The sequence below is a fragment of the Geodermatophilus sp. Leaf369 genome (assembly GCF_001424455.1).
GTDB lineage: Bacteria > Actinomycetota > Actinomycetes > Mycobacteriales > Geodermatophilaceae > Klenkia.
Window position 1 is genome coordinate 111,550 of sequence record NZ_LMQA01000004.1, and the last position, 57,036, is coordinate 168,585.

The following is a 57,036-nucleotide window of genomic DNA, read 5'->3' on the forward strand; positions in this document are numbered from 1 at the left end:
CGTAGATGCCCACCAGCGGCAGCCGGATCGACAGCAGCGCCAGGAACACCGCGCCGGCGGCGAACCAGGCGATCCCGGCCTTGCGGGCCCCGACCCGGTCGGCGACCTGTCCGGCGACGAGCAGGCCGACCACGGCGCCCACGTTGAGGGCCAGCAGGAACGCCAGGGCCGCGCCCAGGTCGTAGCCGGCCTCGCGCATGATCGTCGGCAGCCAGCTGTTGAGCCCGTAGACCAGCAGCAGGCCCATGAACGAGGTGACGCCGATGGCGATCGTCGTCCGCAGGTACGTCGGGCTGAAGAGCACCCGGATCGTGGTGGCCGCGGTCGTCGGCTCCGGCGCGGCGTCGGCGGGCTCCAGGGTGAGGCCGTAGGCGGTGGCGATCTGCTCGGCCTCGGCCCGGCGGCCGTGTGCGACCAGGTAGCCCGGGGACTCCGGCAGGTGCTTGAGCATGAGCGGGACGAGCACCAGCGCGGGCAGGGAACCGATGACGAACATCCACCGCCAGCCCAGCGGCTCGATCACCACGATGGCCAGCGCGGCGGTGGCCACGGCGCCGACGTGGTAGCCGGTCATCACCGTGGTGGTGGCCCGGCCGGCCCGCTTGCTGAACTCGTTGACCAGCGCGATCGCCGTGGGCAGGCACCCGCCCAGCCCGATGCCGGCCAGGAACCGCAGGCCGCCGAACACCCACGCGTTCGGGGCCGCGGCGCAGGCCAGGGTCAGCAGAGAGAAGGCGACGACGGCGCCGATCAGCGCCTTGCGCCGGCCGATCACGTCGGTCAGCGCGCCGATGGTGAGCGCGCCGATCGTCATGCCGACCAGGCCGATCGTGACCACCGCGGTGGCGCCGGACCCGGACAGGGAGAACCCGTCGGGGGTGAGCAGCGTGGGGATCACGGTGCCCACGACGACCAGGTCGAACCCGTCGAGCAGGACGGCGACCCAGCACAGCGGGGCGACCCAGCCCGCGGCCCGGGCCGTGGCGGGAGGTGCGGTGGGGGCGGTGCGGGACACGGGGCCTCCAGGGGTGTCGGCGCTGACGGGGGGACCCTAGGCGAAGACGATGGTCTTGGCGCCGTCCACGATGACCCGGTCCTCGACGTGCCAGGTCACCGCCTGGGCGAGCACCTGACGCTCCACGTAACGACCGACCCGGCGCATGTCCTCGACGGTGGCGCGGTGGTCGATCCGGGCGACCTCCTGCTCGATGATCGGCCCGGCGTCGAGCTCGGCGGTGACGTAGTGCGCGGTGGCCCCGATGAGCTTCACCCCCCGGTCGGCGGCGGCCTGGTAGGGGTTGGCGCCCACGAAGGCCGGCAGGAAGCTGTGGTGGATGTTGATCAACCGCTCGGGGAACCGGCTGCAGAAGTCGGCCGAGACGATCTGCATGTAGCGGGCCAGCACGACCAGGTCGCAGTCCCCGACCAGCTCGAGCGCGCGGGCCTCGGCGTCGGCCTTGGTGTCCGGGGTGACCGGCACGTGGTGGAAGGGCACGCCGTGCGCGCGGGCCACCGGCTCGAGGTCGGGGTGGTTGGAGACGACGACGGCGATCTCGGCGGCCAGGTCACCGGCGCTCACCCGGTAGAGCAGCTCCTGCAGCACGTGGTCGGTCTTGGACACGAAGACCGCCAGCCGCGGCCGCTCGGTGGCCAGCACCAGCCGCCAGGTCAGCTGCCACTCCCCCGCCAGCGCGGCCAGCTGGGCCTCGAGCTCGGCCCGGCGGGCCGGCAGGTCGTCCAGCACGAACTCCAGCCGGAGGGTGAAGGTGCCGCCCGAGGGGTCGGAGCTGTGCTGCTGGCTGTCGGTGATGTTGGCGCCGGCGTCGGCCATCAGCCGGGACAGCACGGCGACGATCCCGGGGCGGTCGGGGCAGCGGACGACGAGCCGCCCGGTGTCGGTCAGGCGGTCGGCGGGGCGGGCAGCAGCGGGCACGGTCGGTGATCTTCCCAGAGCGTCAGGGCAGCTCGGCGGGCTCCCCGAGGTCGAACAGGTCCCCGAGCTCTGCCACCCGGTCCAGCACGGCGGCGGTGTCGAACACCAGCGGCCCGTCCAGCTCGTCCCAAGCGACCGGGGTGGACACCGTCGCCCCGGCCCGGGCACGCAGCGAGTAGGGCGCCACGGTGGTCTTGGCGGTGTTGTTCTGGCTCCAGTCGACCAGCACCTTGCCCGGCCGCAGCACCTTCTCCATCCGCCAGACCACCTCGTCCGGGGTCTCCCGGGAGAGGTCCTGGGCGAGGTCCTTCGCGTAGCGGGAGGGGTGCTCGGCGTCGGCGCAGCTGATCGGGGCGTAGACCTGCAGGCCCTTGCTGCCCGAGGTCTTCACCACCGGGTCCAGCCCGTCGGCCAGCAGACGCTCGCGCAGCCGGCGGGCCACCGCGGCGCACTCCACCACACCGGTGCCGGGGCCCGGGTCCAGGTCGAGCACCAGCAGGTCGGGCAGCTGCGGGACGCCGTCGTCGTCCACCCGCCACTGGGGCACGTGCAGCTCGAGTGCGGCCAGGTTCGCCGACCAGGCCAGGTCGGGGACGGCGGAGAGCAGCACCATGTCCAGCTCCTCGCGGTCCTTCTTCGTCGACCCCGGGGCGGGCACCGTCACGTGCTGCACCCAGGCGGGGGCGTTGCGGGCGTTGTTCTTCGCGAAGAACGACGCCCCGTCGACCCCGTTCGGCCAGCGCGTGAAGGTGCACGGCCGGCGGGCGACGTGCGGCAGCAGCACCGGGGCGATCCGCACGTAGTAGTCGATCACCTGGGCCTTGCTGAACCCCACCTCGGGGAAGAGCACCTTGTCCAGGTTGGAGACCTCCAGCTGGCGGCCCTCGATCTCCACCCGCACCCGGCTCACGGCTCGCGCTCCACGGCACCGGGGTCGACGTCCTCGCGCAGCCCGCGCCAGGCCGGGTGCCGCAGCCGGCCCTCGCGGGTCCACTCGGTGAAGGCGACCTCCCCGACGAGCAGCGGCTCCACCCACTGCGCGTCCCGGGTGGCCGTGGCCGGCAGCACGCCGGTGAACGGCGACGTCGTCCGCGCGGTGACGGCCCTGCCGAGCGCGTCCAGCGCGCGGTCGGTGAACCCGGTGCCCACGTGCCCGGCGAACACCAGGTCGCCGGCGTCGTCGTGCACGCCGACCAGCAGCGAGCCGATCCCGCCCTGCCGTCGTCCGGCACCGGGGCGCCAGCCGCCGACGACGACGGTCTGGTGTCGCACGTTCTTGACCTTGACCCACTCCGGCCCGCGGCCCCCGGGCCGGTAGGTCGACGCCGTCTTCTTGGCCACTACGCCCTCCAGCCCGTTGGCCAGGCTGGCCTGCTGGATGCTGGCGCCGTCGCCGGGGAACCAGGGGGTGGTCACCCAGCGCGCGTTGCCCAGGCCCAGTGCGTCCAGCCGCTCGCGGCGCTCCACGTAGGGCAGCCCGAGCAGCGACTCGCCGTCCCACGCCAGCAGGTCGAAGACGAAGAAGCTCACCGGCGCCGCGGCGGCCAGGCGGGCGACCTCGGGTCCGACCAGGTGCATCCGGCCCTGCAGGGCGCCGAAGTCGGGCCGGCCGTCGCGCAGTGCGACCACCTCGCCGTCCAGCACCGCCTCGTGTCCGACCAGGGCCTCGGGCAGCCGGGCCAGCTCCGGGTACCGCGGGGTGACGTCGGCGCCGCTGCGCGCCCGCAGCCGCAGCCCGTCGTCCCGCACGTGGGCCAGCACGCGGACGCCGTCCCACTTGAACTCGAACGCCCAGCCGTCGGCGGTCGGCAGCTCGCCGGCGGTGGCGAGCATGGGCAGCGTCGTCTCCGGGACGACGTCGGGCGCCGTCACCGCACGCTCAGGCGCTCTTGGCCGCGGCCTTCGCGGCCGGTGCCTTCTTCGCGGCGGCCTTCTTGGCCGGAGCGGCCTTCTTCGCGGGAGCGGCCTTCTTCGCGGGAGCGGCCTTCTTCGCGGGAGCGGCCTTCTTCGCCGGAGCCGGCGCCTCCTCGGGCTCCTCAGCAGCCTCGGAGGACTCCGCCGGCTTCTTCCCCGCCCGCTCCACGCTGCGCCGCAGCGCGCTCATCAGGTCGACCACCGCGCCGCCGTCGTCGTCGGACTCGGTCTCCTCCGGGGCGACCACGTGACCGCCGGCCTGCTTGGCCTCCAGCAGCGCGGTCATCGCCTCCTTGTAGTCGTCGGTGAAGGCCGAGACGTCGAAGGTGCCGCTCATGGTGGAGATCAGGGACTCGGCCATGGCCAGCTCGGCGGGCTTGGCCTCGACGTCCTCGTCGAGGAACCCGAACTCCGGGGTCCGGATCTCGTCGGGCCAGCGCATGGTGTGCAGCACCAGCACCCCGTCGCGCACCCGCATGGCGGCCAGCGACTCGCGCTGCCGGATGGCGATCTTGGTGATCGCGACCTGGCCGGCCTTCTCCAGCGCGCTGCGCAGCAGCACGTAGGGGCGGGTCGCGGTGCCCTCGGGCTCCAGGTAGTAGGTCTTCTCGAAGTGCACCGGGTCGATCTCGGCCTGGTCGACGAACTGCAGCACCTCGATCTCGTGCTTGCTGCCTAGCGGCAGCTCCTCGAGGTCCTCGTCGGTGAGCACCACGAGCTGACCGTCGGGCAGCTCGTAGCCCTTGGCGATGTCGCGGTACTCGATCTCCTCGCCGTCAACCGAGCAGACCCGGCGGTACTTCACCCGGCCGCCGTCGGTCTTGTGCACCTGGTGGAACTTGACGTCGTGGTCCTCGGTCGCGGAGTACAGCTTGACCCCGATCGAGACCAGCCCGAAGGACACCGCGCCACGCCAGATCGACCGCATGGCCACTCCCGTCGAAGGTCCACCACGGCCCACCCTGGGCCAAGATCACAGGGTAGGGCCGCAGCAGGGGGCCCGGCAGCCCGGAACGCCCCGCCGGGTGTAGCGCACGCCCCGTCGGGGGTAGGTCGGACCGGACGCACCACAGACCCAGACGGAGGACACACCCCATGACGCAGCCCGAGGGCCAGACCGCCCGCGACGTGTTCCCCGAGGACGACGGCATCCCCGAGATCGCCGACGACAGCCCCGAGGCCGCCGCGGCCGAGGACCCCCAGTTCGCCCCCAGCGTGGCCGGTGAGGAGGCCAACGCCAGCGTCGACTTCGGCACCACCGCGGCCGAGCAGGCCGAGGGCGAGGACCTCGACGGCCGGTTGGCCCGCGAGGTGCCCGACGTGGACGTCGACCCCGGCACCCGCCCGGCCGAGGACCCCGACGCGCCGCTGGCCCAGCTCGACCAGGACGCCGACGCCGACCCGCTGGACAGCTCGGGCAGCGACGCAGTCGGGGACGACGTCCTCGCCAGCGGCACGGAGGCCATCGGCGGCCAGGGCCCCGAGGAAGGCGCGATGCACGTCGTCGAGGACTGACCCCTCCCGGGGCCGCCCCGGTGAGTTGTGCACGACCGCGCGGGGTCACTACTCTCCCGAGAGCGGTTGAGCAGCCAGCCGCCGCGTGGTGGTCCCGGCCTCGGCCGCGCCACGAACCGAACGAGTGACCTGCGTGCCGGGGCACCGGAGCCGGACCTGCCGTACGCGGTAAGTTGTCCGCGCTGACGTGTGCCCGTCGGGCATCGCTGCTGAGAGGAGCTGCAGTCCGTGACCTCATCTGACCTGCCCGCCGGGGGGCAGCGCGACGCGTCGGCTCCTGCCGACACCGCCGACGCTCCCTTCGACGACGTGATCACCCTGTCGACGTCCACGGACGCCGACGGTTCGGTCACGGTGACGGTCGTCGGCGAGGTGGACACCTTCACCGCTCCGGTGCTGCGCGCCTCGCTGGACACCCAGCTGGAGCAGCAGCCGAGCGAGCTCGTCATCGACCTGTGCGGCGTCCAGTTCCTGGGCTCCGCCGGGCTCGCCGTGCTGGTGGAGACCCAGAAGTCCGCGCGTTCCCGCGACGTGGGCCTCAAGCTGGTCGCCTCGACCCGGGCGGTCACCCGCCCGCTGGAGGTCACCGGCCTGATCGACCTGTTCACCATCGTGGACGGCAACGGCTCGAACTGAGACCCACCCCTCCTGCGGGAGGGCAGCACGTCCGGGCGCTCCACCCCAGGGTGGGGCGCCCGTCGTCGTCCCGGGCCCGCTCAGGCCAGGGACGCGACCGCGCCGACGCCGGCCAGGTCCAGCACGTGCCGGGCCACCGAGCCCGCCGGGGCCGCCACCGCGAGCTCCCAGCCCTCGGTGCGGGCCATCCGCGCGACCTGCAGCACGACCGTGACCGCGGCCGAGGAGAGCTCGGTGACCGCCCGCAGGTCCAGCCGGGCCGGCACGGCACCGCCCCGGCAGGCCTCCAGCAGCCGGATCCGCAGCTGGGGCGCCGCGGTGGGGTCCAGCACGCCCGTGCCGGTGACGACGGGCAGGTCGCCGGTGCGGTCCACCTCACCGACGGCGCCGTCGGTCTCGTCGTCGTCGAACGCGGGCTCGGGGACGTCGGGCACGCCGCAGAGCCGGGCCCGCAGCCGCACCGTCGTGCCGCCCTCGGCGCGGGTCTCCACCGCCACCTCGTCGGTCAGCTGCCGCATGATGAGCAGCCCGCGGCCGCGGTCACCGGGGTCGCGGTCGGGGGTCCGCCACCGGCCGGCGTCGGTCACCGTGACCGTCAGCCCGCCGTCGTCGTCGGCGTGGGCGGTGACCCAGAGCCGCCCGTCCACGCCGTCGGGGTAGGCGTGCTCGACGGCGTTCGCGCAGGCCTCGCCGACGGCCACCTGCACGGCGGCCCGCTCGGTCTCCCCCATGCCGGAGGCGGTCAGCCATCGCTCCAGCGAGCGACGGACGGCGGGCAGCGACGCCGGCCGGGCGTCGAGGGCCAGCGCGAGGTCCTCGACCGGGTGCACCCGGAGCACCACCAGGGCGGCCACGTCGTCGCTCCCCCCGGCAGGGAGCAGCGACCCGGTGACCGTCTCGGCGAGCCGACCATCGGCCACGGCGTCCCGGTCGGCGTTCGCGACCCGCCCTGCCACGTCGAGGAGCGCTGCCCAGGCCTGGTCGGGCGTCCGGTCGTCCACGGTGAGTGCCCCGTCGGACACCAGGACCAGCACCGCGCCCTCGGCCAGGGTCGCGGTGTACACCGGGACGACCGCCTCGGGGACGCTGCCCAGCGGGGGGCGGGCGCTGCCGGGCGCCCGGTGCGCCGACTCCTCCGCCGCCGCCAGCACGGGGGCCGGGGCGCCGGCGGCCGACCACCGGACCTCACCGGTGGTGGTGTCCAGCAGGACGGTGCACAACGCCGAGCCGCGGACGTCGTCCATCCCCGCGGCCAACCGGTCCAGGGCCGCCAGCACGACGTCGGGCCGGGGGTCCCGGTGCACCTCGGCCAGCCAGGCCCCCCGCAGCCTGCTCATCGCCGCGGCCGCGCCGAGGCCGGCCCCGGTGCCGTCGCCCACGGCGAGGGCCAGCCGGCCCTCGCCCACCGCCACCGCGTCGTACCAGTCGCCCCCGGCGGCCCCCGCGCGCGACGCCGGCCGGTAGGCGCCGCTGACCCGGGCGCGGGCCAGCAGCGGGAGGGTGGCGGGCAACAGCACCTGCTGGGCCGCGGACTCCGCCGGCCCCGTCGTCGGGGCCGGTGCCGAGCCCTCGTCGACCACGACCAGCACGCCGGCCACCCGGCCGTCGTGCACGGTGTGCAGCGTCACCCGGCCCGGCGGGACGACCGGCGTCCCCCCGGCGAGTGCGGTGGCGACCAGCTCGGCCACCGGCCGGCCGTCGACCGTGGGCGGTGCGCCCAGCGCGGTGGCGGCGTGGTTGCTCCACGCGGGGGCCGGCCCGTCGGCGGTGAACCACCAGAGCGCCAGGCTCGCCGTGTCCAGCGCGGTCAGGAGCGGGGGCAACGGGGAGGTGTGGGCGCGGCCCGGGTCGCTGCTCACCGGCGCCATCCCACCCCAGCGACACCCACCCGGCAACCGCAGCGCGCAGCACCACCCTCCCGGGGTGGGCCGACCCGGCAGGACCGACCGGGCGGGGCGGCCGGGCACGGAGGGGCCGGGTGCGGGAGGATGTGGGACGGCCGCCCAGCAGGACGCGGCCGGCAACTCGACGCGAGGAGAACAGAGCGCATGGTCGACAGCACGGGCACCGCCCCCGCGGGTGAGCGGCGCACCGAACGCCTGGAGCTCCGGGTGCCGACCTCCCGGACCCAGCTCCCCGCCGTCCGCGCCATGACCGGCGACCTGGCCATGCGGATGGACTTCGACCTCGACGCCGTCGAGGACCTGCGGCTCGCCGTGGACGAGGCCAGCGCCACCCTCGCTGCGATCGCCAGCCCCGGCGCACCCCTGGTGGTCGTGTTCGAGGTCGGCGCGGCCGGTCTGGGCATCCACGCCTGGGTGCCCACCGCCTCCGGCACCGACGTCCCCCGCGACGGGTTCGGCTGGGCCGTGCTGCACACCCTGGTCGACTCCGTCGACGCCGGTCCCAGCACGCAGGCCGACGTGCCCGGTGGCGACGGCGGCGAGGGTGCCGTGGCGCTGATCGCCCTGGAGAAGAACCTGCCCGCCCCGCTCCGCCGCCCCGTCGGGGGCGCCGACGCCGACCTCTCGGTCGCTCGGTGACCGGGACGACGACGACCGACACCTCGACCGAGACCGCCGTGGCCAGCCCCGAGGACGCCGTGACCGGACCGGACAGCGACATCCCCCGCCAGGCCGACTCCCCCGAGGCGGCCACCACCCCGGACGCCGTCGAGGAACCCCCGGCGCCCGCCGAGGCCGCCCCTGCGGCGCCGGCGCCGCCGATGTCGGACAACCGGCGTCGGGCCGAGCGCACCGCGCCGCTCTTCGTCGAGCTCGCCGGCCTCGAGGCCGGCGACCCGCGGCGGGACCGCCTGCGGACCATCCTGGTCGAGGAGCACCTGCCCCTGGTCCGGCACTTCGCCCGTCGGTTCTCCAACCGGGGTGAGCCCTTCGACGACCTGCTGCAGGTCGGCACCCTGGGGCTGATCGCCGCGATCGACCGGTTCGACCCCACCCGCGGCGTGGAGTTCCTGTCCTTCGCCGTCCCCACCATCACCGGGGAGATCAAGCGGCACTTCCGCGACCAGGGCTGGTCGGTGCGGGTGCCGCGCCGGCTGCAGGAGCTGCACCTCGCGCTCAACGCCGCGGTCGGTGAGCTGGCCCAGAAGAACGGCCGGGCGCCGAACCCCTCCGAGCTCGCCGAGCACCTGGGCATCCCGCGCGCCGAGGTGCTCGAGGGCCTGGCGGTGGCCAACGCCTACCGCAGCAGCTCCCTGGACGAGCGGCTGTCCGGGGAGGAGGACTCCCCCACCCTGGCCGCCACCCTGGGCCAGGAGGACGCCGCGCTGGAGGGCGTGGAGTACCGGGAGTCGCTGCAGCCGCTGCTGGCCACCATCCCGGCCCGTGAGCGCCGCATCCTCATCCTGCGGTTCTTCGGCAACATGACGCAGTCGCAGATCGCCGCCGACATCGGCATCTCCCAGATGCACGTGTCCCGGCTGCTGTCCCAGACGCTGGCCAAGCTCCGCGAGGGCATGCTCAAGGACTGACGGACGAGAGCCCCGGTTCCCCTCGTGGGGAGCCGGGGCTCTGTCGTCGCTGCTACTGCTGGCCGTAGCCCTGCGGGGGGCCCTGCTGCCAGTTCGGCGGGGGGCCCTGCTGCTGCCGGCTGCGGTTGTCCTGCTCGAGGTAGGGCTGGCCGTACTCCGCGGCCGGGCCGCCCTGGCCGTAGGGCGGCGGCGGCGCGGGCCGGTCGTCGTCCTCGGGCCGGTTGCGGGGGTCCGCGGCGGCGCCGGACTCCTGGACGTCGGCCTTCAGCTCCGACAGCGAGGGCGCCTGCGGCACCTCGGGGTGCGGCACGGAGGGCTCGGAGTCCGCCAGCGTGCTCATCTCGACCTTCGCCTCGGGCTGGTCGGCCGCCCGCGGCACGCGCGACTCGAACCAGTCGGTGGTGTCGAGCTGGGCGCGTGGTTGCGCCGGCGCGGCATCCTCAGCCGGGGCGTCGACGTCGAGCCAGGAGCGCTTGTTCTGCCCCTCGGGGGTGTTCCCGCGGCCGGCACCGCCGAGGTTGGCCAGCCCCTCCAGCGCCTGGGAGAACTCGCTGGGGACGATCCACATCTTGTTGGCGTCGCCCTTGGCGATCTGCGGGAGCGTCTGCAGGTACTGGTAGGCCAGCAGGCCCTGGTCGGGCTTCCCGTCGTGGATGGCCTGGAAGACCGTCTCGATCGACTTGGCCTGACCCTGCGCCTGCAGGAACAGCGCAGCACGCTCACCCTCGGCGCGCAGGATCCGGGACTGCCGCTCGGCCTCGGCCTCGAGGATCGCTGCCGTCTTGTGCCCCTCGGCCGCCAGGATCTGGCTGGCCTTCTGGCCCTCGGCGGTCATGACCGCCGACTGCCGCTGACCCTCGGCGGTGAGGATCGTGGCGCGCTTGTCGCGGTCGGCGCGCATCTGCTTCTCCATCGAGTCCTGGATGGACAGCGGCGGGTCGATCGCCTTGATCTCCACCCGGGCCACGCGCAGGCCCCACGGGCCGGTGGTGCCGTCGAGCACCGAGCGCAGCTGGGAGTTGATGCCGTCGCGGCCGGTGAGCGCGCCCTCGAGGTTCAGCCCACCGACGACGTTGCGCAGCGTCGTCGTGGTCAGCTGCTCCATGCCGGTGATGTAGTTGGCGATGCCGTACACGGCCAGCCGCGGGTCGGTGACCTGGAAGTACACGACGGTGTCGATGCCCACCTGCAGGTTGTCTGCGGTGATCACCGGCTGCGGCGGGAAGCTGATGACCTGCTCGCGCAGGTCGATGGTCGCCCGGATGCGGTCCACGAAGGGGACCAGCAGGGCGAGGCCGGGTGAGAGGGTGCGGCTGTAGCGGCCGAGGCGTTCGACCACCTTGGCCTGGGCCTGCGGGACGATCGTGACGCTCTTGGCGAGCACGACCACCACCAGCACGGCGATCACGAGCAGGACGATCAATGCAGCTGACACGGGCTGGGTGCTCCTGACGTCGAGGGACGAGCACCCCCGATCCTGCCCGCTCGCGTTCCGCCGGGCCACACTGCCCAGGTCAGCGGCCCCTCAGGCGCGGGAGACGTACGCGATCGGGCCCTCGATCTGCACGATCCGCACGACCGCGCCGACCTCGTAGCTCTCGCCGTCGAGCTGGGTGCGGGCCGACCACTCGTCGTGTCCCATCTTCACCTGCCCGGACTCGCCGTCCACCCGCTCACTGACCTCCGCCGTGCGGCCCACGTAGACCTCGACGCCGTCGATCTGCTCGGTGGTGCGGGAGGTGAGGTGGCGCTTGGCCACCGGCCGGACGACGACCAGCAGCGCCAGGGACACCACGACGAACCCCGCGACCTGCAGCGCCACGTTGTCCGTGGCCAGCGCGACGCCCATGCCACCGAGCGCGCCACCGGCCAGCATGATCAGCACGAGGTCGAGGCTGGCCATCTCACCGGCGGTGAGCAGCCCGGCCGCGATGAGCCAGAGCAACCAGGACATGGCCCGAGTCTGGCACGGACCGGCCGGTGGACGGTGGCGCGATCGGACCCGCCGCGTCGTAACCTGGTTCCCCGTGCACGACTTCCCCGCCGGCCGGCTCGCCGTCTGGTCCACCGCCTGGCTGACCGGACGTACCTCCTACGACGAGGCCCTCGAGGCCGTCACCGGGGAGCAGTCCCACCGCGTCGTCGGGCTGCCCGACACCACCGGTGCCGTACCGCTCGGCTGGGCCCTGACCGCGCTGCGCGGGCTCGGCGAGACCCGGCTGCGGCTCGTCCTCCCGGTGCCCGGTGACCTGCGCGGGATGCCGGCGGTGCCCGCGCTGACCGCGGCGGCGCTGGAGTCCGGGCAGGCCGCTGTCGGCACCCGGGTGGCGTTCGTGCCCGAGCCGGTCGCCACCGACGTGCTGAGCTGGACGGCGGTGGACCTCTCCGCCGCTCCCCCACCCGCCCCGCCGGTGGAGGGCACGCTGCGCGCGGTGTCCGGCGCCCTGGACCTGGCGGTCGGGGACTCCGCGCGCACGCTGGCCGGGCTCGACCTGGCCCGGTGGAACCCTGAGGTGCCCGCACTGCTGGCCGGGCTGGCCCGGACCACGCACGCCCCCGGCCTGCCCGACGACCACGACCAGCTGGCCGCCTCGGTGCTCGGCCGCGCGCAGCGGCTGGCCCGGGTGCTCGACCTGGCGCTGGCCGACGCCCCGGGCGCCGCGGTGAACCACGCGCAGGCCGCCCGCCGCGACGCCGCCCTCCGCCCCCTGGGACAGGCAGTGCGGGAGGCGACGGCCGCGGCCTACAACTGGGTGCCGCGCTAGGACCTCAGCTGGCCGGGCGCCTCGCCGGGCGCGCGACGTAGCAGCAGGACGCCGGGCAGTTGGTGCCCAGCCGGGGCTGCCCCCCGGCCTGCCGCTCGGTGACCAGCTCGCGCACCATCCCGACGTAGCCGGGGTGGGTGCCCGCGGTCCCGGCCCGGGCGAAGCCCAGCCCCAGCCGCTCGGCGGTCTCCTTCGCCTCGTTGTCCAGGTCCCAGATCACCTCGATGTGGTCGGAGACGAAGCCGACCGGGAACAGCACGACCGCCGTCGTCCCGTCGGCGGCGACGGCCTCGAGGTGGTCGTTGACGTCGGGCTCCAGCCACGGCACCGACGGCGGGCCGCTGCGGGACTGCCAGACCAGGTCGAACTCCCGGCCCGGGACGACGGCGTCGACGACCAGGCGGGCCGAGGCCAGCAGCTCGCGCTGGTACTGCCCACCATCGGGACCGGCGACCGCGGCCATCACGTCGGGGATGGAGTGCGCGGTCGCGACCAGTCGGGCGGTGTCGCGGACGTCGGCGGGCAGGGACTCCAGCGCCGCCCGCAGCGCGTCGGCGTTGGCCTGCACGAAGCCGGGGTGGTCGCCGTAGTGCGGCATCTTCTCCGCCGTGGGGGCGGCGTTGCGGTGCAGCGCGCGGGCCCGGGCGACGTCCTCGTGGTACTGCCGGCAACCCGAGGCGCTGGCGAACGCCGAGGTCGGGAACACGTAGACGTGCTCGATGCCGTCGGAGGCCATCTGCGCCCAGGCGTCCTCGACGTAGGGGCCCCAGTTGCGGTTGCCCCAGTAGACCGGCAGCTCGATCCCGTTCGCGGCGAAGTCGGCCTCGATGGCCGCGATCAGCGCGCGGTTCTGCTCGTTGATCGGGCTGACCCCACCGAAGTGCAGGTAGTGCTCCTGGACGTCGAGCAGGCGCTCGGGCGGGATGCCGCGGCCGCGGGTGACGTTCTCCAGGAACGGCATCACGTCGTCAGGACCCTCGGGACCACCGAAGGACAGCAGGAGCACCGCCTCCTTGCGGCCGGCCGGGGCGGGCGCGGACGACGGCTCGGCGCCGCCGTTGTTGCGGACGGCGAGCGAGGGGTCCTCGTCCGGGGACTGCCCGGGCGGGGTGATCGCGACGTCGAGGGCCTGGGGCATCAGACCCCGACCGCGTGGAAGCCACCGTCGACGTGCACGATCTCGCCGGTGGTCGCGGGGAACCAGTCGCTGAGCAGCGCCACGACGGACTTGCCGGCGGGCTCGGTGTCGGTGACCGACCAGCCCAGCGGCGCGCGCCCCTCCCAGGCCTCCTCGAACTGCTTGCTGCCCGGGATCGACTTCATCGCCATGGTGCGCAGCGGGCCGGCGGCGACCAGGTTGACCCGAACGCCCTCGGGGCCCAGCTCACGGGCCAGGTAGCGGGCGGTGGACTCCAGAGCGGCCTTGGCCGCCCCCATCCAGCCGTAGACCGGCCACGCGACGGTGGCGTCGAAGGTCAGCCCGACCACCGAGGCGGTGTCGCCGAAGAGCGGGCGGCAGGCCTGGGTGAGCGAGGCCAGCGACCAGGTGGAGACCTGGAAGGCGGTGGCGGCGTGCTCCCACGCGACCTCGGTGAACCCGTCGCCCATGGCCTCCTGCGGCGCGAAGCCGATGGAGTGCACGACGCCGTCGAGCTGCGCGCCCTCGGGCAGCACGGCCTTCAGCCGGTCGGCCAGCGTGGCCAGGTGCTCGGTGTCGGTGACGTCCAGCTCGACCACGGCCGCCTCCTGCGGCAGCCGCTTGGCGATCCGCTGGCAGAGCGACAGCGCCCGGCCGAAGTTCGACAGGACGACGGTGGCGCCCTGCTCCTGGGCGATCCGCGCGACCGAGAAGGCGATCGACGCCTCGGTCAGCACGCCCGCCACGAGGATCGTCTTGCCCTCGAGAATGCCCATCAGTGCCCCATCCCCAGTCCTCCGTCCACCGGGACGACCGCCCCGGTGATGTAACCCGCCTGCTCGCTGGCCAGGAACCGCACCACGTGGGCGATCTCCTCGGCTTCGGCGTAGCGCCCCAGCGGGACCTGCCCCAGGATCTCCTGCTGCCGCTTCTCCGGCAGCTCCGCGGTCATGTCGGTGCGCACGAAGCCGGGCGCCACGACGTTCGCGGTGATGTTGCGGCCGCCCAGCTCGCGGCTGATCGACCGGGCCAGCCCGACCAGACCGGACTTGCTGGCCGCGTAGTTGACCTGACCCGCCGAGCCGGTGAGCCCGACGACCGAGGACACGAACACCATCCGCCCCGTGCGGGCGCGGACCATCTTCGCCGCGGCCCGCTTGGCGACCCGGTAGGCCGCGGTCAGGTTGGCGTCGATGACGTCGGTGAAGGCGTCCTCCCCCATCCGCATGAGCAGCCCGTCGCGGGTGATCCCGGCATTGCTGACCAGCACCTCGACCGGGCCCTGGTGCTCCTCGACGGCGGTGAACGCGGCGTCGACGTCCGCGCTGGAGGTGACGTCGCACTGCACGCCGAACAGCCCCTCCGGAGCACCGCTGCCGCGGTGCGTGACCGCCACCGAGTCGCCCTGTTCGGCGAACGAGCGGGCGATCGCCAACCCGATCCCCCGGTTGCCACCGGTCACCAGCACCGACCTGCCCACGCCACCACTCCCACTGCTCAGCCCGTGTCCTACCGGGGTGAACCTAGTCGGGGGTGGCCGCCGGAGCCCCTCCGGGACCGGACAGCCGGGCGAGGTCACGCACCGCGTACCGCCGGTGCTCGACGTGCTCGGCCGCCAGCACCCGGAAGCAGGCCTGGACGGTGTGCGACTCCGTTCCCCACTCCGGGATCGGGGCGACGGTGCGGACGTCGTCCAGCCGGTCGTCGGTGAGCTCGGCCAGGGCGGCCCGGACGTCGGCGAGCCGACCGGCGTGCACCGCGACGACCTCCGCCCAGGACGGGGTGGCCGCGGGGTCCAGCCCGAGGTCCCGGACCGTCCGCGGTGAGGTGTCCCCCGTCGGCAGGCCCAGCGGGTGGACCGGTCGCGGCTCGTCGGCGAGCACGCGCCCCAGCCACACGTCGACGGCGAAGACCAGGTGCCGGACGGTGTCGGTCAGCGACCACTCACCGTCCACCCGCGCGGTGCAGACAGCGTCCGGGAGCGCCTCGGCCGACGCCAGCGTCCCGGTCCAGAGCCGCTCGACGGTCGTCCACATCGCCCGGTGGTCGTCCGCGGTCCGCACCGCCCGCAGCTGGCGCCGCTCGGGGTGCCGCGCGTCGAGGGTGTCGCGGACGAAGCCGCCGACCTCCACGTCGTCCACCACCACCGAGCCGAGGTCGCCGGCGAAGGAGTCCACCCGCAGCCCGTCGACCACGCAGCCGACGAGCCGCGCGCCGCGCAGGTCGGCCTCGACCACCACCGCGCCGCGCAGGTCCGTGCCCCGGGGGATGTCCACCGCCACACCCTGGCCGACGGGCGAGGTGCGCACCAGACTGGGCCGATGAACGACGTCCGCGGCGTGGTCCGGCTCCTCAACACCTCAGACGGGGGCGTGCTGTGCCTGGCCGGTGTGGTGTCGGCCGAGGTCGTGGCGGACTTCCACGGCCGGCACGGCCGCGAACCGGTCCCGGTGGCGGCGATCGACGCCGGCTCGGTCACCGCCCTCTCGGCGGAGGGCCTGGACCTGTTGCTCGACCACCTGGACGCGGCGTCCCTGCGCGGCCGTGACCTCCCCGTCCGCCGCTCCCAGGTCGTCGCCCGCAGCCTCCGCCAGGACTGACGCCCACCCCGACGACAAACGCCCTTGTCGTCAGGACCGGTGACGACGAGGGCGCTCGTCATCAGGTCGTGCGGCGGCCGGGCAGGGGCGTTGACCGGGACGCGGTGGTCTGCTCGGGTCGGCCCATGACACCGAACGCCGTCGCCGTGCTGATCTCCCACCGCACCCGACCCGGGGAGCGGGATGCCGTGCGGGCGATCTGGGAGGAGCGGATGGCCCCCGCTGTCGCGGACAACCCCGGTCACCTCGCCTACGTCTACTGCCTGGACGACGGCGACCACGACCGCATCACCGCGTTCCAGGTCTACGCCGACGCCGAGGCCGCCGCCGGGTTCCTGCGCACCGAGGTGTACCTCGCCTACGAGCGCGAGGTCGCCCCGCTGCTGCTGGGCCCTCCCGAAGTGCGCCGGCTCACCCCCACCTGGTCCACGTTCCCCGGCTGAGCGCTCAGCCGGCGCGGCGGGTGCGGGCGGCAGCGGCGAGGTCGGCGAGGAGGGCCTCGGTGGTGGGCAGGTCGACGCAGGCGTCGGTGACCGACTGGCCGTAGACCAGCCCACCGGGCTGCGTGCGATCGAGGTCCTGGCGGCCGGCGACCAGGTTGCTCTCGATCATCACGCCGCGGATCGCGGTCTCCCCGCCGGCGACCTGCCCGGCCAGGTCCCGGACGACGTCGGCCTGGCGGCGGTGGTCCTTCTGGCTGTTGCCGTGCGAGGCGTCCACCACCAGCACCTCGGGCAGGCCGCGGGCAGCGAGCCGGCGGCGGGTGTCGGCGACGTGGGCGGCGGAGTAGTTCGGGCCGGCGGCGTCCCCGCGCAGGATCACGTGCCCGGTGTCGTTGCCGGTGGTGGACAGCTGGGCGCTGACCCCGTGCCGGTCGACGCCGAGGAACTCGTGCGCGGCGCGGGCGGATATCACCGCGGAGACGGCGACGTCGATGCTGCCCTCGGGCGAGTTCTTGAACCCGACCACGGAGGAGAACCCGGAGACCCGCTCACGGGCGGTCTGGTCGGTGACGTTGCGGGCGCCCACGCCGGCGTAGGTGACCAGTCCGTCGACGTACTGCGGGGTCAGGGCGTTGAGCGGCTCGGCGGCGACCGGGACGCCCAGCGCGGTGATCTCGGCCATGAGCATCCGGGTGGCGACCAGGCCGACGCTGATCCGGCTGGAGCCGTCCAGGAACGGGTCGTAGGCGAAGCCCTTCCAGTCGACCTCGGTGCGCGGCTTCTCGGTGTAGGTGCGCATCAGGATCTCGAGGTCGCCACCGTGCCGCTCGCGCATCGCGACCAGGAACGCGGCGTACTCCAGCGCGGCGACCGGGTCGTGGATCGAGCAGGGCCCGGCGATGACGGCGAGCCGGTGGTCCTCGCCGCGGAGGACGGCGGCGGTGGCCCGTCGGCCGGCCCGGGTGGTGGCCGCCGAGGCCGCGGTCAGCGGGACGACGGCCGCGACCGCCGCCGGGGTCACGACGACGCTGGCGCCGGTGATCCGGGCGTCGACCAGGTCGCCGGGCTCGACCGCGGTGCCGTCGTCGACGCCCATGGCGGCCTGGACGGCGGGGAGCAGCTCGGCGTGGGCGGCGTCGATCTGGGCGTTCACCCGCGTCTGGACCTCCAGCAGGGCGTCGGCGATGCGGGTCGCCGTCGGCAGGAGCTGGTCAGCGTGGATGGGGTGCCTCCTGGAACGGGGTGTCGGTCAGCGCACAGCATCCCGTGCCCCGGTCGCGGGCAGCCGGGCGGCCAGCAGCTCGGCCAGGTGCTCGCCGCGGACGCCGCCGACCTGGTCGAGCTGGGTGCGGCAGCTGAAGCCGTCGGCCAGGAAGGTCGCCCCCGGGGCGGCGGCGCGGACGGCGGGCAGCAGCGCGGTCTCGGCGACGGCGACGGACACCGCGTGGTGCCCGGCCTCGGCGCCGAAGTTGCCGGCCAGCCCGCAGCAGCCCCCCACCGCCGTGACGTCGGCCCCGGCGGCGGCGAGCAGTGCCCGGTCGGCCTCCCAGCCCAGGACGGCGTGCTGGTGGCAGTGCGGCTGGGCCACCCCGTGCACCCCGGTCAGGTCCGGCGGCGACCACCCGGTCCGGGTGGCCAGCAGCTCGGCCAGGGTGTGCGTGGCGGCGGCGACCCGGGCCGCGGCCTCGCCGGGCACCAGCTCCTCGGCGTCCCCGCGCAGGACCGCGGTGCACGAGGGCTCCAGCCCGACCACCGGCAGCCCGACGTCGAGGGCGGCCACGGTGCGGGCGATCTGGCTGCGGGCGGTGTCGAGCTGGCCGGTGGAGATCCAGGTCAGCCCGCAGCAGACCGGCTCGGTGACCCGGACGGCGAACCCGGCGTCCTCCAGCACGGCCACGGCGGCCTGCCCGACCGCGGGGGTGAAGTGGTCGGTGAAGGTGTCCACGAACAGCACGACCGGGTCGCCGCCCGTGCGCACCGGGCGGTCGGCGAACCAGGCGCGGAAGGTCTGCTCGGCGAACCGGGGCAGCGGGCGGGCGGGGTCGATGCCGCCGGCGGCCCGGGCCAGCGCGGCGACGGCCGTCGTCCCCAGCAGGGCGTTGACCGGCCGGGGCGCGCGGGCGACGAGCCGCGCGGTGACCGGCAGCCAGCCCAGCGACCAGTGCGACCGCGGCCGCCACCAGCGGCGGTACCGGGCGTGCAGCGCCTCGGACTTGTAGGTCGCCATGTCGACACCGGCCGGGCAGTCCGAGGCGCAGCCCTTGCAGGACAGGCAGAGGTCCAGGGACTCGAGCACCTCGGGGGCGGCGAGCCCGCCGACCAGGGTGCCGTTGGCGGCCTCCTGCAGCACCCGCGCGCGGCCGCGGGTGGAGTCCTTCTCGTCCCGGGTGGCCAGGAACGACGGGCACATCACGCCGCCGGTGGCGGTCGCGTCGGCCCGGCACTTGCCGACGCCCACGCACCGGTGCGCGGCCACCGACAGGTCGCCGCCGTCGTGCGGCAGCGTGAACACCCGCGACGGCAGCGCCCGGGCCGCGGGCACCCGCAGCGTCGCGTCCAGCGGCTCGGGGTCGGTGATCACCCCCGGGTTGAGCAGCCCCGTCGGGTCGAAGGCGTGCTTGACCGCGGCGAAGGCGGCGATCAGCTCGGGTGCGTACATCCGGGGCAGCAGCTCGCTGCGGGCCCGGCCGTCCCCGTGCTCGCCGGACACCGAGCCGCCGTACCCGGCGACCACGTCAGCCGCCGCGGTGACGAACTCCCGGTACACCCGGGGCCGGTCGGCGAACGGGAAGTCGATCCGGGCGTGCACGCAGCCGTCCCCGAAGTGCCCGTAGACCAGTGCGTCGAGTCCGTGGGCGTGCAGCAGGCCGCGGAAGTCCCGCAGGTAGGCGCCCAGGTGCTCGGGCGGGACGGCGGCGTCCTCCCAGCCGGGCCAGGCCGGGGCGCCGGCGGGGGTGCGCCCGCCCAGGCCTGCGCCGTCCTCCCGGATCCGCCACAGCCGGAGCGCGTCCGCGCCGGTCACGACGAGGGAGTCCAGCGCCCCGGCGTCGGCGGCGAGCCGGCGCGCGGCGTCCGCGGCGTCGGCAGGCGAGGTGCCCCCGACCTCGACGAACAGCCAGCCCTCCCCCCGCGGCAGGTCCGGGACGGCGTCCTGGCCCTTGCGGCCGCGGACGACCTCGACCAGCCGGGCGTCCAGGCCCTCGACCGCGCGCGGGGCGTGCGGCAGCAGGCCGGGGACGGCGTCCGCGGCCGCCGGCATGTCGGGGTAGCCCAGCACGACCAGGGCGGTGGCCGCCGGCACCCGCGCGAGGGAGACGGTCGCCCCCAGCAGGACGGCCAGGGTGCCCTCGCTGCCGGCCAGGAACCGGCCCACGTGCCGGCCCCGCTCGGGCAGCAGGTGCTCCAGCGAGTAGCCCGACACCTGCCGGTGGAAGCGCCCGGACCCGGTGCGGATCGCGGCCAGCGCCCCGTCGACCACCGGCCAGAGGTCGACCGGGCCGGCCGAGCCCGGTCCGGCGGTGAACCGGTCACCCGCGGCGGTGACGACGTCCAGGGCGACCACGGTGTCCGCGGCCCGCCCGGCGCTCATCGCGTGCGCCCCGCAGGCGTTGTTGCCGATCGTGCCGCCGAAGGTGGCCCGGGAGTGGGTCGAGGGGTCCGGCCCGTAGGCCAGCCCGTGCGGGGCACCGGCGCGGGTCACGTCGTCGAGCACCACGCCGGGCTGCACGGTTGCCGTGGCGGCCTCGGGGTCCAGGGCGAGGATGCGGGTCAGGTGCCGGGAGGTGTCCAGCACCAGGCCGGGGCCGATGGCGTTGCCGGCGATCGAGGTGCCCCCGCCGCGCATCGTCAGCGGCGCGCCCAGCTCGCGGCAGACCGCCAGCGCGGCGAGCACCTCGTCGGTGTGCCGGGGGTACGCGACCGCGGTGGGGACGACGCGGTGGTTGGAGGCGTCCGAGCTGTACTCGGCCCGCCGGCGCGTCCCGTCCTCCACCTCGGTCAGCCCCGCGGCCCGCAGGGCCTCGACGAGGCTCATGCCGGCAGCGCCGGGACCTCGACCCGACGACCGGTGGCTAGCGCCTGGAGTCCGGCCGCGCAGACCACCGCGGCGGCCAGTCCGTCCCGCGCACCGGGTCCGGCCACCCCGCGTCCGGCGGCGACGGCGTCCAGCCAGGCCCGCAGCTGCAGGTCGTACGCCGCAGCGAACCGGGTCCGGTAGTCCGCCGGCACCGCGGTCCCCCGGTGCCCGGGGGTCTGCCGGACCGGGCCGGTGGGCAGCCCGACCAGCACGCTGCCGTCCTCGGCGACCAGCTCGGTGCGCACCTCGTAGCCGACCCCGGTGCGCACGAAGCACTCGACGTCGACCAGCCGGCCGCCGCTGGTCTCTAGCAGCACCAGGAGCGGGTCGGACTCCCCCGCCGGGGCGTGCCGGGTGGCCCGCGGCCGGTGCACGGTGACCGCGGTGACCTCCTCGCCCAGCAGCCAGCGGACGGTGTCCACCTCGTGCACGACCGAGCCGGTGATCATCAGGTCGGTCGTGGCCCGCGGCGGGCTGCTCGCGTTGCGGTGCACGCAGTGCATCAGCAGCGGCTCCCCCAGCTCCCGGTCGGCGATCGTCGTCCGCAGCGCGCGGAAGTCGGGGTCGAAGCGGCGCATGAACCCGACCTGCACCAGCGACCGGCCGGTGCGGGCGGCCACCGCGGCGTCGACGGCGGCCACCTCCGCGGCGGCCTCGACCGTGTCGGCCAGCGGCTTCTCGCAGAGCACCGGCCGGTCGGCGGCCAGGCAGGCCAGCGCGTACCCGGCGTGGGTGTCGTCGGGGCCGGCCACGACGACGGCGTCGACGTCCTCGGCGGTGATCGCGGCGTACGGGTCGGCCTCGACCCGGCAGCCCGGGAGGGTGGCGGCCAGCGCCGCCGCACCCGACCCGCCGGCGACGACGGTGACCCGGGCCCCGGCGACGTGCCCGGCGAGCCGGGCCGCGTGGTGGGCCCCCATCACGCCGGCGCCGACGACGGCCACCCGCACCGGGCCCGGGAGCGGACGGGGGTCGGTCGTGGTCGGCACAGCAGCACGCTACGACCCCGCGCCCGGTGACGTGCCAGGCTCACACCTCGTGACCAGCGCCCCCCAGGAGCCCGCCCGCCCGCACACGGTCGGGGTCGCCGTCGTCGGCGCCGGCTGGATGGGCCACCTGCACGCCCGGGCCCACCTCCGGCTGGCCCACCACTGGCCCGAGCTGCCGGTGCGCCCGCGGCTGGTCGTCGTGGCCGACCCGGTGGCCACCGCCCGGGAGGACGCCGTGGCCCGGTACGGGTTCGCCCGCTCCACCGTCGACTGGCGCGACGTGCTCACCGACCCCGAGGTCGACGTGGTGAGCGTGACCGCGCCCAACGCACTGCACCGGGAGATCGGCGTGGCGGTCGCCGAGGCGGGCAAGCACCTGTGGATCGAGAAGCCGGTCGGGCTGACCGTGGCCGACGCCCGGGCGGTGGCCGACGCCGTCGCCGCGGCCGGGGTCTGCGCCACGGTGGGGTTCAACTACCGGCAGGTGCCGGCGGTCGCGCGGGCCCGGCAGCTGATCGCCGACGGCGCGCTCGGCGCCGTCCGGCACACCCGGGTGCGGCTGCTCACCGACTACGCCGCCTCCCCCGCCGGCTCGCTGACCTGGCGCTTCCAGACCGCGCAGGGCGGCACCGGGGTGCTCGGCGACCTCGCGGTGCACGGGGTCGACCTGGTCCGCTTCCTGCTCGGGGAGGTCGCCGAGGTGGTCGCGGACACCGAGCGGTTCATCCGGCAGCGTCCCCTGGCCGCCGAGGGCGCCAGCCAGTACGACACCGTCGTGGGCGGCCCGACCGGCGAGGTGGAGAACGACGACCACGTCGCCTTCCTGGCCCGCACCGTCGCCGGGTCGATGGTGTTCCTGGAGGCCAGCCGGGTCGCGGTCGGCAAGCAGAACGACTACGGGTTCGAGGTGCACGGCGACCGCGGGTTCCTGGCCTGGGACTTCCGCCGTCCCGCCGAGCTGGTGGTCTGCGCCGGCGAGGGGCACACCGACCGGTTCGCCACCACGACCACCTCGGTGCCCGGGGACGGCGTCTTCGCCCGCTTCCAGCCCGGCGCCGGGAACGGGCTGGGCTTCGACGACACCAAGGTCGCCGAGTGCGCGGCGTTCCTCACCGGTGTGCTGGCCGGACGCAGCGGGGGCGCCACCCCGGCCGATGCGGTCGCCGCCGCCGAGGTCCTCGCCGCCGTCGGCACCTCGGTGGCCACCCGTGCGTGGAGCCCCGTCCGGGGGTGAGCAAGCCCACCGACCAGATCGGTCGGTGAGCCGACCAGATCGGTCGGCGGCGGTTACCGTCGTCCCCGTGACACGACCGTTCCGCCAGCAGATCGACGCGGGCATCCTCGACCGCGCCGCGGCGATCTTCGCCCGCCGGGGGTTCGCCAAGACCTCCGTCCAGGACGTCGCGGACGCCGTGGGGCTGTCCAAGGCCGGCCTGCTGCACCACTTCCCCAGCAAGGAGCAGCTGCACGACGCCGTCCTCGCGCAGTCCGACGCACTCGGCGGGCGGCTGCTGGACGCCGTCGAGGGCCTGCCGCCCGGGCCCGACCGGGACCGGCGCGCCGTCGAGGTCGTGGTGGACATCGCGCTGGCCCACCCTGGCGTCGTCTCCCTGCTGCTCACCCCGATCACCGCCGACCCCGGCCAGCACGACCCCACCGACGCCGCCGCGGCCGCGATGCGCGCCTTCGGGGTCGACCCCGAGGCCGTCGCCGACACCGACCCGGAGCGGGTCGTGCGGGTGATCGGCGCGCTCGCCGGCCTGGCCGTCCTCGCCCTGGCGGCGGTCCAGGAGGACCTCACCACCGCGTGGCGCCCGCTCATGGTCGCCACGGCGCTCGACACCCTCGGACACCGCTCCACCCGCACCCCCGCCCACCCCTCGATGGAGGCCTGACCCCATGGCTGCCCTGCTGTCCCGTCTCGGCGCGTTCTCCTACCGCCGCCGACTCCCCGTGGTCCTGACCTGGGTGCTGGTGCTGCTGCTCAGCGGCGTCGGCGCGGTCACCCTGGCCGGCACCACGACCAACTCCTTCTCCATCCCCGGTCAGGAGTCCACCCGGGCACTGGAGCGGATCGGCGAGGAGTTCGGCGGCACCGGTGACGGGGCCACCGCCCGCGTCGTCCTGCAGGCCCCGGACGGGCAGACGCTGACCACCCCGGAGAACGCCGCCGTGGTCACCGCGCTCGTCGCCGACCTGGCCGAGCAGCCCGGCGTGGTGTCGGCCAGCAACCCGCTGGACCCGGCCCAGCCCACGGTCAACGCCGAGCAGACCACCGCGTACAGCACGGTCACCTACGACGTCGGCCCCGGTGAGGTCACCGTCGAGGACCAGGACGCCCTCGCCGCCGCCCTGGACACCGCCCGCGACGCCGGCCTGACCGCCGAGGTCGGCGGGGACGCCGCACAGCCCCCGTTCCACATCGGGGGCATCGCCGAGGTGCTCGGCGTCGTCGTCGCCCTCGTCGTCCTCGCCGTCACCTACGGCTCGCTGGTCACCGCGGGGATGAACCTGCTGACCGCCATCGTCGGGGTCGGCGTCGGCGTGCTGGGCATCACCATCGTCACCGGCTTCGTCGAGCTGTCCTCGACCACCACGATCCTGGCGGCGATGCTGGGCCTGGCGGTCGGGATCGACTACGCGCTGTTCATCGTCAGCCGGTACCGGCAGGAACTCGCCCGGGGCTCGAGCGTGGGGGCCGCGATCGCCACCGCGGTCGGCACGGCCGGGTCCGCCGTGGTCACCGCCGGGCTCACCGTCGTCATCGCGCTGACCGGGCTGTCGATCGTCGGCATCCCGTTCCTCACCCAGATGGGCCTGGCTGCCGCGGCCACCATCCTGGTCGCCGTGCTGGTCGCGCTGACCCTGGTGCCCGCCGTCCTGGGTCTGCTCGGCCGCCGGGTGCTGCCGCGCAGGCACCGGGGCGCCGCCGACGGTGCCGAGCTGGTGCCCGCCCGGGAGGGTCGCGCGCTGGCCGGCTGGATCGGCACCGTCACGAAGCACCGGGTGCTCTCGCTGCTGACCGCGGTCCTCGCCCTGGGCGTCGTCTCGATCCCGTTCTTCTCGATGCAGACCACGCTGGTGCAGACCCCGGCCGAGGGCACCTCCCAGGCCCGCGCCGACGCCCTGCTCTCCGACGGCTTCGGCGAGGGCCTGCTCGGCCCGATCACGGTGTTCTTCGACGGCGCCGGTGCCGCCGAGCAGGCCACCGCGCTGGCCCCGGCCATCACCGGGCTCACCGACGTCGCCACCGTCACCCCGGCGATCCCGAACGCCGACGACAGCGCGGCGCTGCTCACCGTCATCCCGCAGTCCGGGCCCACCTCGGAGGCAACCGAGACCCTGGTGGCCGACCTGCGCGGGCTGCTCGCCGACACCGACGGGGTGGACGCCGCCGTCACCGGTGCCACCGCGGTGAGCGTGGACGTCGCCCAGAGCCTGGACGCCGCCCTGCCGGTCTACCTGGTGCTCGTCGTCGGGCTGGCCCTGGTGCTGCTGATCCTGGTGTTCCGCTCGATCCTGGTCCCGCTGATCGGCGTGCTGGGCTTCCTGCTCACCATCGGCGCCTCGCTCGGGGCCACCGTCGCGGTCTTCCAGTGGGGCTGGCTGTCCGGCCTGGTCAACCTGGACTCCACCGGTCCGCTGATCAGCCTGACCCCGATCCTGGTGATCGGGATCCTCTTCGGGCTGGCGATGGACTACCAGATCTTCCTGGTGTCGCGGATGCACGAGGCGCACACCCAGGGCGCCAAGGCCATCGACGCGGTGCGGCTGGGCTTCACCCGCGCCGCCCCGGTGGTGGTCGCCGCCGCGCTGATCATGTTCTCGGTGTTCGCCGGGTTCGTGCCGGCCGGTGACGCGACGATCAAGTCGATCGCCTTCGCGCTGGCCGCCGGCATCCTCTTCGACGCCTTCGTCGTCCGGATGGTGCTGGTGCCCGCTGCGCTCGCCCTGCTGGGCGAGCGGGCCTGGTGGCTGCCCCGCTGGCTGGGCTGGCTGCCGCACCTGGACGTCGAGGGCAGCGCGCTGGAGACCTCGCGGCCGGCGGCCGCCGAGCACGGTCGGCACGAGGCGCCGGAGCCCGCCGGCCGGGCCTGACCGACAGCACGGACAGCAGGGCCCGGTGGTCGACCCGACCGCCGGGCCCTCCTGCTGCCAGGATCGGTGCGTGCCTGCACCGGTGGTCCTGGAAGTCGCGGTCAACGGCTCGACGCCGCCGTCGGTCAACCCGCACGTGCCCCGCACACCGCTCGAGGTGAGCCGGGACCTGCTGGCCTGCATGGACCTCGGCGCGACCATCGGGCACCACCACACCGACGACACCATGTTCACCGAGACCGGGGTGCACGCCGTCGAGCCCTACGTCCTGGCCTGGACGCCGGTCCTGGCCGCGCACCCCGACGTGCTGCTCTACCCCACGATGGCCGCCGGGGCCCGGGGCATCGCGGTCGAGGACCGGTGGGGACACGTCGAGGAACTCGCCCGTCGGCGGCTGGGCGGCATGACGCTGGTCGACCCGGGCTCGGTGGACCTCGGTCTGATGTCGGACGGGACGTGCCCGCCCGCCGCGGCGGCCGGGCCCTACCAGAACAGCACCGCCGACACCGAGCACATGTGCGCCCGGACGACGGCACTCGGGGCCGCCCCCAGCATCTCGGTCTTCGAGCCCGGCTTCCTGCGCACCGCGCTCACCCTGCAGCGGCACGGCCGGCTGCCCGCCGGGGCGATCGTCAAGCTGTACTTCGGCGGCCAGCTGGAGTTCGGGCTGCCGCCCACGCCCACCGCGCTGGAGGCCTACCTCGAGCTGCTGGAGCCCAGCGGGCTGCCGTGGTCGGTGGCCGTGCTCGGTGGGGACGTCGTCGCCTGCGGGCTGGCCGAGCACGCGGTGCGCCGGGGCGGCCACCTGCGGGTCGGGCTGGAGGACTTCGCCGGCCCCGGGACGCCGACGAACGCCGAGCTGGTGCGCGGCGCGGTCGAGCTGCTCGCCGACCTCGGCACCCGGCCCACCACCATCGCCGAGACGCGGGCGGTGCTGGGCCTGGCCCTGCACGCCCGGCCGCCGCGGGACTAGCGGGTCAGCAGCTCGCTGAGTGCCGCCGGCGCGTCGGCCGGACCCTGCATCGGCGCCCAGCGGGCGCCCACCCGGGCAGCCAGCTCGGCGGCCTGGTCGCAGTCGTCGGCCGGGGCCAGCACCACCAGCTCGTCCAGCCGGGCCGCCGCGGGCACCGGGTCGACGTCGTCGCTGGCCCGGCAGTCCGAGAGCAGCACGGTCACCCGCCGGGCCGCCCGCGACCGGCCCAGCTGCTCCCCCGCCGCGCTCAGCGCCGCCGACAGGGCCGTGACGCCGTCCCCGCGCAGCCGGAGCACCCGGTCGACCACGTCGGTGGGCGGGCTCGCCGAGCCGATGGTGCGCAGCTCGGTGACCCCGCGGGCGAAGGACAGCACCGCCCAGTCCCCCGGCGCGCGCCAGGCGCAGGCCGCCGCGGTGAGCGCGGCCGCGGCCAGCCGGGCGCCGCCCATCGAGCCCGAGGCGTCCACCAGCAGGCACACGGCGAGCTCCGGACGGGCCCAGGCGCGGGCGGTCAGCTCGTCCAGCGCCGGCGCCCGGCCCAGTGCCCGGGCGTCGGCGATCGCCGGCATCGAGGCGTCCAGGTCCAGGTCGCCCCCACGGTCGGCGGGCACCGCGCGCAGCCTGCCGATCCCCCGGTCGCGGGGCGGGCCCTGGCGGGCCCGGTCGAGCACGATCCGGCCGGCCAGCCGCCGGGCGGCCGCGCGCAGCGACTCGTCGGTGGCCCCGGCCATCTCGGCCAGCAGCGCCAGGGCGTCGTCGGGGTCGGCGGCCAGCGCGTCGTCGAAGGCGTCGGCGTCGAGCACCCCGACCTCCGGGGAGATCTCCGCGAACGAGGACCGCCGCGCCAGCTCGCTGCGCGGCGTCGTCCGGTCACCGGGCCGCGAGCGTGGCCGGGCCGGGCGGTCGGCGCCGGGTGCGGGGCCCGCCGGTGGCGGGCTCACGCTCCCCCCGGCGCACCACCGCCCTCGTCGTCGCTCGCGTCGTCGTCGGTGTCGGGAGTGGGCTCGGCGCCGAACTGGGCCTCGTACAGCTCCCGGACGACGGCCTCCGGCGAGCGGGTGCACGACTCGGTCAGCCGGATGCGGCCCGAGAGGGCGACCAGGGCGGCGTCCAGCCCGACGTGCCAGTCCGTCGTCGGCACACCGCGGCGGCCCGCCAGGGACACCGCCAACCGGGTGAGGTCGATGGCCCCACGCACCGAGGAGCCGACCCGGACGTCGGCGTGCTCGCGGGTGCCGCGCACCAGCGCGACCACCCGCGTGCGCCACTCCTCGTCCAGCGCCGGCGCCTTGAGGTCGACGATCGCGGCCTCGTCGTCGGCACCCTGGTAGCCCATGGTGATCCGGCAGACCCGGTCGTAGACCGCCGAGGAGATCCGCGCGGTGCCCACCGCGTCGAAGGGGTTCATGGCGGCGACCAGCCGGAACTCCCGGGCGGCGGCGACCCGACCCAGGCGCGGCACGTGCAGCTCGCCCTCGCTCATCACCGTGATGAGCACGTTGAGGGTCTCCTCGGGGATCCGGTTGACCTCCTCGACGTAGAGCAGCGCGCCCAGCCGCAGCGCCTCGACCAGCGGGCCGTCGACGAAGGTCTCCGGGCCGTAGCCGTGCTCCAGCACCTGGGCGGGGTCGAAGTGCCCGATCAGCCGGGCCGGGGTGAGCTCGGCGTTGCCCTCGACGAAGACGAACGCGCTGTGCGCCTCCTCGGCGACCGCCCGCAGCAGGGTCGTCTTGCCGGTGCCGGGCGGGCCCTCGAGCACCACGTGCGCCCCGGAGTCCAGGGCGGCCACGAGCAGCTCGACCTCACGGGCCCGGCCGACGACCGGGGTGACCGGGTCACCCGGCCCGGACGCGGTGGCGTCCGGGCCGGGGAGCGTGGAGAGCTGGCTCACGAGTGGTCGTGCACCAGCACACCGCGGACGTTCTTGCCGTTGAGCAGGTCCTCGTAGCCCTCGTTGACCTGCTCCAGCGTGTACGTGCGGGTGATGATTTCGTCGAGCTTGATGTCCCCGCTCTGGTAGAGCCCCAGGATCTTCGGGATGTCCACCGTCGGGTTGCAGTCGCCGAACAGCGAGCCCTTCACCGTCTTCTTGAACAGCGTCATGATCGACCCGGGCAGGTTGACGTTCTGGGTCGACAGCTTGTTCAGCCCGGTGAGGACGACGGTGCCGCCCTTGCCGGTGGCGTCGAACGCGCCGGTGACGATCTCCTCGGTGACCAGGCCGGCGGTGACGATGGTCTTGTCCGCGCCGTTGCCGTTGGTCATCTGGCGGGCGAGCTCACCGGCCTCCTCCGACGTCGCGACGGCGTGGGTGGCGCCGAGCTCCATGGCCTTCTCCCGCTTGTTCTCCAGCGGGTCGATGGCGATGAGGTTCTTGGCCCCGGCGTAGCGGGCGCCCTGCACGGCGTTGATCCCGATGCCGCCGATGCCCGAGACGATGACGGTCTCCCCGGGCTGCACGTCGGCGGCGTTGACCGCCGAGCCCCAGCCGGTGGGCACACCGCAACCGACCAGGACGGCCTTGTCCAGCGGCAGGTCGTTCTCCACCTTGACCACGCTGTTCTGGTGGATGGTGGCGTACTGGCTGAACGTGCCGAGCATGCACATCGCGCCGTAGTCCTTGATCGGACCGGGGCCGGTGAACGGGAAGCGCTCGCCGGGCAGGTAGCCCTCCAGGATCGTCGCGCCCATGTCGCAGATGGCCTGCTGGCCGGTGGCACACCAGCGACAGACCCCGCAGTTGGGGATGAAGGAGCAGACCACGTGGTCGCCGACGGCCACCCGGGTCACGCCGGGGCCGACCTCCTCGATGATCCCGGCGCCCTCGTGGCCCAGGACCATCGGCAGCCGGGCCTCGAGGTCGCCGTGGGAGATGTGCACGTCGGAGTGGCAGAGCCCCGCGTGGGTGTAGCGGATGAGCACCTCACCGGCCTGCGGGCCGTCCAGGTCCAGCTCGACGATCTCGATGGGCTTGCCGGTCTCGTAGACCACCGCGGCCTTGGTCTTCACAGGGGAGCTCCTTCGCGCGTCGTTGCACAGGGTCCGGCCGGGGCCGGCTCCCCCACCTTCGTCGGGTGCGCATGTGGCCACCACCCCCGAAAGTGAGTAACGCCACTCAGTGGACCCCCGTGGTGCTGCGGTCCCCCGGCGTCCCGGCCGCGGGCACGGTGGACCCCAGCGGGCGCACAGGGCGCCCACCGGTGGACGGAGCGGACCATGAGCGGCAGCAACCCGATGAAGAACAAGAACACCTCGGCCTTCTTCGCCCAGGCCGCACTGGCGTTCGGGATCAGCACGGTGGGCCTGATGGTCGGCATCCTCTACCTGCCCATCGACGCCTGGGCCCGGGCCTTCCTGGCGATGACCGGCCTGTTCGTCGTCACCTCGGCCTTCACCCTGGCCAAGGTGATCCGGGACGCCCAGGAGGGCTCGACGGTGATGTCCCGCCTCGACGAGGCCCGCCTGGAGCGTCTGCTGGCCGAGCACGACCCGTACCGCCAGCCCCAGCTCTGACCCGCCGTCCCCCTCGGCGTTGATCAGCTCAGACGACCAATGTGCGTCCTCCTCCACCGACCCCGGTGGAGGAGGACGCACGTGTGTCGTCGGAGCTGATCGAAGCCGGGGTCAGGCCTTGGCGGCGGCGGTCTTCGCCAGGTGCAGCCAGGTGTCGACGACGGTGTCGGGGTTCAGCGACATCGAGCCGATGCCCTGCTCGAGGAGCCAGTCGGCGAGGTCGGGGTGGTCGCTGGGGCCCTGGCCGCAGATGCCGACGTACTTGTCCCGGGCCAGGCAGGCCGCGATCGCCATCTCCAGCACCTTGAGCACCGCCGGGTTGCGCTCGTCGAAGCTGGCGGCGACCAGGGAGGAGTCGCGGTCCAGGCCGAGCACCAGCTGGGTCATGTCGTTGGAGCCGATGGAGAACCCGTCGACGTGGTCGAGGAAGGCGTCGGCGAGCAGCGCGTTGGAGGGCAGCTCGCACATCATCACCACCGACAGGTCGTTCTCCCCGCGGCGCAGCCCGTGCGAGGCCAGCAGCTCGATGACGCCCTCGATCTCGGCCACGGTCCGCACGAACGGGATCATGATCTTGACGTTGGTCAGGCCCATCTCGTCGCGCACGTACCGCAGGGCCTCGCACTCCATCGCGAAGCACTCGGCGAAGTCCGCCGACAGGTACCGCGAGGCGCCGCGGTAGCCCAGCATCGGGTTCTCCTCGTGCGGCTCGTAGGCCTCCCCGCCGAGCAGGTTGGCGTACTCGTTGCTCTTGAAGTCGCTCATCCGCACGATCACCGGCTCCGGGGCGAACGCCGCGGCGATCATCGAGACGCCCTCGGCGACCCGCTGGACGAAGAAGTCCCGGGCCGAGGGGTAGGCGACGATCTTCTCCTCGATCTCGGCCTTGAGCGGCGCGTCGAGGGTGTCCAGCTCCAGCAGGGCCCTGGGGTGGATGCCGATCTGCCGGTTGATGATGAACTCCAGCCGGGCCAGGCCCACCCCCGAGTGCGGCAGCCGGGAGAAAGCGAACGCCTGCTCCGGCGTCCCCACGTTCATCATGATCTTGGTGGGGATGTCGGGCATCTCGTCGAGCTTGGTCTCGGTGACGTCGAAGTCGACCAGGCCCTCGTAGACCAGCCCGGTGTCGCCCTCGGCGCAGGAGACGGTGACCTCCTGGCCGTCGGACAGCGCCCGGGTGGCGTTGCCGGTGCCGACGACGGCGGGGATGCCCAGCTCGCGGGCGATGATCGCGGCGTGGCAGGTGCGGCCACCCCGGTTGGTGACGATCGCCGAGGCGCGCTTCATGATCGGCTCCCAGTCGGGGTCGGTCATGTCGGCCACCAGCACGTCGCCGGCGGTGAACCCGTCCATCTGCTCGATGTCGGACAGCATGCGGACGGCACCGGCGCCGATCTTCTGCCCGATCGCCCGGCCCTCCACGACCGCCGTCCCGCTGCCGGTCATCCGGTAGCGCTCGGTGGTGGACCCGGTGCGGGACTGCACCGTCTCCGGGCGGGCCTGCAGGATCAGGATCTCCCCGGTGACGCCGTCCTTGCCCCACTCGATGTCCATCGGGCGGCCGTAGTGCTCCTCGATCTTCACCGCCTGGCGGGCGAGGGTGAGCACCTCGTCGTCGGTGAGCGACAGCAGTCGCCGGTCGGCGGGGGCGACCTCGACGAACTCCGTCGTCCGGCCCACCTCGGCGTGCTCGGTGTAGACCATCTTGGTCGCCTTGTCCCCGACCCCGCGCTTGAGGATCGCCGGGCGGCCGGCGGCCAGCGCGGGCTTGTAGACGTAGAACTCGTCGGGGTTCACCGCGCCCTGCACGACGCCCTCGCCCAGCCCGTAGGCGGAGGTGACGAACACCGCGTCCCGGAAGCCGGACTCGGTGTCCATGGTGAACAGCACGCCCGAGGCACCGACGTCCGAGCGGACCATCCGCTGCACGCCGGCCGACAGCGACACGTCGGCGTGGGCGAAGCCGTGGTGCACGCGGTAGGCGATGGCCCGGTCGTTGTAGAGGGAGGCGTAGACCTCCCGGACGGCCTGGAGCACGGCGTCGATGCCGCGCACGTTGAGGAAGGTCTCCTGCTGGCCGGCGAACGAGGCGTCGGGCAGGTCCTCGGCGGTCGCGCTGGAGCGGACGGCGAAGGAGGCCTCGGCGTCGTCGCCGACGAGCTTCTCGTAGGCGGTGCGGATGTCGGCCTCCAGGGCCGGCGGGAACGGCTGGTCGACCACGGCCTGCCGGATCTGCTTGCCCGCCGCCGACAGCGCCCGGACGTCGTCGGTGTCCAGCTCGCGGAGCTGGGCGTTGATCCGGTCGGCCAGCCCGGTGTCGCCCAGGAACCGCTGGTAGGCCGCGGCGGTGGTGGCGAAACCGTCGGGCACGCTCACCCCGGCGTCGGCCAGGTTGCTGATCATCTCCCCGAGGGAGGCGTTCTTGCCGCCGACGACCTCGAGGTCGGCCAGGCCCAGGTCGGCGAACCAGCGCACGTTGTCGGCGTCGTCGGGCACGGCGGGGACGGTCTGGCCGGTGGTGGTGTCGGTGCTCATGGGCTGGTGGTCCTTCCACGACGGGGGGCGGTCCCGGCGCGACGTCGCTGCCGGGCGAGGGTCTGGATGACGACGGCGGCGATCTCCTCGACCGAGGCCGCGGAGGTGTCGACGGTGGGCAGGTTGTGGGTGTCGTACATGTCCACGGCGCGGCGGAGCTCCCAGCGGCACTGGTCCTCGCTGGCGTACGTCGAGTCCGGACGACGTTCCTGCCGGACCCGGGACAGCCGGGAGACCGTGGTGGTCAGCCCGAAGCAGCGCCCGGCGAGGTCCTTGACCGGGCGGGGCAGGTCGGTGGTCTCCAGGTCCTCGTCGACCAGCGGGTAGTTGGCCACGAAGAGCCCGTGCTGCAGGGCCAGGTACATGGCGGTGGGGGTCTTGCCGCAGCGCGAGGGCGCCAGCAGCACGACGTCGGCCCGCTCCAGTCCGCGCGAGCCCAGCCCGTCGTCGTGCTCGATGGCGAACTCGATGGCCGCCATCCGGTCGTTGTAGCGCCGGACGTCGCCCACCCCGTGCAGCCGGCGGGCCTCGCGCAGCCCGCGGGAGCCCAGCTGCTCCTCGACCCGGGCCATGTGGATGCCGAAGAAGTCGATGATCGGGGCCGTGGTGCGCAGCAGCTCCTCGCGCACCTCGTCGACCGCGGCGGTGGTGAACACCAGCGGCTTCACCGGGCCCTCCATCGCGGCGTCGAGCTGGGCGACGACGTCGCGGGCCTGCTCGACGGTGGAGATGAACGGGATGAGGGTGCGCTCGAAGTGCACGTCGGGGAACTGGATGAGCAGCGCGTTGCCCATCGTCTCGGCGCTGATCCCGGTGCTGTCGGACAGGAAGAACACCGGTACCGGTTCGTCGTCGGTCATCAGGTGTTCCTCCGGTGGTCACGCGACGCTGCACGACAGGGACTACTGGGGGTGAGCATCACACGGCTCAGAACGCGTCGCCGCTCCGCCAGGGCATCTCCTGCAGGAGGAAGCCGTTCCCGTCGGGGTCGGCGAACGAGGCCATCAGCACCCCGCCGCCGACGTCGGTGACGTCGGTGACGTCCACCCCGCGGCCGACCAGTTCGGCCCGGGCGGCGTGCGCGTCGGCGACGACGAGGTGCACGCCCCGCACCGGGGTGCCCTGGTAGAGGTCCAGGCCGGTGCCGAAGCCGATCGAGCACCCCGACCCCGGCGGGGTCACCTGCACGATCCGCACACCGCCGTCCATCGCGTGGTCGACGTCGACGTGCCACCCGAGGCCGTCCCGGTAGAACACCAGCGCCCGGTCGACGTCGGACACCGGGACCGGTACGAGCTCCAGCTTCACGTCCATCGCGTGATCATGGACCACGCGGGGGGCGCAGCGGCACCCGGCAGACTGCAGCGATGACCGCTCCCACCACCCTCCTGGACCAGCTGCGCGAGCAGGAGCACCGCCTGGTGTTCGACGGCTTCGACGAGTCGACCGCCTGGACGGTGGGCTCGACGCTGCGGGCCACGGCGCTGGGCCTGGAGCTGCCGGTGGCGATCTCGGTGCGCCGCAACGGCCAGCGCCTGTTCCACACCGCGCTGCCCGGTTCGTCGGCGGACAACGACGCCTGGCTGGAGCGCAAGTGCGCCGTCGTCGACCGGTTCGGGCACTCCTCGCTGCTGATCGGCGAGCAGTTCCGCCAGGGCGGGACCAGCTTCGAGGCCGGGTCCCGGCTGGACCCCGACCGGTTCGCCGCGCACGGCGGGGCGTTCCCCGTGCTGGTGCGCGGCACCGGGTGCGTGGGCACGATCGCAGTGTCCGGGCTGCCGCAGCGGGCCGACCACGACCTCGTCGTCCGGGTGCTGGCCGACCACCTCGGCGTCGACCTGACCTGAGCCGCTCGGCCGGGTGGCTGGGCCACCCGGCCGGCGGGACTCAGCGGACCGGGTCGGAGGCGGTGACGCCCAGGTCGGCGCCCCGGGTCTCCTTGATCATCGAGACGGCGGCGAAGCTGATCGCGGCCAGCACCATCATGTAGACGCCCACCGAGATGCCGGTGCCGGTCTCCTGCACCAGCAGCTCGCTGATCGCCGGGGCGAACGCACCGCCCAGGATCGCGCCCAGGGCGTAGCCGATCGAGACTCCGGAGTAGCGGACGGCGACCGGGAACATCTCGGCGTACATCGCCGACATGGGCCCGTAGGACAGCCCCAGCCCGACGGTGAGCACCAGCACCCCGATGCCGAACAGCCAGATGTTCGCGGTGTCGACGAGCAGGAACATCGGGATCATCCAGACGAAGACCAGCGCATAGCCGATCTGGAAGGTGCGCACCCGGCCGATCCGGTCGCTCAGCGAGCCGCCGTAGAGGGTGAACACGAGCCAACCCACCGAGGCCACCACGATGCAGGTGAGCACCGGGCCGCGGGCCAGGCCCAGGGTCTGGGTGCCGTAGCCGATGAAGTAGGCGATCACCAGGTAGCCGGCGGCGTTGTTGGCGACGAAGACCAGCGCGGTGAGCACGACCTGCTTGGTGTTGTGCGCGAAGAGGTCGCGCAGCGGCGCGGAGGACTCCCGCTTGCGCTGCTGCATCTCCTGGAAGACCGGGCTCTCCTCGACCGAGCGGCGGATCACGTAGCCGACCCCGATGAGCACCACCGACAGCAGGAACGGCACCCGCCAGCCCCAGGCGAGGAACTGCTCGGGGGTGGTGAGGGTGGTCATGAGCAGCAGCACGCCGGTGGCCAGGATCAGCCCGAGCGGGACGCCGATGCCCGGGTAGGCGCCGAAGAGCCCGCGGCGGCCGCGGGGAGCGTGCTCGACGGCCATCAGCGCGGCACCGCCCCACTCACCGCCGGCGGAGAAGCCCTGCAGCACCCGCAGCACGATCAGCAGCACGGGCGCGGCGATCCCGATGCTGGCGTAGGTGGGCAGCAGGCCGATCAGCGCGGTCGAGGCGCCCATCAGCAGCAGGGTGAACACCAGCATCTTCTTGCGGCCCAGCCGGTCGCCGTAGCGGCCGGCGACGATCGCGCCCAGCGGCCGGAACAGGAAGCTGATCCCGATGGTGGCCAGCGAGATGACGGTGGCCAGGCCCTCGTTGTCCTCGCTGACCGGGGCCAGGAACAGCGGGGCGAGGACGAGGGTCGCCGCCTGGGCGTAGATGAAGAAGTCGTACCACTCGATGGTGGTCCCGGCGAGCGTGCCGGCGAGGACCTTGCGCTCCTCGCGGGTGGTCTGGTGGCGGCCGGTGGGCCGGTCGGTCGTGGTGGTCATGCGGGACTCCGTCGTCCGTGGGTGTGGTGCGGGGCGCTCAGCGAGCGGGCTGGACCGTGCCGGTGACCTCCCCGAAGGAGATGCGGGTGCCGCCGGGGCCGGGGGCGGTCGCGGTGATGGTCACGGTGTCGCCGTCCTCGAGGAAGGAGCGGGTCGAGCCGTCGGCCAGCGTCAGCGGTTCGGCGCCGCCCCAGGAGAGCTCGATGAACGAGCCGCGCTGGTCACGCTCGGGGCCCGAGACCGTGCCGGAGGCGAACAGGTCCCCGGTGCGCAGGCTCGCCCCGTTGACCGTGAGGTGGGCCAGCTGCTGGGCCGGGGTCCAGTACATCTGGGCGAACGGCGGGCGGCTGACCTCCTGGCCGTTCAGCGTCACGACCAGCTCGAGGTCCAGGCCCCAGGGGTGCTCGGCGTCGTCCAGGTAGGGCAGCACCGGGGTCTCCCGGGGCGGCGCGGGCACCCGGGCGTCGGCGAGCGCAGCCAGCGGGACGACCCACGGCGAGATGCTGGTCAGGAAGGACTTCCCGAGGAACGGGCCCAGCGGCACGTACTCCCAGGCCTGCAGGTCGCGGCTGGACCAGTCGTTGACCAGGCAGACGCCGAACACGTGCTCGGCGAGGTCGCCCAGCGGCACCGGGGTGCCCAGCGCCGACGGGGTGCCGACGACGAAGCCGACCTCGGCCTCGATGTCCAGCCGCCGGGACGGCCCGAACGTGGGGACGTCGTCCGTGGGCGCCTTGTGCTGCCCCGAGGGCCGGACGACGGGGGTGCCCGACACGGCGACCGTCCCGGCCCGGCCGTGGTAGCCGATCGGCAGGTGGGTCCAGTTGGGGGTCAGCGGCGGGGAGTCCGGCCGGAACATGCGGCCGATGTTCTCCGCGTGGTGCCGCGAGCTGTAGAAGTCGACGTAGTCGGCCACCTCCACCGGCAGGTGCAGGGTCAGCCCGGCCAGCGGCAGCAGGTGGTCGGTGCCCTGGGCCAGGAGCTCCTGCAACCGGGCCCGCACGTCGTCCCAGTGCGCCCGGCCGCGGGCCAGGAACGCGTTGAGGGACGCCGTGGCGAAGTCGGCGGCGTGCGGGAGGTCGAGCGCGCCCACGTCGAGCACGAGGTCGTCGACCCGGACGCCGACCCTCCGGGGCCCGTCCGGGGTCTCGGAGAAGACGCCGAAGGGCAGGGTGTGGGTGTCCCGGCTCATGCAGCCGGCCCCCGTCCCGACCAGGACCAGGCGTACCTGCCGTCGTCCGAGGCCCGGCCGGCCTCGCCCAGGCCCAGCGGCCGGAACGTGTCGACCATGACCGCGAGCTCGTCGAAGGACTCGGCACCCAGCGAACCCTCGACGGCGCCGGGCTGCGGGCCGTGACTGTGCCCACCCGGGTGCAGCGACACCGAGCCCTTGCCGATGCCGGAGCCCTTGCGGGCCTCGTAGTCGCCGTCGACGTAGAACATGACCTCGTCGCTGTCGACGTTGGAGTGGTAGTAGGGCACCGGGACGGCGAGCGGGTGGTAGTCGACCTTGCGCGGCACGAAGTTGCAGATCACGAAGTTGCCGGCCTCGAACACCTGGTGCACCGGCGGCGGCTGGTGCACCCGGCCGGTGATCGGCTCGAAGTCGCTGATGTTGAACGCGTAGGGGTAGAGGCAGCCGTCCCAGCCGACGACGTCGAAGGGGTGCTCGGGGGTGACGTGCACCGTGCCGGCCAGCCCGCCCGGGCCGTCGCCGCGGTGCTTGACGTACACCTCGACGTCGGTGCCCTCCTCGACCAGCACCTCGGTGGGGCCACGCAGGTCGCGCTCGCAGTAGGGCGCGTGCTCCAGCAGCTGCCCGTACTTCGACAGGTAGCGCTTGGGCGGGCCGATGTGGCTGTTCGCCTCGACGGCGTAGGTGCGCAGTTCGCCGTCGGGCACCCAGCGGTGGGTGGTCGCCCGCGGGATGACGACGTAGTCGCCCGGGCCGACCTCCAGCGCGCCGAACACGGTCTCCACCCGCGCCCTCCCCCGCTCGACGTAGACGCACTCGTCGCCGACCGCGTTGCGGTAGTACGGGCTGGTCTGCGAGGACACCGCGTAGGAGATCCGCACGTCGGCGTTGCCCAGCACCAGCCGGCGGCCGAGCACCGGGTCGCGGTCGGCGTCGGTGAACAGGTCGTGCAGCTTGAGGTGCCGCGGCACCAGCGGGGTGTTGGCGACCAGCGACTGGTCGGGCAGCTCCCACGGCCGGGCGTCGACCAGCGAGCTGGGGATGCCGCGGTGGTAGAGCAGCGAGGAGTCCGACGAGAAGCCCTCCTCCCCCATCAGCTCCTCGCTGTACAGCCCGCCGTCGGGACGGCGGTGCTGGGTGTGCCGCTTGGGCGGGACGCTGCCCACCTGCCGGTAGAAGGCCATGTCAGATCGTCTCCAGGGTGCGGGCGGTGGCGCGGGCAGTGGCCCGGGCGAGGGCGGCGGGGACGGCGGCGACGTCGGTGAGCACCGCGGCGACGTGGGCGTCCGGGCGCAGCACCCACACCTCGTCGGGGCAGGCGCCGAGCGCCCCGGCGAGCAGACCGGTGGGGTCCAGGTCGTCGATCCGGTGCACCTGGGTGCCGTCGTCGGCGACGTCGACCGGTTCGACGTCCCGGCCCAGGAGCACGGTCACGCCCTCGCGGGCGAGCTGGCGCAGCCGGGTCAGGTCGGGGCGGTCGGCCACGGTGACCGGGCAGTCCGGGGCGAGGACGCCGGGCGCGGGCTCGGGTGCCTCCCCGCGGGGCGGCCGGCCGGCGAAGGGACGGCGGGGGTCCGGCGTGGTCAGCGGGGAGTCGACGTACCAGAACGGCTCGGCCAACCGGCCGGAGTCGACCTGGGCCCGGGCCGCGGGGTCGGCGGTGGCCCGCTCGAGGACGTCGACCCGGTGCGCGGCCTCCTCCGGGGTGGCCGGCACCAGGAAGCGCATGGTGGCGCCGGTGACGTCGAGGTTCTCCACCGCCGCGGCGTGCCGCTCGGCGGAGTAGCTGTCCAGCAGCTCGTCCCCGGCCCAGCCGCGGCGCACCCAGGCCAGCTTCCAGGCGGCGTTCTCGGCGTCCAGCACCCCGGAGTTGAGCCCCCGGGCACCGAACGGCGAGACCAGGTGCGCGGCATCGCCGGCGACCAGCACCCGGCCCACCCGCATCCGGTCCACGACCCGGGAGTGGAAGCGGTAGACCGACTTCCAGACCACCTCGTAGGGCCGGTCGCCGACCACCTGGCGGATCTTGGCGTCCAGCCCGCCGGAGGCCTCCTCGGCGGCCAGGTCGAAGTCCGGCGGCACCTGCCAGTCGATCCGGAAGGTGGAGTCCGGGCAGGGGTGGATGAGCACCTGGCGGCCGGGGTTCCACTCCGGGTCGAAGTAGAAGCGCCGTTCGGTGTCCCAGCCGGGCAGGTCGGTGCGGATGTCGCAGATCAGGAACTGGTCGCCGAAGGTGCGCCCGTCGAAGGTCAGCCCCAGCTCCCGGCGCAGCACGTCGGCCCGCGAGCCGGCACAGACCACCGCGTGGCTCCCCCGGTGCTCGCCGCCGTCCGCGCAGCGCAGGGTGACGCCGTCGTCGTCCTGGTCGATGCCCTCGACCGCGCACCCCCAGCGCACCTCGATCAGCGGCTGCCCGGCGATCGCCTCGTCCAGCAGCTCCTCGGTGAGGCACTGGCTGACGTTGACGAAGGGCGGGAACGGGGACTGCCCGCGGTCGACGAAGTCGAAGCTGAACACCTCGTGGTCGCGGTGGAAGGTGCGCGCGGTGGTCCAGGTGACCCCGCGGCGGGCGACCTCGGCGCCGACGCCGACGGACTCCCAGACGTCCAGCACGTCGCGCTGCTGGCAGATCGCCTTGGAGCCGACCAGGTCACGCGCCGGCCGGGCGTCCAGGACGACGACCGGCAGCCCCCAGCGGGCCAGCAGCAGGGCGGTGGTCTGGCCGACCGGACCGGCACCCACCACGAGGACGGGGGCGGTGCTCATGACTGCAGCTGGTCCCACACCTGGCGGTCCCGCTCCGCCGTCCAGATCACCGGGCGCTCGATGCCGGAGAACTCGTCCCAGAGCCGGGAGACGTCGAAGGGCAGGCAGTGCTCGAAGATCGGCCAGTGCCCGAACTGCGGGGCGAGGGCGGCGTGGGTGGCGTCGAAGGCCTCCTTGAGGGTGCCGCCGGCCCGGTGCGCGGTGCCCACGGTGTCGTGCATCGTGGTGAGGAAGGCGCGGGTCTGCTCGACGGCGGCGTCGACCTCGTCGCGGCCGCGGGCGATGGCGCCGCGGCCACCGATCAGCTGCTGGGCGCCGAAGGCCTTGACCCGGTCCAGGGTGCCGGCCGCCCAGTCGAAGTGGAACGCGTCGCCGGTGTAGAGCGCGGCCTGGGACTCGACCAGGTCGCCGGCGAAGAGGATCTCGTGCTTCGGGAGCCAGGCCACGATGTCCCCCTCGGTGTGCCCACGGCCCACGTGCTCGAGCACCAGCTCGCCGCGGTCCCCGCCGAGCTCGATCGTCAGCTTGTCGCGGAAGGTCATCGTGGGCCAGGTCAGGCCCGGGATGGACTCGGGCTCCTCGAACAGCCGCGGCATCCGGCCGAACTCGGACTCCCAGTCCTGCTGGCCGCGCTCGGCGATCAGGCCCCTGGTCTGCTCGCTGCTGACGACCACCTCGGCGTCGAAGGCGCTCGCGCCCAGCACCCGGACGGCGTGGTAGTGGCTCAGCACCAGGTAGCGCACCGGCTTGTCGGTGTGCTCGCGCAGCCGGGACAGCCAGCGCCGGGCGGCGACCGGGGTGGCCAGCGCCTCGAAGCAGACGAGGAAGTCCTCCCCCTCGATGGCGCCCAGGTTGGGGTCGCCCTCGGCAGTGAGGGCGTAGACGCCGTCGGCGAGCACCTCGAGGGTCTGCTCCTTGACCCCGAGGTCCGCCGAGGACGCGAAGGACTTGCCTGCCATGCCGACTCCCTTGTCCGCAATGCGAGCAGCGTGCTCGCTCAACGGCTCAGAAGCTACCGGTCAGGTGAGCGGGGCCACAACCCCCGCCCCGGCTCGGCGGGTCAGGTCAGGAGGCGGAGAACGACACCGGCGCCGAGACGACGGGCCGGGCCTCCAGTGCCGCGGTGAGCAGCGCGACCAGGGCCTCGAGCTGGACGTCGACCGAGGAGCCGACCTCCTCGTCGGAGCCGTCCAGGGCGCGGGCGGCGAGCCCGGCCTTGCCGTCGATCAGCTCGGCGATCCGCGCGTCCAGGGTCTGCGCGGCGATGATCCGCCACGCCGTCACCGGCTCGGTCTGCCCGATCCGGTGGCTGCGGTCGATCGCCTGGGTCTGCTCGGCGTCGGTCCAGGACAGCTCGGCCAGCACGATGTTGGAGGCGACCTGCAGGTTGATGCCCACCCCGGCGGCGGTCAGCGAGCAGACCGCGATCGTGATTTCGGGGTCGTTGACGAAGGCGTCGATCTGCTTCTGCCGCGTGGTCGAGGTCTGCTCACCGCGGATGGAGGAGTACTTCAGCCCGAGCTCGGCGAACGTCTGCTCGGCGGCGTCCATCACCGCGACGTGCTTGGCGAAGAAGACGACCTTGCCGGCGCTGCGGGCCAGCTGGGCGGCGTAGTCGGCGGCCAGGCCGGCCTTGGCCTCACCGATCCGGCGCATCATGGAGAACACGTTCTCCCCGGACTCGCCGGTGCTGGTGTCCTTCTGCTCCCAGCCGGCCACCTTGCGCACCAACTCGTGGTCGATGCCCTCGACCTCGGTGGCCCCGCCCCGGGCGGCCAGCGCCGACTCGTAGCGGTTGACCATCCGGCGGGCCAGCACCTTCTCCGCGGCCCGGATGGAGCGCCCGGCGGCGCCGTCGAGCTCGACGGGCAGGTCGGCGATCCGGCGGGCCGGGATGTCGGCGGCGACGTCGACCTTCCGGCGCCGGACGATGCCCAGGTCGATCACGCAGCGCCGCGCCTCGGGGTAGAAACCGGGGTCGGCGGGGGTGAGCCCGATGTCGTCGAGTGCGTCCATCAGCTCACCGAGCGGCTTGGACTCGTCGATCCAGCCGAGGAACTGCCAGATCGCCCGGAAGTCCTCGATGTCGTTGATCAGCGGGGTGCCGGTGAGCGCCATGAGCAACGGCTTGGGCCCCCGCGACTGGATCTTCGCGGACAGGCTGAGCACGTTCTGGGAACGCTGGGAGGTCTTGTTCTTGATGAAGTGCGCCTCGTCGACGACCATCCCGCGGAACCCGAAGTCGGAGATCCAGCCGACGTGCCGGTCCAGCACCTCGTAGTTGACGATCACCACGTCGGCGAACCCGTCGATGGTCTCGCCGTCCCCGTGGATGACCGTGGTCGCCCGCTGGGGCACCCAGCGAGCGGCCTCGCGGGCCCAGTTGGTCTTCACCACGTTGGGGACGACGACCAGCAGCGGGTAGGCGTTGGCGGCCTCGGCGGCCATCAGCGCCTGGGCGGTCTTGCCCAGGCCGGGCTCGTCGGCGAGCAGGTAGGTGCGGTGCCCGGCGGCGGCCGAGGCGACCAGCTGGACCTGGTGCGGCATGAGCTCCAGGCCCGCGGGCGGGCGGATCCAGGTGGCGTCGGGCAGCTCCATCACGGCCGGGCCACCGCCGCCGGCGCGCTCGAAGGAGCGCAGCAGTGGGCCGATGAGCTCCCAGCCGCCGAGCCGGCGGGGCGCGGTCTGGGCGGGCCGGACGGCGGAGAAGTCCGGCGCCAGGAACGGGTTGGCCAGCTGGCGGGAGACCACCGACTGGGGGACGACGCGGCGCTCGCTGCCGAGCGTGGGCGCGGCGGCGACCGGGGCCGCCACGGGGGCCTCCTCCTCCAGCGGCTCGATGCCACCGACCCGCAGCATGTCCCGGGCCAAGGCGCGGGCGGCGCCGGAGACGACGGCCTCGTCGGCGAGCAGGGCCAGCAGCGAGGGGTCGCGGACGGCGGTCTTGGCCAGGATCGTGCCGATGCCGTCCAGGCGCTTGAGCTGCTCGGCGCGGTGCGCGGCGCTGCCCTCGGTCTCGGCCTTCACCTTGGCGTGCTGCTCACGGACCAGCAGCGCGACGGCCTGGAACTTGGTGCGCACGGCCGGGGTGACCCGGCCCTTCTGCGCGGCTCCCTCGACGTCGCGCACGGCGCGGGCGAGCACCGCGATGACGTCCTCGGGGCCCCGGGTGCGTCGCTGCTCCTTCGTGGAGCCGCGACCCCCGTGGGAACGCTGTCCTGCTCGAGCCACTCACTCCTCCTCAGGGGATTGCCCCGGCCCGGTGCTGCCGTGCGTCGAGACGCACCGCCCCGCGGCCGGACGACGGGCACCCGCGGCACACGCTGCGTCCGGCTCCCCCGACGTCTGGGGGCGACCACCACGACGGAACGGCCACCCGTGGGCGGAGCGGACCACCGACGATGCGCTGGGGCCCGGACTCCCGAGGTGCACGGGGAGGGGGGTCGTGGGACGAGCGGCGCCGGCCCGGGGCCTGACGTCGCCGCCGATCCTACCGGGTGGACACCGCCGGCGGACCGGTGCGCCTCACTCGGTCCGGGTGGCCCGCCGCCGGACACGCCGCTCGAACCGGTCGCCCCGCCCGCCCAGCGGCCGGCCGAGGTACCGGCCGAGCACGACCCCGGCGGCCAGCGCCAGCCCGACCGCGGCGGCCCCGATCAACTGGGCGGTGCCACCAGGCACGTCGCCCTCGACCACGACGGCGAACAACCCGCGGTAGATCGCCAGCCCGGGCAGCAGCGGGACGATGCCGCACACGGCGACCAGCAGGGCCGGCACGTGCATCCGGTCGCCCAGGGCCTCCCCGCCCAGACCGACGACGACGGCGGCCACCCCGGCGGACACGGCCGGACCCGCGCCCAGGGCCGTCGCCCCGGCCGACGCCGACCAGGCCAGGGCCCCGGCACCGGTGGCGATCGCGACGGCGTAGGGCCGGGCGTAGGACGCCGCCGCCCACGAGGCACCCATCACCGCAGCCGCCACGACGGTGACCACGAACGGGACGGTGACCGTCGCCGGGTCGACCACCCGCAGCGGCACCTGCCAGCGCTGGGCCACGTCCAGGACGCCGGCGATGCCCACGACGATCCCGGTGGTCAGGGTGAGCACCTCGAACGCCCGGGCCGCCGCCGTCACCGGGAACCCGCTGATCGCGTCCTCCGCCGCGCCCACCAGCGACAGGCCCGCCAGCAGCACGACGATGCCGGCCGCGACCACCAGCGACGCACGGATCTGGACGTCGAACACGACGAGCAGGACCGCCGTCCCGGTCGCGACCGCGGCACCGGCGGCCTGCTGGAAGAACACCGGCAACCCGCGCCGGTTCAGCGCCCGGATCGTGCGCTCGACGACCGCTGTGGTGACCGCGGCGACCAGGGCCACCAGCCAACCGCCGCCGAGCAGGAAGGCCACGCTCCCGGCCACCCCGGACCAGCCGAGGGCGTGGATCTGCCGCCGGAAGGGGTGCGGGGCGGCCAGCACGACGTCCAGCCTCCGGTGCGCGGTGTCCAGGTCGAGCAGCCCGGTGGTCACCTGGGCGGCCAGGTCGGTGATCCCCTGCAACCGGGTGTAGTCCAGCCCGCGCGGGCGGACGATCCGCATCAGCACCAGCGGCGGGACGTCGTCGGGGTCGTAGCCGATCGTCAGCGAGGTGAAGGTCATGTCGACCTGGCAGTCGGTGAGCCCGTAGGCCGCGGCCACCCGCAGCACGGTGGCGGTGACGTCGGCCGCCGAGGCGCCGACGGCCATCATCGACTCCCCCACCCGCAGCGCAAGGCTCAACGCCGAGCGGGCGGTGGCGGGGTCGACCCCGCTGGGCTGCGCCCGCAGCGCCAGCGGCTCGGTGGGCGGGCCGGAGCCGGTCACGGCCCGCTTGGCCCGGTCGGACAACCGCTGCCGGGGATCGCGGTCGCTGGGTGGCACGGCGAGCACGCTACGGACCGGCGACGTCCCCCCGGCGCACCCCACGCAGGCCGGCGCGGTCGTGTGCGGCCTCGAGCAGCCGGAGCAGGATCGGCGTCGTCCGGGGGCCCGGGTCCACCACCGCGATCCACGACTGCGCCGCGTACACCGGGTGCGGGAGGACCCGGTCGGCCTCGGCGTGGTCCCGGTCGTCACCGACGTCGCCCACCAGCTCGACGAACTCCGCCGCAGGGACCTGCACGTTCACCCTGAAGCGCCCCGGCCGGTCGAGCTGGGACCTCGTGTCGTCCGGGTAGTCCTTCGTGATGATCGTGGCGTACGGCTGCCCGCGCTGGGGCACGCGCCCGTCGGCCGCCCAGTAGAAGAAGTGGTCGCTCCAGGCGATCTCCGGGGCGTCACTGCCCGGCTGCGGCGCCAGCTCGACGACCCCGTCGAAGCCGCGGACGGTCGCCAGCAGGTCCTCGATGCCCATGCCGGTCAGTCTGTCCTAGCCTCGCCGGCATGCGTGCTGTGCAGATCACCCGCTTCGGCGGCCCCGAGGTCCTCGACGTCGTCGACCTCCCCGACCCCACCCCCGGCGCGGGCCAGACCCTGCACGAGGTCTCCGCGGTCGGGGTCAACTACGCCGACACCCACCAGGTCGAGAACTCCTACCTGGCGGCGCAGACGCTGCCGCTGGTGCCCGGCGCGGAGTTCGTCGGCACCCCGGTGGGCGGCGGTCAGCGGGTGGTCGGGCTGCTCGACGGCGGCGGTTACGCCGAGCGCGTCGCCGCGGTCGACCGGCTGTCGTGGGCGGTCCCGGACGGCGTGACCGACGAGCAGGCCCTGGCCGTCGTCCTACAGGGCACCACCGCGTGGCACCTGCTGCGCACCTCGGCCCACCTGGCCGCGGGCGAGACCGTCGTCGTCGTCGCCGGCGCCGGCGGGGTCGGCTCGCTCGCGGTGCAGCTGGCCAAGCGGTGGGGCGCCGGGCGGGTCATCGCCACCGCGTCGAGTGCGGAGAAGCGCGAGCTCACCCAGACCCTGGGCGCCGACGCCACCGTCGACCCGGCACTGGCCGAGGGCGACCCGAAGACCTTCACCGCGGCGCTGCGGGAGGCCAACGGCGGCAAGCCGGTCGACGTCGTCCTGGAGATGACCGGTGGGCCGGTGTTCGACGGCGCGCTGTCCGCGCTCGCCCCGTTCGGCCGGCTGGTCGCCTACGGCATGGCGGCCCGCACGCCTCCGTCGCCGGTGCAGGCCCCTGCGCTCATGCAGAAGTCCCGCGCCGTCATCGGGTTCTGGCTGGCGCACTGCATGGCGGCGCCGGAGATGCTCGACGTCGCCATGGGCGAGCTGCTGCCGATGGTCGCCGCCGGGGAGCTGCAGCCGATCAGCGGCGGCCGGTACCCGCTGACCGCCGTCCGCGAGGCCCACCAGGACATCCTGTCGCGCCGCACCACCGGCAAGCTGAGCCTCGACCCCAGCCGCTAGAGCGGGTCGAGAAGGCGCTGCAGGAACTGCTGGGTGCGCTGCTCGCGCGGCTCGACGAGCACCTGCGACGGCGGCCCCTGTTCGACCACGACGCCGCCGTCCAGGAACAGCACCTGGTCGGCCACCTGCCGGGCGAACCGCATCTCGTGGGTGACCACGACCATCGTCCAGCCCTCGGCGGCCAGCGACTGCATCACCCGCAGCACCTCACCGACCAGCTCGGGGTCCAGCGCACTGGTCGGCTCGTCGAAGAGGACCACCCGCGGCTTGGTGGCCAGGGCACGGGCGATGCCCACCCGCTGCTGCTGGCCACCGGACAGCTGCACCGGGTAGGCGTCCGCCTTGTCCGCCAGCCCCACCCGGGCCAGCAGCTCGCGGGCCTCGGTGCGCGCCTCGTCGCGAGGCCGGTGCTGGGCGAGCACCGGGCCGGACGTCACGTTCTCCAGCACGGTGAGGTGCGGGAACAGGTTGTGCGCCTGGAAGACCATCCCGCTCTGGTCGCGCAGCCGGGACACCGCCTTGGTGCCGGGCCGCTCGGCCCAGTCCAGCGCGACGTCGCCGACCCGGACCGTGCCGGACTCCGGTGTCTCCAGCCCGTTCAGGCTGCGCAGCACCGTGGTCTTGCCCGACCCGGACGGGCCGATCAGGCAGGTCACCGACCCGGAGGGGACGACGACGTCGACGCCCCGCAGCACCTGGTTGTCCCCGAAGGACTTGACCAGCCCGCGGGCCTCGAGCAGCGCCGCGCTCACGCGGCCACGTACCGGGACAGCCGGGTCTCCAGCCGGGTCTGACCGAAGGACAGCACGAGGCACACCACCCAGTAGTAGACGGCCGCCAGGCCGTAGAGCGTGAAGAACTCGAAGCTCGGCGCCGCGATCTCCTGGGCCGTGCGCAACAGCTCGGTGACCGTGATCGCCGAGACCAGCGACGTGTCCTTGACCAGCGAGATGAGCGTGTTGCTCAACGAGGGGACGGCGATGCGGGAGGCCTGGGGCAGCACCACGCGGCGCAGGGTGGTCGTCCGACCCATCCCCACCGTCATGGCCGCCTCCCACTGCCCGCGCGGCACGGCGAGGATCGCCCCGCGCACCGCCTCGGAGGCGTAGCCGCCCACGTTCAGGGTCAGCGCGATGATCGCGCTGGGCCACGGGTCGATCGTCAGCCCGAGCGACGGCAGTCCGAAGAACACGATGAACAGCTGCAGGAGCAGCGGCGTCCCGCGGATCACCGAGACGTAGGCCCGGGCCACCCCCGACACCAGCCGGCGGCCCGAGAGCCGCATCAGCGCCAGCAGCACCGCCAGGGCCAGCCCCAGCACGAAGCTGACGACGGTCAGCGGGATGGTCCCGCGGATCAGGCCCTCGGCCAGCGGCCAGAGGCTGCTGCGGACCAGCTCCCAGTCGATCCCGTTCACTGCCCCGCCGCCCGGTGCGTCACTGGCCGCTGACGTCCTCGCCGAAGTACCGCTCGGAGATCTCGGCCAGCGTGCCGTCGGCGCGCAGCGACTCCAGCGCGTCGTCGACGCGGGACTGCAGGTCGGTCTCGTCCTGACGGAAGACCAGGGCCTGCTCGCTGGGCTCGTCGATCTCGGCGGCGATCTTCACGTCCTCGTCACCGGTGGTCGCCTGGTACTCCAGGAAGGCCAGGCTGTCGTTGATCGTGACGTCCACGCGCTCCTGCTTGAGCAGCGTGATCGCCTGGGTGAAGCCCTCGACGGCCTCGATCTGGGCCCCGGCGGCGGTGGCGGTCTCGTAGAAGGAGCTGGTGAGCGACTGGGCGCTCGTCTTCCCCGCGACGTCGGCCAGCGAGGTCACGCTGTCGTCGTCGGCCCGGGTGATGACCACACCGGTCGACACGGTGTAGGGCGTGGAGAAGAGGTAGGACTCCTCGCGCTCGGGGTTGATCGACACCTGGTTGGCGATGACGTCGTACCGGTCGGCCTCGAGGCCGGCGAAGATCGAGTCGAACGTGGTCTCGCTGAACTCGACCTCCATGCCGAGCTCCTCGCCCACCGCGCGGGCCACCTCGACGTCGTAGCCGGTGAGCTCGTCGGTGTCCGGGTCGTGGAAGGAGAAGGGCGCGTACGTGCCCTCGGTGGCCACCCGCAGCACGTCGGCGTCGCCGCCGGAGCCTGCGTCGTCGGAGCCCCCGCTGCAGGCGGACAGCACCAGTGCGGAGGCCAGGGCGACGGTCAGGGACAAACGGGTGCGCACGATGAGCTCCGGGGGTTCGGGCGGGACGGGTGGGGCGGACGCCCTCAGCCCACAACCGGTCCGGGCCCGGGGCATTCCGCCGGGTGGCGGGTCGCACACGGCGGCTAGAGCAGGCGGTTGGTCCAGAGCAGGGAGAGGACGACGCCGAGGAAGGCGAAGAGGACGCCCCCGCGGACGAACCACGGGCTGATGTCCTGGGGCTCGCTGACGTAGCCGATCTGGCTGCCCAGGTCGGCGTAGACCTGCTCGAGCTCCTCGGCGCTGGCTGCCTCGGAGTAGGAGCCGCCGGTCTGGTCGGCGATGGACTCCAGGGTGGTCCGGTCGACCGGGACCGGGACGGTCTCGCCCTCCAGGTCCAGGGTCCCGAAGTCGGTGCCGAACGCGATCGTCGAGACCGGGATCTGGGCGCCGATCGCGGCCTCGACGGCCTGGGTGTCGGGGCGGCCGACGGTGTTGTAGCCGTCGGACAACAGGATCACCCGGGCCGGGGCGGCCTCCTCACCGGTGTCCTCCAGGGAGGACTGGTAGTTCTGGATCGCGGTGAGCGAGGTGAACACCGCCTCGCCGATCGCGGTGGACTCGGCCAGCTCCAGGTTGTCGATCGCCGTCCGCACCGAGGCCCGGTCGGTCGTCGGGGTGACCAGCGTGGTGGCCGAGCCCGCGAAGGACACCAGCCCCAGGTTGATCCGCTCCGGGAGGATGTCCACGAACTGCTTGGCCGCGGTCTGCATCGCGGCGAAGCGGTCGGGCTCGATGTCGGTGGCCTGCATGGACAGCGACACGTCGACGGCCATGATCACCGTGGCCCGCTCCCGGGGCACCCGCACCTCGGTGGAGGGCTGGGCCAGCGAGAGCACCAGCGCGCCGAGGGCGACCACGACCAGGCCGAAGGACAGGTGTCGCCGCCAGCCGGGCCGCTTGGGCACCAGCGAACCGAGCATGGCCACGTTGGTGAACCGGGCGGCGTACGTCTTCCGGCGGAGCTGCATCACCACGTAGAACGCGGCGAGCGCCAGCACGGCGAGCAGGCCCAGCAGCCACAGCGGGGACTGGAACGTCATCGGGAGGCCCCTCCGGCGCCGGCGCGGCGGCGGTCGGCGACGAACCGCACCACGTCGGTCACCCAGTCTCGGTCGGTGCGCAGCTGCAGGTGCCCGGCACCGCAGCGGCGCAGGGTGGCGGCGATCTGGCGGCGTTGGGCGGCGGCGCCCTCGGCGAACCTCCGGCGCACCTCGGCGTTGCCGGTGGGCACCTCGAGGGTCTGTCCGGTCTCCGGGTCGACCACCGTCAGGAGCCCGACGTCGGCCAGCTCCAGCTCACGCGGGTCGAGCACCTCCACGGCCAGCAGCTCGTGCCGGCTGGACAGCCCGCGCAGCGGGCGCTCCCAGTCGGCGTCTCCGAGGAAGTCCGAGACCACGCACACCAGCCCCCGCCGGCGGGGCGGACGGCGCAGCGTCTCCAGCGCCGCAGCCAGGTCGCCGCGGCGCCCCCCGGACGCCCGGGGCGTGGCCACGACCTGGCGCAGCAGCCGGTCGGCAGCCAGCCGACCGGGCAGCGCCGGGTAGCGGTCCACCCGCTCCCCGGTGGTGACGACGGCTCCGAGCCGGTTGCCGTCGCGCACGGTCAGGTGGCTCACCGCGGCCAGTCCGGCGATCGCCAGGTCCCGCTTCTCGCAGTCCGCCGTCCCGAAGTCCAGGGAGGCCGACAGGTCCAGCACCACCCAGGTCTCCAGCTCCCGGTCGGCGATGGTCTCCCGCACGTAGGGGGTCTGGGTGCGGGCGGTCACGAACCAGTCCATCCGCCGGACGTCGTCCCCGGGGTGGTAGCTGCGCGAGTCACCGGCCTCGGTGCCCGAGCCGGGCACCAGCCCCAGGTGGTCGCCCTGCAGCAGGCCGTCCAGCCGCCGCCGGACGGTGAGCTCCAGGCGGCGCAGCAGCACGTCGGCGTTGCCGCCGTCCCCGAAGTGGGTGGGCGGCGGCACCGCCGTGGGCTCGGCGTCGGGACGGCGGCGCGGGCTCACGCCGACTGCGGTCCGGCGCCGAAGCCCTGCTGGGGGGACGACTGCGGCGGGGTCGCGGGACGGGGCTGACCCTGCGGACCGCCCCACGGCTGCGGACCCTGCGGGCCGCCGCTGCCCGGCACGGCCGGACCGCCGGGGGTGCCGGGACCGAAGCCGCCGGAGCGCTGCCGCGGGGTCACCTGGGGCAGCGGAACGCTCTGCAAGATGCGCTTGACCACGTGGTCGGCGGGCACGCCGTCGGCCAGCGCGTCGTAGGAGAGCACCAGGCGGTGCCGGAGCACGTCGGCGGTGATGTCCAGGACGTCCTGGGGCAGCACGTAGTCCCGGCCGCGGAGCAGCGCGATCGCACGGCTGGCCCCGATCAGGCCCAGCGTGGCGCGCGGGCTGGCGCCGTAGGTGACCCAGTTCGCGACGTCGGCCATGCCGTGCTCGCGCGGCGACCGGGTCGCCACCACCAGCCGGACGACGTAGTCGACCAGTGCGTGGTGCACGAAGACGCCCGAGGCGGTCCGCTGCAGCCGACGGAGGTCGTCGGGGCCGAGCACGGTCTCCGCGTGCGGCGGGTTCGCGCCCATCCGGTAGACGATCTCGCGCTCCTCCTCGGGCGTGGGGTAGTCCACCAGCACCTTCATCAGGAAGCGGTCCCGCTGGGCCTCGGGCAGCTGGTAGACGCCCTCGCTCTCGATCGGGTTCTGCGTGGCCAGCACCAGGAAGGGGTCCGGCAGCGGGTGGGTGACACCGCCGATGGACACCTGGCGCTCGGCCATGACCTCCAGCAGCGCCGACTGCACCTTGGCCGGAGCGCGGTTGATCTCGTCGGTGAGCACGAAGTTGGCGAACACCGGGCCGAGCTCGGTGTCGAAGGCGTCCTGGCCGGCCTTGTAGATGCGGGTGCCGATGATGTCGGCGGGCACCAGGTCGGGGGTGAACTGCAGGCGGGCGAACGAGCCGCCGACCGCGGTCGCCAGGGTCTCCACGGCCAGGGTCTTCGCGACGCCGGGGACGCCCTCGAGCAGCACGTGGCCCCGGGCCAGCAGGCCGACGAGCATCCGCTCGACCAGCCGGTCCTGCCCGACGATGACCCGCTTGACCTCGAACACCACCCGCTCGAGCAACGCCGCGTCGGTGGCCGGCGGGGTGTGCTGCTGCGGGGACTGCTCGGGCGGGCTGCTGGCAGCGCTGGTCACGGGGCTCCCTGGTGCGTGTGCGGTCTGGTCCGTACGGGGCCGACGCGCCCCCGCCTCCCCAGTGTCCCCCACCTGCCTGTGTCCACCCACTGCTCGGCCGGGTGAGCGGCGGGTGAGCGGCGCCCGGCGACTCGCCGTCCCCAGGCGGGGAGCACCGGGTGTCCCACCCGCCCCACTGCTGCTACCGTTCGGCCTGCGTCGGGCAGCTCCCCCCGTGGCTGCCCGACGCCCCAACGCACAACAGGCCCGCACCGGACTCCGGTGCGGGCCTGTTCTGCGTCTGCGCTCAGGCCGACGGGCGGGCTGCTCCCGCGTAGTCGTAGTTCCAGATCGACGACACCTTGACGACGTCGCCGCTCTGCGGGGCCTGGACCACCTTGTTGTTCCCGATGTAGATCGCCACGTGGTAGATCCGGGACGCCGAGCCGTTGGTGCCCCAGAAGACGAGGTCGCCGGGCTGCAGGTTCGCCCGGGAGACCTTGGGCAGGGCGTTGTACTGGCTCTGGCTGTTGCGTGGGATGGAGATGCCGGCCTGGGCGTAGGCGTACTGGGTCAGCCCGGAGCAGTCGAAGCCGTAGACGCCGGTGTCGGGGCTGATCCCGTAGCCCGGGCCGCGGCTGCCGCCGCCACCCCAGGAGTAGGGCGTGCCCAGGTAGCGCATGGCGGCGTTGATCGCGGTGGTCGACGCGGAGGCGTTGGCCGGACCGGCGACCGGGGCCGGGGCCGGGGTGACCGGGCGGGACGGGGCCGGCGCGGGCGCCGGGGCCGCCGTGGTCGGGCGGGACGAGGACGGCGCGGAGGCGGCCGGGGTGGACGGCCGGTTCGCCGCGGCGGCGGCCGCGGCGGCCTGCTGCTGGGCCTGGGTCTGCGCGGCGGCCTCGGCGGCGGCGTCCGCGGCCTGCTGCTGGGCGTAGGCCTCGGCGGCCTCGCGGGCGCCCTCGAGACCGAGGAGGACCTGCTGGGCAGCCTGCAGCTGGGCGTCGAGGGTGACCTGCTGCTGGGCGAGGGCGGCGGCCTGGGCCCGGGCGGAGGTCTCCGCGGCCTGCGCTGCGGCGAGGGAGTCCGCGGCCTCGGCCTGCAGGGCGTCGGCGTCGGCGAGCGCCGTCTGGGCGGCGGCGTCGGCGGCGGTGGCCTGCTGCTGCAGGACGGTGACCTCGTCGAGGACGTCGGAGTGGTCGGCACCGGCGGCCTCGAGCAGGGCGGCCCGCTCGATCAGCTCCCCCGGGGAGGATGCGTCGAGCAGGGAGGCGGCACCGGAGAAGGTGCTGCCCTCCATGTAGGAGGTGCGGGCGAAGTCCGAGAGCTGCACCTGGGCGACGCCGAGGTCGGCGGTGGCCTGGGTGGCGGCCGCAGCGGCGGTGTCGGCCGCGGCGCGGGCGGTCTCGTACTCCTCCTGCTTCTGCTGGTAGGAGTCCAGCGCGATGGCCGACTCCTGCTGCGCGGTGGCGACACCGGACTGCGCGGACGCCAGCTGGGCGGAGATCGCCCCCACCTCGGCGGCGGCGGCGTCCTGGGCGGTCTGGGCCTGGGCGATCTCCCCGTCGCTGGGGTTCACCGGCGCGGCCGAGGCCGTCCCCGGCGCGATCCCGACGGCGACCGCCGCGGCGATGAGCACCCCACCGAACCGCACCGACCACCGCTGACCACGCTCGCCCCGGAGGGTTCCCCGCACCTTCGTCTGCACGCCTGACGACCTCTTCCACCACTCACGACCACGGTCGGCCGCTCTCCGGGGAGCGGCCTCACGTGTCCCGTCGACGGGCGGTGGTGGGGCCTTGAGGGGGTGCCGGGGGCGTCTCCCCCCTCGGGGGGAGACGCCCGGTGTCAGTTGACCTGCCGCTCGCTGCCCGACCAGAAGGCCTGGCGCAGCTTGAACTTCTGGATCTTGCCGGTGGCGGTGCGCGGGATGGCGTCGCGGAACTCGACCCGCTTGGGCAGCTTGTAGCCGGCCAGCCGGGTGCGGCAGTGCGCGATCAGGTCGGCCTCGGAGACCGTCTCGCCCTCGGTGAGCACGACGAGCGCGGTCACCATCTCCCCCCACTTCTCGTCGGGGACCCCGATGACGGCGACCTCGGAGACGGCGGGGTGGCTGAACACGGCGTCCTCCACCTCGATGGAGGACACGTTCTCCCCGCCGGTGATGATCACGTCCTTCTTGCGGTCGGAGATCGTGAGGTAGCCGGCCTCGTCGATCGTGCCGCCGTCACCGGTGTGGAACCAGCCCCCGTCCAAGGCCTCGGCGCTGGCGTCGGGGTTCTCCCAGTACCCGGCGAGCACGGTGTTCGACTGCGCCAGCACCTCACCGGACTCGCTGGTGCGCATCCGGGTGCCCAGCGACGGCACCCCGGCCCGGGACAGTGCCCTGGCCCGCTCGATCGGCTCGAGGTCGTCGTACTCGGCCCGCGGGCGGTTGACCGTCAGCAACGGCGCGGTCTCGGTGAGGCCGTAGATCTGGTTGAACTCCCAGCCCAGCTCCTGCTCGACCCGGGCGATCGTGCGGGACGGCGGCGGGGCGCCGGCGACGACGATGCGCACCTGGTCGCGGCCGGGCACCTCCCCCTCCCACTCGGCGGCGGCGTCCAGCACGGCGTTCCAGACCGCCGGGGCACCGGCCATCATCGTGATCCCGTGCTGCTCGACCCGGCGCAGGATCTCGGCGCCGTCGATCTTGCGGATGGGCACCTGGCGGGCGCCCACCCCGGCCATGGAGTAGGGCAGGCCCCAGCCGTTGCAGTGGAACATCGGCAGCGTGTGCAGGTAGACGTCGCGGTCGCTGACCTGCATGTGCATGCCGAACAGCACCGCGTTGGTCCAGATGTTGCGGTGGGTCATCTGCACGCCCTTGGGCCGTGCCGTCGTCCCCGAGGTGTAGTTGATCGTGGCGGTGGCGTCCTCGTCGGGCTCGGCCCACGGCCGGGCCTCGGCGTCGAAGCGCAGCAGGCCCTGCTCGTACTCCTCGCCGGTGAGCAGCCGGTGCTCGGCGGTGACGCCCGTCAGCGTGGGCTCCACCTCGGGGTCGACGATGAGCACGCGGGCCCCGGAGTGCTCGACGATGTAGGAGACCTCCTCCGCCGAGAGCCGGAAGTTCACCGGCACCAGCACCCGGCCGTGGCTGGGCACGCCGTAGAGCAGCTCCAGCACGCGGGCGGAGTTGTGGCTGACCACCGCCACCCGCTCGCCCTCCCCGATGCCCAGCGCGTCGAGGCCGGCCGACACCGCGCGCGCCCGGCGGGCGACCTCGCGGTAGGTCAGCTCGCCGAGGGACTCCGCGGGCTGGGTGGGCTCGTCGACGATGCCCACCCGGTCGCCGTAGACGAGCTCGGCCCGGTCGAGGAAGTCACGGGTGGTCAGGGGCACGCGCATGCCGGCTCCGGTGGGTCGTGGGCCGACCGGGGGTCAGCCGCGGGACGTGGTCGACGTCACGCTAACGCCTGCCCCCGACACCCGGCCCCGCGCGCGTCCGGCCGCCTGACCCAGCACCGGGACGACGAGGGTCACCCCGAGGAACACCGCCCCGGCGTACAGCGCCCCCAGCACGGTGTCCACCACGTAGTGCTCCCCCGACCAGACCAGGGCCACCGGCATCGCGACCGCATAGGCCACCAGCAGCACCCGCTGCCAGCGACGACGGACCAGGGTGAGCCCGACCAGACAGACCAGCACGGCGAAGGCGGTGTGCAGCGACGGGACGGCGGCCACCGGGTTCACCGAGCCCTGCCCGGCGTGCAGCAGCGCCCCGGCCCGGGGCAGCCCCAACTCGGCCCAGCCGTCCCCGCTGTGCCGGTGCACCTCGCCGATCACGCCCTGCCGGGCCGCCAGCCACGGCGGGGCGGCGGGGTAGAGCACGTAGGTGACCAGCCCGGCCAGGGAGAGCCCGACGACCATGGCGGCGAACCGGCGCCAGCGGGCCCGGTCGCGCAGCCACAGCCCGGCCAGCAGCAACGGGGTGACCACGAAGTGGCTGCTGTAGACCAGCGTCACCACCACGGCCAGCCAGCCCGGGACGGCGACGTTCGCCTGCAGCCAGACCGTGGGCACCACCCCGAAGACGGCGGCGTCCACCGCGGCGGGCTCGGCGACGTGCACCGGGGCGCCCAGGGTGTCGGCCAGCCCGCGGCTGGCGTCGTAGACCAGCAGCACCGCGCCCAGCGGCACCCAGTCCACGAGCAGCTGCACCGCGGCCCGCCGGCCGCGGCCGGGGCACCGGCAGGCCAGCCCGGTCAGCACCCAGAGCAGCACGCTGAGCCGGTCGGTGGGCAGCCCCAGCACCAGGCACACGGCGGTCAGGGCGAGCAGGTGCAGCGTCGACAGCGCCGTCCGCAGCCGGCGCCCCCGCGCGGGCCGGTCGGCCGCGACGAGCACCGCCGGGGTCGGCACCACCGTCGTCGTCACCGCGCGGACGCTAGGCGACCACCCGCAGGTCGTGGGGTGTTTCCCGCGCGGACACGTCCCGCGGGCCCCAGCAGTCCCGGTGAGCGCCGTCACCTCGGGAAGGAAGGGTTGCCTTCCTCCGCACGCTCGAGCGGGAGCTGGGATGATCGGGGGTGCTAGAAGCGCAACGGACCAGCGAGGGTGAGGCGCACGCAGTGGCAGCCAGCAAGGACAGCTTCGGAGCACGGTCGACACTCAGCGTCGACGGCACCGACTACGACATCTTCCGGCTCGACGCGGTGGAGGGCGCTGACAAGCTGCCCTACAGCCTCAAGATCCTCCTGGAGAACCTCCTCCGCACCGAGGACGGCGCGGACATCACCGCCGACCACGTGCGGGCGATCGCGAACTGGGACCCGTCGGCCGAGCCCGACCAGGAGATCCAGTTCACCCCGGCCCGCGTGGTCATGCAGGACTTCACCGGTGTCCCCTGCATCGTCGACCTCGCCACCATGCGCGAGGCGATGGCCGACCTCGGCGGCGACCCGACGAAGATCAACCCGCTGGCCCCGGCCGAGCTCGTGATCGACCACTCGGTCATCTCCGACGTGTTCGGGACCCCGGAGTCCTTCGAGCGCAACGTCGAGATCGAGTACCAGCGCAACGGCGAGCGCTACCAGTTCCTCCGCTGGGGTCAGGGCGCGTTCGACGACTTCAAGGTCGTTCCCCCGGGCACCGGCATCGTGCACCAGGTCAACATCGAGCACCTGGCCCGCGTCATCTTCGCCCGCCCCGAGGGCGACCGCACGCTGGCCTACCCCGACACCTGCGTCGGCACCGACAGCCACACCACGATGGTCAACGGCATCGGCGTGCTGGGCTGGGGCGTCGGCGGCATCGAGGCCGAGGCGGCCATGCTCGGCCAGCCCGTCTCCATGCTGATCCCCCGCGTCGTGGGCTTCAAGCTCACCGGCCAGCTGCCGGACGGCACCACCGCCACCGACCTGGTGCTCACCATCACCGAGATGCTGCGCAAGCAC

Annotated in this window: 53 protein-coding genes (2 of these 53 cut by a window edge); 15 read left to right on the plus strand and 38 right to left on the minus strand. The window is 74.1% G+C overall.

Annotation, left to right across the window (positions count from 1 at the left end; translation table 11 throughout):
- The 5 genes in view from ASG36_RS16925 to ASG36_RS16945 are tightly spaced (at most 36 nt apart) and all read right to left on the minus strand, a layout consistent with a single transcriptional unit that may run on beyond the window.
- A protein-coding gene (locus ASG36_RS16925; RefSeq protein WP_055766632.1) for an aromatic acid/H+ symport family MFS transporter crosses the window boundary here: on the minus strand, positions 1-1,015 show its 5' portion. It extends 263 nt beyond the left edge of the window; 1,015 of the gene's 1,278 nt are visible here — the first part of the coding sequence; its start codon is at positions 1,013-1,015; its stop codon lies beyond the left edge, outside the window.
- 36 nt (positions 1,016-1,051) lie between these two features.
- On the minus strand, positions 1,052-1,933 hold the full coding sequence (gene purU, locus ASG36_RS16930; protein ID WP_055766635.1) for a formyltetrahydrofolate deformylase: 882 nt from the start codon (positions 1,931-1,933) through the stop codon (positions 1,052-1,054).
- 22 nt (positions 1,934-1,955) lie between these two features.
- Positions 1,956-2,843, minus strand: coding sequence for a non-homologous end-joining DNA ligase (gene ligD, locus ASG36_RS16935; protein ID WP_055766638.1), 888 nt, complete (start codon positions 2,841-2,843; stop codon positions 1,956-1,958).
- Positions 2,840-3,805 (minus strand): non-homologous end-joining DNA ligase, encoded by a 966-nt coding sequence (gene ligD, locus ASG36_RS16940; RefSeq protein ID WP_235495161.1) that lies wholly within the window; start codon positions 3,803-3,805, stop codon positions 2,840-2,842. Before ligD (ASG36_RS16940) ends, ligD (ASG36_RS16935) begins: the two co-directional genes overlap by 4 nt.
- Before the next feature lie 7 nt (positions 3,806-3,812).
- On the minus strand, positions 3,813-4,775 hold the full coding sequence (locus ASG36_RS16945; protein ID WP_055767739.1) for a Ku protein: 963 nt from the start codon (positions 4,773-4,775) through the stop codon (positions 3,813-3,815).
- 167 nt (positions 4,776-4,942) lie between these two features.
- On the opposite strand from ASG36_RS16945, the gene ASG36_RS16950 reads away from it, so the two are divergent.
- On the plus strand, positions 4,943-5,362 hold the full coding sequence (locus ASG36_RS16950) for a hypothetical protein (protein WP_055766641.1): 420 nt from the start codon (positions 4,943-4,945) through the stop codon (positions 5,360-5,362).
- A gap of 228 nt (positions 5,363-5,590) precedes the next feature.
- A complete protein-coding gene (locus ASG36_RS16955; protein WP_055766643.1) occupies positions 5,591-5,998 on the plus strand; it encodes an STAS domain-containing protein in 408 nt (135 codons plus the stop codon).
- 80 nt (positions 5,999-6,078) lie between these two features.
- Here the strand turns inward: ASG36_RS16955 and ASG36_RS16960 are convergent, their stop codons facing one another.
- Entirely contained in the window at positions 6,079-7,857 is a 1,779-nt protein-coding gene (locus ASG36_RS16960; protein WP_162245206.1) for a SpoIIE family protein phosphatase, read from the minus strand.
- 189 nt (positions 7,858-8,046) lie between these two features.
- Between ASG36_RS16960 and ASG36_RS16965 the strand changes: the two genes are divergently transcribed.
- A complete protein-coding gene (locus ASG36_RS16965; RefSeq protein WP_055766649.1) occupies positions 8,047-8,541 on the plus strand; it encodes an anti-sigma regulatory factor in 495 nt (164 codons plus the stop codon).
- Positions 8,538-9,491: an RNA polymerase sigma factor SigF gene (locus ASG36_RS16970; RefSeq protein ID WP_082523236.1), complete on the plus strand. Its 954-nt coding sequence runs from the start codon at positions 8,538-8,540 to the stop codon at positions 9,489-9,491. The genes ASG36_RS16965 and ASG36_RS16970 overlap by 4 nt, the downstream gene beginning before the upstream one ends.
- A gap of 52 nt (positions 9,492-9,543) precedes the next feature.
- Here the strand turns inward: ASG36_RS16970 and ASG36_RS16975 are convergent, their stop codons facing one another.
- Entirely contained in the window at positions 9,544-10,926 is a 1,383-nt protein-coding gene (locus ASG36_RS16975; protein WP_055766652.1) for an SPFH domain-containing protein, read from the minus strand.
- 90 nt (positions 10,927-11,016) lie between these two features.
- Positions 11,017-11,445, minus strand: a complete 429-nt coding sequence (locus ASG36_RS16980) for an NfeD family protein (protein WP_055766653.1) — start codon at positions 11,443-11,445, stop codon at positions 11,017-11,019.
- Positions 11,446-11,518: 73 nt separating this feature from the next.
- Between ASG36_RS16980 and ASG36_RS16985 the strand changes: the two genes are divergently transcribed.
- Complete coding sequence (locus ASG36_RS16985) at positions 11,519-12,256, plus strand: hypothetical protein (protein ID WP_055766656.1); 738 nt, start codon at positions 11,519-11,521, stop codon at positions 12,254-12,256.
- A gap of 4 nt (positions 12,257-12,260) precedes the next feature.
- On the opposite strand, the gene ASG36_RS16990 is transcribed toward ASG36_RS16985, so the two are convergent.
- Genes ASG36_RS16990 through ASG36_RS17005 form a run of 4 tightly spaced genes read right to left on the minus strand, consistent with a single transcriptional unit; the run spans position 12,261 to position 15,670 of the window.
- Positions 12,261-13,394: a ferrochelatase gene (locus tag ASG36_RS16990; RefSeq protein WP_082523237.1), complete on the minus strand. Its 1,134-nt coding sequence runs from the start codon at positions 13,392-13,394 to the stop codon at positions 12,261-12,263.
- Positions 13,394-14,170 (minus strand): enoyl-ACP reductase FabI, encoded by a 777-nt coding sequence (fabI, locus tag ASG36_RS16995; protein ID WP_082523238.1) that lies wholly within the window; start codon positions 14,168-14,170, stop codon positions 13,394-13,396. The genes ASG36_RS16990 and fabI overlap by 1 nt, the downstream gene beginning before the upstream one ends.
- Complete coding sequence (fabG, locus tag ASG36_RS17000; RefSeq protein WP_055766659.1) at positions 14,170-14,874, minus strand: 3-oxoacyl-ACP reductase FabG; 705 nt, start codon at positions 14,872-14,874, stop codon at positions 14,170-14,172. Before fabG ends, fabI begins: the two co-directional genes overlap by 1 nt.
- A 43-nt stretch (positions 14,875-14,917) precedes the next feature.
- Complete coding sequence (locus tag ASG36_RS17005) at positions 14,918-15,670, minus strand: DinB family protein (RefSeq protein ID WP_157498899.1); 753 nt, start codon at positions 15,668-15,670, stop codon at positions 14,918-14,920.
- 45 nt (positions 15,671-15,715) lie between these two features.
- On the opposite strand from ASG36_RS17005, the gene ASG36_RS22050 reads away from it, so the two are divergent.
- Both ASG36_RS22050 and ASG36_RS17015 read left to right on the plus strand, forming a co-directional pair.
- Positions 15,716-15,994, plus strand: a complete 279-nt coding sequence (locus ASG36_RS22050) for a hypothetical protein (protein WP_055766665.1) — start codon at positions 15,716-15,718, stop codon at positions 15,992-15,994.
- A gap of 125 nt (positions 15,995-16,119) precedes the next feature.
- Positions 16,120-16,437 (plus strand): putative quinol monooxygenase, encoded by a 318-nt coding sequence (locus ASG36_RS17015; protein WP_055766668.1) that lies wholly within the window; start codon positions 16,120-16,122, stop codon positions 16,435-16,437.
- Between the two features lie 4 nt (positions 16,438-16,441).
- On the opposite strand, the gene ASG36_RS17020 is transcribed toward ASG36_RS17015, so the two are convergent.
- The 3 genes from ASG36_RS17020 to ASG36_RS17030 form a co-directional block, all read right to left on the minus strand.
- Complete coding sequence (locus ASG36_RS17020) at positions 16,442-17,590, minus strand: 3-deoxy-7-phosphoheptulonate synthase (protein WP_235495163.1); 1,149 nt, start codon at positions 17,588-17,590, stop codon at positions 16,442-16,444.
- A 96-nt stretch (positions 17,591-17,686) separates the two neighbouring features.
- The gene (locus tag ASG36_RS17025; RefSeq protein WP_055766671.1) at positions 17,687-20,470 is read right to left on the minus strand and encodes an FAD-binding and (Fe-S)-binding domain-containing protein; all 2,784 of its coding nucleotides are present in this window, start codon (positions 20,468-20,470) and stop codon (positions 17,687-17,689) included.
- Entirely contained in the window at positions 20,467-21,501 is a 1,035-nt protein-coding gene (locus tag ASG36_RS17030; RefSeq protein WP_200944540.1) for a Gfo/Idh/MocA family oxidoreductase, read from the minus strand. The genes ASG36_RS17025 and ASG36_RS17030 overlap by 4 nt, the downstream gene beginning before the upstream one ends.
- A 49-nt stretch (positions 21,502-21,550) precedes the next feature.
- Between ASG36_RS17030 and ASG36_RS17035 the strand changes: the two genes are divergently transcribed.
- From ASG36_RS17035 to ASG36_RS17050, 4 genes are all read left to right on the plus strand, one after another.
- Positions 21,551-22,735, plus strand: coding sequence for a Gfo/Idh/MocA family protein (locus ASG36_RS17035; protein ID WP_200944541.1), 1,185 nt, complete (start codon positions 21,551-21,553; stop codon positions 22,733-22,735).
- Positions 22,736-22,802: 67 nt separating this feature from the next.
- Positions 22,803-23,396 carry a TetR/AcrR family transcriptional regulator gene (locus ASG36_RS17040; protein ID WP_055766677.1) on the plus strand — a complete coding sequence of 198 codons (594 nt, stop codon included), beginning with the start codon at positions 22,803-22,805 and terminating at the stop codon, positions 23,394-23,396.
- A 4-nt stretch (positions 23,397-23,400) separates the two neighbouring features.
- Positions 23,401-25,599 (plus strand): MMPL family transporter, encoded by a 2,199-nt coding sequence (locus ASG36_RS17045; RefSeq protein ID WP_055766681.1) that lies wholly within the window; start codon positions 23,401-23,403, stop codon positions 25,597-25,599.
- A gap of 70 nt (positions 25,600-25,669) precedes the next feature.
- Complete coding sequence (locus tag ASG36_RS17050; RefSeq protein WP_200944542.1) at positions 25,670-26,572, plus strand: 3-keto-5-aminohexanoate cleavage protein; 903 nt, start codon at positions 25,670-25,672, stop codon at positions 26,570-26,572.
- Here ASG36_RS17050 and ASG36_RS17055 read toward each other — a convergent pair.
- From ASG36_RS17055 to ASG36_RS17065, 3 genes are read right to left on the minus strand one after another with little or no spacing between them, the layout of a single operon-like run.
- The gene (locus ASG36_RS17055; protein WP_200944543.1) at positions 26,569-27,513 is read right to left on the minus strand and encodes a VWA domain-containing protein; all 945 of its coding nucleotides are present in this window, start codon (positions 27,511-27,513) and stop codon (positions 26,569-26,571) included. The genes ASG36_RS17050 and ASG36_RS17055 overlap by 4 nt on opposite strands.
- A complete protein-coding gene (locus ASG36_RS17060; RefSeq protein ID WP_055766686.1) occupies positions 27,510-28,463 on the minus strand; it encodes a MoxR family ATPase in 954 nt (317 codons plus the stop codon). Before ASG36_RS17060 ends, ASG36_RS17055 begins: the two co-directional genes overlap by 4 nt.
- On the minus strand, positions 28,460-29,581 hold the full coding sequence (locus tag ASG36_RS17065; protein ID WP_055766688.1) for an NDMA-dependent alcohol dehydrogenase: 1,122 nt from the start codon (positions 29,579-29,581) through the stop codon (positions 28,460-28,462). The genes ASG36_RS17060 and ASG36_RS17065 overlap by 4 nt, the downstream gene beginning before the upstream one ends.
- 207 nt (positions 29,582-29,788) lie before the next feature.
- Here ASG36_RS17065 and ASG36_RS17070 point away from each other — a divergent pair, with 207 nt between their 5' ends.
- Entirely contained in the window at positions 29,789-30,085 is a 297-nt protein-coding gene (locus ASG36_RS17070) for a YiaA/YiaB family inner membrane protein (protein WP_055766691.1), read from the plus strand.
- Positions 30,086-30,196: 111 nt separating this feature from the next.
- Here the strand turns inward: ASG36_RS17070 and ppsA are convergent, their stop codons facing one another.
- The 3 genes from ppsA to ASG36_RS17085 all read right to left on the minus strand — a co-directional run bounded on the left by ppsA (position 30,197) and on the right by ASG36_RS17085 (position 33,934).
- The gene (ppsA, locus tag ASG36_RS17075) at positions 30,197-32,620 is read right to left on the minus strand and encodes a phosphoenolpyruvate synthase (RefSeq protein WP_055766694.1); all 2,424 of its coding nucleotides are present in this window, start codon (positions 32,618-32,620) and stop codon (positions 30,197-30,199) included.
- On the minus strand, positions 32,617-33,480 hold the full coding sequence (locus ASG36_RS17080) for a pyruvate, water dikinase regulatory protein (RefSeq protein WP_055766698.1): 864 nt from the start codon (positions 33,478-33,480) through the stop codon (positions 32,617-32,619). The genes ppsA and ASG36_RS17080 overlap by 4 nt, the downstream gene beginning before the upstream one ends.
- Before the next feature lie 67 nt (positions 33,481-33,547).
- Positions 33,548-33,934, minus strand: a complete 387-nt coding sequence (locus ASG36_RS17085; protein ID WP_055766701.1) for a VOC family protein — start codon at positions 33,932-33,934, stop codon at positions 33,548-33,550.
- Between the two features lie 53 nt (positions 33,935-33,987).
- Between ASG36_RS17085 and ASG36_RS17090 the strand changes: the two genes are divergently transcribed.
- Entirely contained in the window at positions 33,988-34,467 is a 480-nt protein-coding gene (locus tag ASG36_RS17090; RefSeq protein WP_055766705.1) for a heme-degrading domain-containing protein, read from the plus strand.
- A gap of 40 nt (positions 34,468-34,507) precedes the next feature.
- On the opposite strand, the gene ASG36_RS17095 is transcribed toward ASG36_RS17090, so the two are convergent.
- The 8 genes from ASG36_RS17095 to ASG36_RS17130 all read right to left on the minus strand — a co-directional run bounded on the left by ASG36_RS17095 (position 34,508) and on the right by ASG36_RS17130 (position 45,201).
- Positions 34,508-35,848, minus strand: coding sequence for an MFS transporter (locus ASG36_RS17095; protein WP_055766707.1), 1,341 nt, complete (start codon positions 35,846-35,848; stop codon positions 34,508-34,510).
- A 37-nt stretch (positions 35,849-35,885) separates the two neighbouring features.
- Entirely contained in the window at positions 35,886-37,040 is a 1,155-nt protein-coding gene (gene fahA, locus ASG36_RS17100; RefSeq protein WP_055766710.1) for a fumarylacetoacetase, read from the minus strand.
- Positions 37,037-38,227 carry a homogentisate 1,2-dioxygenase gene (locus tag ASG36_RS17105; protein WP_055766713.1) on the minus strand — a complete coding sequence of 397 codons (1,191 nt, stop codon included), beginning with the start codon at positions 38,225-38,227 and terminating at the stop codon, positions 37,037-37,039. Before ASG36_RS17105 ends, fahA begins: the two co-directional genes overlap by 4 nt.
- Before the next feature lies 1 nt (position 38,228).
- The gene (locus tag ASG36_RS17110; RefSeq protein ID WP_055766716.1) at positions 38,229-39,809 is read right to left on the minus strand and encodes an FAD-dependent monooxygenase; all 1,581 of its coding nucleotides are present in this window, start codon (positions 39,807-39,809) and stop codon (positions 38,229-38,231) included.
- Entirely contained in the window at positions 39,806-40,768 is a 963-nt protein-coding gene (locus ASG36_RS17115; RefSeq protein ID WP_055766719.1) for an MBL fold metallo-hydrolase, read from the minus strand. The genes ASG36_RS17110 and ASG36_RS17115 overlap by 4 nt, the downstream gene beginning before the upstream one ends.
- A gap of 106 nt (positions 40,769-40,874) precedes the next feature.
- The gene (locus ASG36_RS17120) at positions 40,875-43,040 is read right to left on the minus strand and encodes a DEAD/DEAH box helicase (RefSeq protein WP_055766723.1); all 2,166 of its coding nucleotides are present in this window, start codon (positions 43,038-43,040) and stop codon (positions 40,875-40,877) included.
- A 294-nt stretch (positions 43,041-43,334) separates the two neighbouring features.
- On the minus strand, positions 43,335-44,729 hold the full coding sequence (locus ASG36_RS17125; RefSeq protein WP_055767761.1) for a threonine/serine exporter ThrE family protein: 1,395 nt from the start codon (positions 44,727-44,729) through the stop codon (positions 43,335-43,337).
- A 10-nt stretch (positions 44,730-44,739) separates the two neighbouring features.
- Positions 44,740-45,201 carry a DUF6194 family protein gene (locus tag ASG36_RS17130; protein WP_200944544.1) on the minus strand — a complete coding sequence of 154 codons (462 nt, stop codon included), beginning with the start codon at positions 45,199-45,201 and terminating at the stop codon, positions 44,740-44,742.
- A gap of 29 nt (positions 45,202-45,230) precedes the next feature.
- Between ASG36_RS17130 and ASG36_RS17135 the strand changes: the two genes are divergently transcribed.
- Complete coding sequence (locus ASG36_RS17135) at positions 45,231-46,202, plus strand: zinc-binding dehydrogenase (protein ID WP_055766725.1); 972 nt, start codon at positions 45,231-45,233, stop codon at positions 46,200-46,202.
- Here the strand turns inward: ASG36_RS17135 and ASG36_RS17140 are convergent.
- From ASG36_RS17140 to ASG36_RS17180, 9 genes are all read right to left on the minus strand, one after another.
- Positions 46,199-46,954, minus strand: a complete 756-nt coding sequence (locus tag ASG36_RS17140; protein ID WP_055766727.1) for an amino acid ABC transporter ATP-binding protein — start codon at positions 46,952-46,954, stop codon at positions 46,199-46,201. The genes ASG36_RS17135 and ASG36_RS17140 overlap by 4 nt on opposite strands.
- Positions 46,951-47,619, minus strand: coding sequence for an amino acid ABC transporter permease (locus tag ASG36_RS17145; RefSeq protein WP_082523241.1), 669 nt, complete (start codon positions 47,617-47,619; stop codon positions 46,951-46,953). The genes ASG36_RS17140 and ASG36_RS17145 overlap by 4 nt, the downstream gene beginning before the upstream one ends.
- Before the next feature lie 19 nt (positions 47,620-47,638).
- Entirely contained in the window at positions 47,639-48,418 is a 780-nt protein-coding gene (locus ASG36_RS17150) for an amino acid ABC transporter substrate-binding protein (protein WP_235495165.1), read from the minus strand.
- Between the two features lie 104 nt (positions 48,419-48,522).
- Complete coding sequence (locus ASG36_RS17155) at positions 48,523-49,479, minus strand: VWA domain-containing protein (protein WP_055766730.1); 957 nt, start codon at positions 49,477-49,479, stop codon at positions 48,523-48,525.
- Positions 49,476-50,438, minus strand: a complete 963-nt coding sequence (locus ASG36_RS17160) for a DUF58 domain-containing protein (RefSeq protein ID WP_235495167.1) — start codon at positions 50,436-50,438, stop codon at positions 49,476-49,478. Before ASG36_RS17160 ends, ASG36_RS17155 begins: the two co-directional genes overlap by 4 nt.
- The gene (locus ASG36_RS17165) at positions 50,435-51,553 is read right to left on the minus strand and encodes an AAA family ATPase (protein WP_369794103.1); all 1,119 of its coding nucleotides are present in this window, start codon (positions 51,551-51,553) and stop codon (positions 50,435-50,437) included. The genes ASG36_RS17160 and ASG36_RS17165 overlap by 4 nt, the downstream gene beginning before the upstream one ends.
- A gap of 358 nt (positions 51,554-51,911) precedes the next feature.
- Positions 51,912-53,309 carry an NlpC/P60 family protein gene (locus tag ASG36_RS17170; RefSeq protein WP_235495169.1) on the minus strand — a complete coding sequence of 466 codons (1,398 nt, stop codon included), beginning with the start codon at positions 53,307-53,309 and terminating at the stop codon, positions 51,912-51,914.
- Positions 53,310-53,449: 140 nt separating this feature from the next.
- The gene (locus tag ASG36_RS17175) at positions 53,450-54,988 is read right to left on the minus strand and encodes an AMP-binding protein (protein ID WP_055766733.1); all 1,539 of its coding nucleotides are present in this window, start codon (positions 54,986-54,988) and stop codon (positions 53,450-53,452) included.
- A gap of 33 nt (positions 54,989-55,021) precedes the next feature.
- Positions 55,022-56,017 (minus strand): phosphatase PAP2 family protein, encoded by a 996-nt coding sequence (locus ASG36_RS17180; protein ID WP_055766736.1) that lies wholly within the window; start codon positions 56,015-56,017, stop codon positions 55,022-55,024.
- 194 nt (positions 56,018-56,211) lie between these two features.
- Here ASG36_RS17180 and ASG36_RS17185 point away from each other — a divergent pair, with 194 nt between their 5' ends.
- Positions 56,212-57,036, plus strand: partial view of an aconitate hydratase gene (locus tag ASG36_RS17185; protein WP_055766738.1) — the 5' end (the start) only. 1,998 nt of this gene lie beyond the right edge of the window; only the first 825 of its 2,823 coding nucleotides appear in the window; its start codon is at positions 56,212-56,214; its stop codon lies off the right edge, out of view.

Bases quoted from the DNA above. Each gene is read 5' to 3' on its own strand.
- ASG36_RS17130 (WP_200944544.1), bottom strand. From the start codon at position 45,201: ATGGGCATCGAGGACCTGCTGGCGACCGTCCGCGGCTTCGACGGGGTC.
- ppsA (WP_055766694.1), bottom strand. From the start codon at position 32,620: ATGAGCACCGACACCACCACCGGCCAGACCGTCCCCGCCGTGCCCGAC.
- ASG36_RS17070 (WP_055766691.1), top strand. From the start codon at position 29,789: ATGAGCGGCAGCAACCCGATGAAGAACAAGAACACCTCGGCCTTCTTC.
- ASG36_RS22050 (WP_055766665.1), top strand. From the start codon at position 15,716: ATGAACGACGTCCGCGGCGTGGTCCGGCTCCTCAACACCTCAGACGGG.
- ASG36_RS17080 (WP_055766698.1), bottom strand. From the start codon at position 33,480: ATGACCGACGACGAACCGGTACCGGTGTTCTTCCTGTCCGACAGCACC.
- ASG36_RS16980 (WP_055766653.1), bottom strand. From the start codon at position 11,445: ATGTCCTGGTTGCTCTGGCTCATCGCGGCCGGGCTGCTCACCGCCGGT.
- ASG36_RS17090 (WP_055766705.1), top strand. From the start codon at position 33,988: ATGACCGCTCCCACCACCCTCCTGGACCAGCTGCGCGAGCAGGAGCAC.
- ASG36_RS16950 (WP_055766641.1), top strand. From the start codon at position 4,943: ATGACGCAGCCCGAGGGCCAGACCGCCCGCGACGTGTTCCCCGAGGAC.
- ASG36_RS17175 (WP_055766733.1), bottom strand. From the start codon at position 54,988: ATGCGCGTGCCCCTGACCACCCGTGACTTCCTCGACCGGGCCGAGCTC.
- ASG36_RS17155 (WP_055766730.1), bottom strand. From the start codon at position 49,479: ATGACGTTCCAGTCCCCGCTGTGGCTGCTGGGCCTGCTCGCCGTGCTG.
- ASG36_RS17135 (WP_055766725.1), top strand. From the start codon at position 45,231: ATGCGTGCTGTGCAGATCACCCGCTTCGGCGGCCCCGAGGTCCTCGAC.
- ASG36_RS17085 (WP_055766701.1), bottom strand. From the start codon at position 33,934: ATGGACGTGAAGCTGGAGCTCGTACCGGTCCCGGTGTCCGACGTCGAC.
- ASG36_RS17105 (WP_055766713.1), bottom strand. From the start codon at position 38,227: ATGGCCTTCTACCGGCAGGTGGGCAGCGTCCCGCCCAAGCGGCACACC.
- ASG36_RS16945 (WP_055767739.1), bottom strand. From the start codon at position 4,775: ATGCGGTCGATCTGGCGTGGCGCGGTGTCCTTCGGGCTGGTCTCGATC.
- ASG36_RS17015 (WP_055766668.1), top strand. From the start codon at position 16,120: ATGACACCGAACGCCGTCGCCGTGCTGATCTCCCACCGCACCCGACCC.
- ASG36_RS17095 (WP_055766707.1), bottom strand. From the start codon at position 35,848: ATGACCACCACGACCGACCGGCCCACCGGCCGCCACCAGACCACCCGC.
- ASG36_RS17045 (WP_055766681.1), top strand. From the start codon at position 23,401: ATGGCTGCCCTGCTGTCCCGTCTCGGCGCGTTCTCCTACCGCCGCCGA.
- ASG36_RS16965 (WP_055766649.1), top strand. From the start codon at position 8,047: ATGGTCGACAGCACGGGCACCGCCCCCGCGGGTGAGCGGCGCACCGAA.
- fahA (WP_055766710.1), bottom strand. From the start codon at position 37,040: ATGAGCCGGGACACCCACACCCTGCCCTTCGGCGTCTTCTCCGAGACC.
- ASG36_RS17110 (WP_055766716.1), bottom strand. From the start codon at position 39,809: ATGAGCACCGCCCCCGTCCTCGTGGTGGGTGCCGGTCCGGTCGGCCAG.
- ASG36_RS17025 (WP_055766671.1), bottom strand. From the start codon at position 20,470: ATGAGCCTCGTCGAGGCCCTGCGGGCCGCGGGGCTGACCGAGGTGGAG.
- fabI (WP_082523238.1), bottom strand. From the start codon at position 14,170: ATGGGCATTCTCGAGGGCAAGACGATCCTCGTGGCGGGCGTGCTGACC.
- ASG36_RS17115 (WP_055766719.1), bottom strand. From the start codon at position 40,768: ATGGCAGGCAAGTCCTTCGCGTCCTCGGCGGACCTCGGGGTCAAGGAG.
- ASG36_RS16990 (WP_082523237.1), bottom strand. From the start codon at position 13,394: ATGCCCCAGGCCCTCGACGTCGCGATCACCCCGCCCGGGCAGTCCCCG.